At 40.5% G+C, this 57,671-nt stretch carries 55 protein-coding genes, 3 tRNA genes and 1 pseudogene (1 of these 59 running past the window's edge); 30 read left to right on the plus strand and 29 right to left on the minus strand.

Features of this window, described 5'->3' with window-relative positions; all coding sequences use genetic code 11:
* From G6Q00_RS02950 to fliW, 14 genes and pseudogenes are all read right to left on the minus strand, one after another.
* Window positions 1–2,127: pseudogene (locus G6Q00_RS02950) on the minus strand (hypothetical protein); the annotation flags it as partial.
* A gap of 215 nt (window positions 2,128–2,342) precedes the next feature.
* The gene (locus tag G6Q00_RS02955; RefSeq protein WP_163531952.1) at window positions 2,343–3,887 is read right to left on the minus strand and encodes a hypothetical protein; all 1,545 of its coding nucleotides are present in this window, start codon (window positions 3,885–3,887) and stop codon (window positions 2,343–2,345) included.
* Window positions 3,884–4,540, minus strand: a complete 657-nt coding sequence (locus G6Q00_RS02960; RefSeq protein ID WP_163531953.1) for a hypothetical protein — start codon at window positions 4,538–4,540, stop codon at window positions 3,884–3,886. Before G6Q00_RS02960 ends, G6Q00_RS02955 begins: the two co-directional genes overlap by 4 nt.
* Window positions 4,541–5,860: an apolipoprotein A1/A4/E family protein gene (locus G6Q00_RS02965; protein WP_163531954.1), complete on the minus strand. Its 1,320-nt coding sequence runs from the start codon at window positions 5,858–5,860 to the stop codon at window positions 4,541–4,543.
* Between the two features lie 232 nt (window positions 5,861–6,092).
* Window positions 6,093–6,863, minus strand: coding sequence for a hypothetical protein (locus tag G6Q00_RS02970; protein ID WP_163531955.1), 771 nt, complete (start codon window positions 6,861–6,863; stop codon window positions 6,093–6,095).
* 311 nt (window positions 6,864–7,174) lie between these two features.
* Window positions 7,175–9,541, minus strand: coding sequence for a hydantoinase B/oxoprolinase family protein (locus G6Q00_RS02975; RefSeq protein ID WP_163531956.1), 2,367 nt, complete (start codon window positions 9,539–9,541; stop codon window positions 7,175–7,177).
* A 9-nt stretch (window positions 9,542–9,550) separates the two neighbouring features.
* The gene (locus G6Q00_RS02980; RefSeq protein WP_163531957.1) at window positions 9,551–11,692 is read right to left on the minus strand and encodes a hydantoinase/oxoprolinase family protein; all 2,142 of its coding nucleotides are present in this window, start codon (window positions 11,690–11,692) and stop codon (window positions 9,551–9,553) included.
* Between the two features lie 9 nt (window positions 11,693–11,701).
* A complete protein-coding gene (locus G6Q00_RS02985) occupies window positions 11,702–12,121 on the minus strand; it encodes an acetone carboxylase subunit gamma (RefSeq protein WP_163498999.1) in 420 nt (139 codons plus the stop codon).
* Between the two features lie 9 nt (window positions 12,122–12,130).
* Window positions 12,131–14,041: a hydantoinase/oxoprolinase family protein gene (locus tag G6Q00_RS02990; protein WP_163531958.1), complete on the minus strand. Its 1,911-nt coding sequence runs from the start codon at window positions 14,039–14,041 to the stop codon at window positions 12,131–12,133.
* 52 nt (window positions 14,042–14,093) lie between these two features.
* Window positions 14,094–14,711: a 3-oxoacid CoA-transferase subunit B gene (locus tag G6Q00_RS02995; protein WP_163531959.1), complete on the minus strand. Its 618-nt coding sequence runs from the start codon at window positions 14,709–14,711 to the stop codon at window positions 14,094–14,096.
* Entirely contained in the window at window positions 14,712–15,407 is a 696-nt protein-coding gene (locus G6Q00_RS03000) for a CoA transferase subunit A (RefSeq protein ID WP_163499002.1), read from the minus strand.
* A 14-nt stretch (window positions 15,408–15,421) separates the two neighbouring features.
* Window positions 15,422–16,597, minus strand: coding sequence for a thiolase family protein (locus tag G6Q00_RS03005; RefSeq protein WP_163531960.1), 1,176 nt, complete (start codon window positions 16,595–16,597; stop codon window positions 15,422–15,424).
* Window positions 16,598–16,690: 93 nt separating this feature from the next.
* The gene (proC, locus tag G6Q00_RS03010) at window positions 16,691–17,461 is read right to left on the minus strand and encodes a pyrroline-5-carboxylate reductase (protein WP_240330950.1); all 771 of its coding nucleotides are present in this window, start codon (window positions 17,459–17,461) and stop codon (window positions 16,691–16,693) included.
* Window positions 17,454–17,858, minus strand: coding sequence for a flagellar assembly protein FliW (fliW, locus tag G6Q00_RS03015; RefSeq protein WP_163499004.1), 405 nt, complete (start codon window positions 17,856–17,858; stop codon window positions 17,454–17,456). The genes proC and fliW overlap by 8 nt, the downstream gene beginning before the upstream one ends.
* A 127-nt stretch (window positions 17,859–17,985) precedes the next feature.
* On the opposite strand from fliW, the gene bamD reads away from it, so the two are divergent.
* Genes bamD through G6Q00_RS03040 form a run of 5 tightly spaced genes read left to right on the plus strand, consistent with a single transcriptional unit; the run spans window position 17,986 to window position 22,917 of the window.
* Window positions 17,986–18,627 carry an outer membrane protein assembly factor BamD gene (gene bamD / locus G6Q00_RS03020; RefSeq protein WP_163499005.1) on the plus strand — a complete coding sequence of 214 codons (642 nt, stop codon included), beginning with the start codon at window positions 17,986–17,988 and terminating at the stop codon, window positions 18,625–18,627.
* Window positions 18,628–18,635: 8 nt separating this feature from the next.
* A complete protein-coding gene (lon, locus tag G6Q00_RS03025) occupies window positions 18,636–21,026 on the plus strand; it encodes an endopeptidase La (protein WP_205426469.1) in 2,391 nt (796 codons plus the stop codon).
* Window positions 21,026–21,859 carry a prephenate dehydrogenase gene (locus G6Q00_RS03030; protein ID WP_163531962.1) on the plus strand — a complete coding sequence of 278 codons (834 nt, stop codon included), beginning with the start codon at window positions 21,026–21,028 and terminating at the stop codon, window positions 21,857–21,859. Before lon ends, G6Q00_RS03030 begins: the two co-directional genes overlap by 1 nt.
* 8 nt (window positions 21,860–21,867) lie before the next feature.
* Complete coding sequence (gene fliQ, locus G6Q00_RS03035; RefSeq protein WP_163531963.1) at window positions 21,868–22,134, plus strand: flagellar biosynthesis protein FliQ; 267 nt, start codon at window positions 21,868–21,870, stop codon at window positions 22,132–22,134.
* Window positions 22,135–22,143: 9 nt separating this feature from the next.
* The gene (locus G6Q00_RS03040) at window positions 22,144–22,917 is read left to right on the plus strand and encodes a UDP-N-acetylmuramate dehydrogenase (protein WP_163531964.1); all 774 of its coding nucleotides are present in this window, start codon (window positions 22,144–22,146) and stop codon (window positions 22,915–22,917) included.
* Window positions 22,918–22,967: 50 nt separating this feature from the next.
* Here G6Q00_RS03040 and G6Q00_RS03045 read toward each other — a convergent pair whose 3' ends face one another.
* From G6Q00_RS03045 to rpoD, 4 genes are all read right to left on the minus strand, one after another.
* Window positions 22,968–24,332 (minus strand): FAD-dependent oxidoreductase, encoded by a 1,365-nt coding sequence (locus tag G6Q00_RS03045; RefSeq protein ID WP_163531965.1) that lies wholly within the window; start codon window positions 24,330–24,332, stop codon window positions 22,968–22,970.
* A gap of 62 nt (window positions 24,333–24,394) precedes the next feature.
* Window positions 24,395–25,711: an SH3 domain-containing C40 family peptidase gene (locus G6Q00_RS03050; protein WP_163531966.1), complete on the minus strand. Its 1,317-nt coding sequence runs from the start codon at window positions 25,709–25,711 to the stop codon at window positions 24,395–24,397.
* Window positions 25,704–26,162 carry a low molecular weight protein-tyrosine-phosphatase gene (locus G6Q00_RS03055; RefSeq protein WP_163531967.1) on the minus strand — a complete coding sequence of 153 codons (459 nt, stop codon included), beginning with the start codon at window positions 26,160–26,162 and terminating at the stop codon, window positions 25,704–25,706. The genes G6Q00_RS03050 and G6Q00_RS03055 overlap by 8 nt, the downstream gene beginning before the upstream one ends.
* Window positions 26,163–28,058 carry an RNA polymerase sigma factor RpoD gene (gene rpoD / locus G6Q00_RS03060; protein ID WP_205426470.1) on the minus strand — a complete coding sequence of 632 codons (1,896 nt, stop codon included), beginning with the start codon at window positions 28,056–28,058 and terminating at the stop codon, window positions 26,163–26,165.
* Window positions 28,059–28,213: 155 nt separating this feature from the next.
* Here rpoD and tatB point away from each other — a divergent pair, with 155 nt between their 5' ends.
* The 14 genes from tatB (at window position 28,214) to G6Q00_RS03130 (ending at window position 37,669) form a co-directional block, all read left to right on the plus strand.
* Window positions 28,214–28,624, plus strand: a complete 411-nt coding sequence (gene tatB / locus G6Q00_RS03065; RefSeq protein WP_163531968.1) for a Sec-independent protein translocase protein TatB — start codon at window positions 28,214–28,216, stop codon at window positions 28,622–28,624.
* The gene (tatC, locus tag G6Q00_RS03070) at window positions 28,617–29,333 is read left to right on the plus strand and encodes a twin-arginine translocase subunit TatC (RefSeq protein WP_163531969.1); all 717 of its coding nucleotides are present in this window, start codon (window positions 28,617–28,619) and stop codon (window positions 29,331–29,333) included. Before tatB ends, tatC begins: the two co-directional genes overlap by 8 nt.
* A complete protein-coding gene (gene queA, locus G6Q00_RS03075) occupies window positions 29,320–30,345 on the plus strand; it encodes a tRNA preQ1(34) S-adenosylmethionine ribosyltransferase-isomerase QueA (protein ID WP_205426471.1) in 1,026 nt (341 codons plus the stop codon). Before tatC ends, queA begins: the two co-directional genes overlap by 14 nt.
* On the plus strand, window positions 30,342–30,881 hold the full coding sequence (rsmG, locus tag G6Q00_RS03080) for a 16S rRNA (guanine(527)-N(7))-methyltransferase RsmG (protein ID WP_163531970.1): 540 nt from the start codon (window positions 30,342–30,344) through the stop codon (window positions 30,879–30,881). Before queA ends, rsmG begins: the two co-directional genes overlap by 4 nt.
* A complete protein-coding gene (locus G6Q00_RS03085) occupies window positions 30,875–31,078 on the plus strand; it encodes a PP0621 family protein (RefSeq protein WP_163531971.1) in 204 nt (67 codons plus the stop codon). Before rsmG ends, G6Q00_RS03085 begins: the two co-directional genes overlap by 7 nt.
* Window positions 31,078–31,476, plus strand: coding sequence for a hypothetical protein (locus tag G6Q00_RS03090; protein WP_240330952.1), 399 nt, complete (start codon window positions 31,078–31,080; stop codon window positions 31,474–31,476). The genes G6Q00_RS03085 and G6Q00_RS03090 overlap by 1 nt, the downstream gene beginning before the upstream one ends.
* A 23-nt stretch (window positions 31,477–31,499) precedes the next feature.
* A tRNA-Ser gene (locus G6Q00_RS03095) sits at window positions 31,500–31,587 on the plus strand.
* A 172-nt stretch (window positions 31,588–31,759) separates the two neighbouring features.
* Window positions 31,760–32,467, plus strand: a complete 708-nt coding sequence (ureA, locus tag G6Q00_RS03100) for an urease subunit alpha (RefSeq protein WP_163531973.1) — start codon at window positions 31,760–31,762, stop codon at window positions 32,465–32,467.
* 14 nt (window positions 32,468–32,481) lie between these two features.
* A complete protein-coding gene (ureB, locus tag G6Q00_RS03105) occupies window positions 32,482–34,191 on the plus strand; it encodes an urease subunit beta (RefSeq protein WP_163531974.1) in 1,710 nt (569 codons plus the stop codon).
* Window positions 34,192–34,377: 186 nt separating this feature from the next.
* A complete protein-coding gene (locus G6Q00_RS03110) occupies window positions 34,378–34,965 on the plus strand; it encodes an AmiS/UreI family transporter (protein WP_163499020.1) in 588 nt (195 codons plus the stop codon).
* Between the two features lie 12 nt (window positions 34,966–34,977).
* Window positions 34,978–35,502: an urease accessory protein UreE gene (locus G6Q00_RS03115; protein ID WP_163531975.1), complete on the plus strand. Its 525-nt coding sequence runs from the start codon at window positions 34,978–34,980 to the stop codon at window positions 35,500–35,502.
* 7 nt (window positions 35,503–35,509) lie between these two features.
* Window positions 35,510–36,205, plus strand: coding sequence for an urease accessory protein UreF (locus G6Q00_RS03120; protein ID WP_163531976.1), 696 nt, complete (start codon window positions 35,510–35,512; stop codon window positions 36,203–36,205).
* A gap of 23 nt (window positions 36,206–36,228) precedes the next feature.
* Entirely contained in the window at window positions 36,229–36,828 is a 600-nt protein-coding gene (gene ureG / locus G6Q00_RS03125; RefSeq protein WP_163499023.1) for an urease accessory protein UreG, read from the plus strand.
* 1 nt (window position 36,829) lies between these two features.
* Window positions 36,830–37,669 (plus strand): urease accessory protein UreD, encoded by an 840-nt coding sequence (locus tag G6Q00_RS03130; RefSeq protein WP_163531977.1) that lies wholly within the window; start codon window positions 36,830–36,832, stop codon window positions 37,667–37,669.
* On the opposite strand, the gene G6Q00_RS03135 is transcribed toward G6Q00_RS03130, so the two are convergent.
* The 4 genes from G6Q00_RS03135 to G6Q00_RS03150 all read right to left on the minus strand — a co-directional run bounded on the left by G6Q00_RS03135 (window position 37,655) and on the right by G6Q00_RS03150 (window position 41,205).
* Complete coding sequence (locus G6Q00_RS03135; RefSeq protein ID WP_163531978.1) at window positions 37,655–38,416, minus strand: NAD-dependent epimerase/dehydratase family protein; 762 nt, start codon at window positions 38,414–38,416, stop codon at window positions 37,655–37,657. The genes G6Q00_RS03130 and G6Q00_RS03135 overlap by 15 nt on opposite strands.
* A 371-nt stretch (window positions 38,417–38,787) precedes the next feature.
* Complete coding sequence (efp, locus tag G6Q00_RS03140) at window positions 38,788–39,354, minus strand: elongation factor P (protein ID WP_163499026.1); 567 nt, start codon at window positions 39,352–39,354, stop codon at window positions 38,788–38,790.
* 9 nt (window positions 39,355–39,363) lie between these two features.
* Entirely contained in the window at window positions 39,364–40,287 is a 924-nt protein-coding gene (locus G6Q00_RS03145; protein WP_163531979.1) for a class II fructose-bisphosphate aldolase, read from the minus strand.
* Window positions 40,288–40,296: 9 nt separating this feature from the next.
* On the minus strand, window positions 40,297–41,205 hold the full coding sequence (locus G6Q00_RS03150) for a peptidylprolyl isomerase (RefSeq protein ID WP_205426472.1): 909 nt from the start codon (window positions 41,203–41,205) through the stop codon (window positions 40,297–40,299).
* A 112-nt stretch (window positions 41,206–41,317) separates the two neighbouring features.
* On the opposite strand from G6Q00_RS03150, the gene G6Q00_RS03155 reads away from it, so the two are divergent.
* A complete protein-coding gene (locus G6Q00_RS03155) occupies window positions 41,318–42,034 on the plus strand; it encodes an EI24 domain-containing protein (protein WP_163531980.1) in 717 nt (238 codons plus the stop codon).
* On the opposite strand, the gene crcB is transcribed toward G6Q00_RS03155, so the two are convergent.
* The 3 genes from crcB to G6Q00_RS03170 are packed head-to-tail and all read right to left on the minus strand — an operon-like array spanning window position 42,031 to window position 43,417.
* Window positions 42,031–42,408, minus strand: a complete 378-nt coding sequence (gene crcB / locus G6Q00_RS03160) for a fluoride efflux transporter CrcB (protein WP_163499029.1) — start codon at window positions 42,406–42,408, stop codon at window positions 42,031–42,033. The genes G6Q00_RS03155 and crcB overlap by 4 nt on opposite strands.
* A 35-nt stretch (window positions 42,409–42,443) precedes the next feature.
* A complete protein-coding gene (locus G6Q00_RS03165; RefSeq protein WP_163531981.1) occupies window positions 42,444–43,103 on the minus strand; it encodes a uroporphyrinogen-III synthase in 660 nt (219 codons plus the stop codon).
* Window positions 43,103–43,417, minus strand: a complete 315-nt coding sequence (locus G6Q00_RS03170; RefSeq protein WP_240330953.1) for a rhodanese-like domain-containing protein — start codon at window positions 43,415–43,417, stop codon at window positions 43,103–43,105. Before G6Q00_RS03170 ends, G6Q00_RS03165 begins: the two co-directional genes overlap by 1 nt.
* Before the next feature lie 364 nt (window positions 43,418–43,781).
* On the opposite strand from G6Q00_RS03170, the gene G6Q00_RS03175 reads away from it, so the two are divergent.
* From G6Q00_RS03175 to G6Q00_RS03185, 3 genes are read left to right on the plus strand one after another with little or no spacing between them, the layout of a single operon-like run.
* Window positions 43,782–46,592 (plus strand): FAD-binding and (Fe-S)-binding domain-containing protein, encoded by a 2,811-nt coding sequence (locus G6Q00_RS03175; RefSeq protein WP_163531982.1) that lies wholly within the window; start codon window positions 43,782–43,784, stop codon window positions 46,590–46,592.
* 16 nt (window positions 46,593–46,608) lie between these two features.
* Complete coding sequence (locus tag G6Q00_RS03180) at window positions 46,609–47,259, plus strand: di-trans,poly-cis-decaprenylcistransferase (RefSeq protein ID WP_240330960.1); 651 nt, start codon at window positions 46,609–46,611, stop codon at window positions 47,257–47,259.
* Window positions 47,260–47,265: 6 nt separating this feature from the next.
* Entirely contained in the window at window positions 47,266–47,937 is a 672-nt protein-coding gene (locus G6Q00_RS03185; RefSeq protein ID WP_163532016.1) for an HAD family hydrolase, read from the plus strand.
* Here the strand turns inward: G6Q00_RS03185 and G6Q00_RS03190 are convergent.
* Window positions 47,909–49,573: an ABC transporter ATP-binding protein/permease gene (locus G6Q00_RS03190; protein WP_163532017.1), complete on the minus strand. Its 1,665-nt coding sequence runs from the start codon at window positions 49,571–49,573 to the stop codon at window positions 47,909–47,911. The genes G6Q00_RS03185 and G6Q00_RS03190 overlap by 29 nt on opposite strands.
* 173 nt (window positions 49,574–49,746) lie before the next feature.
* Between G6Q00_RS03190 and G6Q00_RS03195 the strand changes: the two genes are divergently transcribed.
* The 5 genes from G6Q00_RS03195 (at window position 49,747) to G6Q00_RS03215 (ending at window position 53,000) form a co-directional block, all read left to right on the plus strand.
* Window positions 49,747–50,343, plus strand: a complete 597-nt coding sequence (locus tag G6Q00_RS03195; RefSeq protein ID WP_163499032.1) for a peroxiredoxin — start codon at window positions 49,747–49,749, stop codon at window positions 50,341–50,343.
* A 140-nt stretch (window positions 50,344–50,483) separates the two neighbouring features.
* Window positions 50,484–51,053 carry a D-sedoheptulose 7-phosphate isomerase gene (gene gmhA / locus G6Q00_RS03200; RefSeq protein ID WP_163531983.1) on the plus strand — a complete coding sequence of 190 codons (570 nt, stop codon included), beginning with the start codon at window positions 50,484–50,486 and terminating at the stop codon, window positions 51,051–51,053.
* Window positions 51,054–51,081: 28 nt separating this feature from the next.
* On the plus strand, window positions 51,082–52,728 hold the full coding sequence (locus tag G6Q00_RS03205) for a phosphoethanolamine transferase (protein WP_163532018.1): 1,647 nt from the start codon (window positions 51,082–51,084) through the stop codon (window positions 52,726–52,728).
* A gap of 117 nt (window positions 52,729–52,845) precedes the next feature.
* A tRNA-Ile gene (locus G6Q00_RS03210) sits at window positions 52,846–52,922 on the plus strand.
* A 2-nt stretch (window positions 52,923–52,924) separates the two neighbouring features.
* Window positions 52,925–53,000: transfer RNA gene (locus G6Q00_RS03215), tRNA-Ala, on the plus strand.
* Window positions 53,001–53,041: 41 nt separating this feature from the next.
* On the opposite strand, the gene G6Q00_RS03220 is transcribed toward G6Q00_RS03215, so the two are convergent.
* The 3 genes from G6Q00_RS03220 to lnt form a co-directional block, all read right to left on the minus strand.
* Window positions 53,042–53,692, minus strand: coding sequence for a sel1 repeat family protein (locus G6Q00_RS03220; protein ID WP_163531984.1), 651 nt, complete (start codon window positions 53,690–53,692; stop codon window positions 53,042–53,044).
* Window positions 53,693–53,904: 212 nt separating this feature from the next.
* Entirely contained in the window at window positions 53,905–54,543 is a 639-nt protein-coding gene (locus G6Q00_RS03225; RefSeq protein WP_163531985.1) for an ABC transporter ATP-binding protein, read from the minus strand.
* An 11-nt stretch (window positions 54,544–54,554) separates the two neighbouring features.
* Window positions 54,555–55,826 (minus strand): apolipoprotein N-acyltransferase, encoded by a 1,272-nt coding sequence (gene lnt / locus G6Q00_RS03230; protein WP_163531986.1) that lies wholly within the window; start codon window positions 55,824–55,826, stop codon window positions 54,555–54,557.
* A gap of 96 nt (window positions 55,827–55,922) precedes the next feature.
* On the opposite strand from lnt, the gene G6Q00_RS03235 reads away from it, so the two are divergent.
* Window positions 55,923–56,543, plus strand: coding sequence for a CvpA family protein (locus tag G6Q00_RS03235; RefSeq protein WP_163531987.1), 621 nt, complete (start codon window positions 55,923–55,925; stop codon window positions 56,541–56,543).
* 11 nt (window positions 56,544–56,554) lie between these two features.
* Window positions 56,555–57,671, plus strand: partial view of a lysine--tRNA ligase gene (gene lysS / locus G6Q00_RS03240; RefSeq protein WP_205426475.1) — the 5' portion only. It continues 377 nt past the right edge of the window; the window shows 1,117 of its 1,494 coding nt (coding positions 1–1,117); the start codon lies at window positions 56,555–56,557; its stop codon lies off the right edge, out of view.

Genomic DNA, 57,671 nt, shown 5'->3' on the forward strand with positions numbered 1-57,671 from the left:
GAAGTTTACCCCCTTAGGGTTATAAATATTTTTCTCAATGGTGTTTAAAAAGGGTTTGGCCTCTTGTAATAGCCCTTGATCTTTTAACTGCGCTTTAAAGGCGTTATAGCTTAACTCACCTACATTCTTAGATTCTGGGCTTAAAGTAGTTTTAATATCATTTGTTAATACGGCTGGTATGGCCTTTTCTACAGCATCGTTATAACTCTCTTTAGTGCCCCTTTCTAAATCATCAAAGATTGCCTTTATATCACCCTTATTTAGCTGGAGATTTTCAAGTTGTTCTTTTAGATTAGCTGTAGTTTTATTTAAAATACTTTTTAGCGTGTTATGTGCCTGCACACTGCTATTAGCCGCTTCAGTTAAAAAGGCTAAAAGGTTACCGCTCTCATCGGCTCTAATAGCTCTAATAAAGGCCTCTTGTCTCTCTGTATGCTTAGGTAGAGTTAAAATATCATAAGCACTATCAAAGGCCTTAAGCGCCCCGCTATCCTCCCCAAAACTCTTAATAATTTTTTCTCTTAGTGGGCTTTTAGGGTTTTGCAATTTTACCCCGCCTCCAAATTGTTCCCCAAATTCTTTTAAAGCGGCTTCTTGTTCTGGGGTGTATACTTGATTGATAAGTCTTTGCGCGGCTCTATCGTTTCCACTCATAGCGCGCTTAAGTGTGCCCACTACCGGTAAGTAATCACTCACTCTACCTAGAGCTTTAGGTAAGTCTGCAACTTTACCTATTGCTTTGCCTAAGCCTATAAAGGCCACATCACCTACAGCGCTTAATAATCCCTCTTGTGTGGCGTGCTTAATTGTCTCATTAAAGTTTTGATCGCGATTTAGCACAAAGTTAGTAAGCGCGGCATCTGCTCCCCCGCCTATAAATGCCCCAATAGCTCCGCCTGCTATCATGCCCCAAGGTCCCCCCCGTCCTTTAGCTACACCTTTAGCCGCCCCAACTGCGCTACCTATTAAACTGCCTGCAATACTGCCTGCATTAGCGGCAATAATAGTTTTAAAGTTATCAAAAAAGCTATCGTTGATTTTATAAGCTTGCTTATCTTTGATCGCGTAAATCTCACCTTTGTTGCCAAATTCTAAACTATCAAACCCTAAACCTTTAGCAATATCTGTTGCGCCTTTTCTATATTGTTCTACCTCTTTAGGATCACTGCCAAATAATAAGCTAGCCACACTTTTACCGGGTGCTATATTGTCATAAAGCGTTATGGCCTTTTGGAGATCTTTAGTGATCGCTTGAGATTTTAGGTTTTCTTGATACTCTTTTAAATCCTCATTTTCATCTTTAAAGGCGCTGTTAAATAGAGTTTTAAAGATGTTTCTATCTCTGAATATTTGGTTTTTTTGGGCTTGGGTTAGCTCTTTAGCCTCTTTAACCTTTAAAATACTTTGGCGGGTGATCTCTGCTTGGTAGGCATTAGGGCCTTTATTAAAGCCATAATCTCCATTAAATGCCCCTTGAAGGATTAAATGGGTTTTAATCTCTTTAGGTAGTTTTGCATAAGGCACTCTATTTTCTATAGCTTCTTTGATCAAGCTATCTAACTCTAAATCTTGACTTTTGCGCTCTTTACTCTTTAGCATATCCGGGATCAATTCATTCACAAAGCTAAACTTACTAGCGCGTGTTTGCAAATCCTCTAAACTAAAGGGTTTTTTACTTGTGGGTAGCTCTGCACTGCTAACATTATTTGTCTTAGTCCCGCTCTCCTCTAATTTAAGCTTATTTTCAGCGCTAGGAGGCGCTATAAGCGCTTTGTTAGTCTCATTCTGTGCTAATAGCTTATCTCCTGCACTCTGGGGCGTTTGTATTTCAAACCCATTTGTATTTTCAAGTGCTTTTGTAGGTTTAATCTGTAGCGCCTCATCTTGTTCACTCAAGCTAGTAGGTTTAACTACAGGTGGCGCTAACTCAATATTTAAATTCTTACCTAAAGTTTTAAGATCGTTATACAGCGCGCTATTGATCTCTTGCTCATTAAAGCCTTGATCTTTATAATACTTTTCTAATTGTTCATGATTAAAGTTGCTATTGCTAGATTTAACAAAGTCTAAAATCTGCTTTGTATCTATGTTGTCTTGTTCTAATTTATCAAAGTTCAGTGTAGCCATATGTTACCCTTTAGCTACACTTTGCCAAGATTAAGTAGGATTTTCAAGGGTTAAGAATTTAACACCTCTAGGCTAGCTTTAAACCTTGCTCATAGGGCTTATGCTATGAATTTGTGCTAACCTAGAGTGGGCATAATTAAAGCTAAAATTTTAAACACTTTCAAGGGTTAGGATTTGTAGCCACCTGCAACACCCTTGCCCTTTGCTCTTTTTTGCTATATGCGCCATGTCCGCCTAGCACTGCTACGATTCTGTGATTTATAAGTATCACTTTGGCTAATAAAGGGGGGCTTGACTTCTGGGTGATTGATTGCACTAGCTAGCGCGTCAATCGTATCATCTTGCTTAAAGGGCTTATCGGGGTTAAAGCTAAAGAGTTCTTTTTTGATCTGATCTTGATTGCTACATGTGTGGCTAAAGACTAGATAGCCGGTATTATAATAGGGTCTAATTGCCTTGATCTTATCCACCTTACTTACTTGTCTACTAGGGGTATAGCAAGTGATTAAGTCGTTTAAGCCCTCTGTGTAATTCTCTTTAGCCCTTTGGTTATGTTTGGCTAACTCTACCATTAATAGGCGGTGTAACACTAGCCCGCCCCCATCTGATTCAATATAAGTTTTAGCCTCTCTAAATTTAGCCTTAGCCTGCAAGATGTAGCTTATAGTGATCTCCTCACTCCAAATACCACAATAACACTCTAATACGATATATCTAGCGCTATCTTTATAGTTTTCTACACCCACAACTACGATCGCGCGATTATCTGCACTTTGTTTTAAACTTAATGCGTTATCCACAAAGATGAAAGTATTGATTTGGCCTAATTCATGCTCAAATACATTTGTGTAGTATTGCTCATCAAAGTAACCACCACTGGTGCTAATGGGTTCTTGCTGATACTGCGCGCTAAATTCGTCGTTGCCCATTTGTAGGCGCAACTCTTCTAGTTGCTCTAAGTTATGGCGCTCTTTAAATAAAGCCTCTTTAGGCTGGCGGATATAGTTAAACTCGCCTATGCTATACATTTCTTGATTTTCATTAATAGCTTGTAACTTAATTACGCGCCACTGCTTAATATTCTCCTCTTCAAACTCTCTAGGATTAAGCAAATATCCGCATAGATCATTTAGCCCTAGCCTTTGCATTAAAATAGTGATGTTGCTGTAATTATCTTGTAACCTACTTAATACGCTTTCTTTAAAGTTGCTATGCATTGCCTTAATTGCGCTTTTGCTTCCCATTTCAGATACTTTAATTGGATCATCTATTAGGATTTGGTGGGCATGAAAGCCTGTTAAAGCGCTTTTAAGAGTGGTTACAAATAACCCCCCGCCCTCTCGCAATATAAATTCTTGGGCATTATCTTGTAAAAATTCTAAGGGTTCTGGGAATATCTGGCTAAAAAATTTTGATTTCATCAAATCGCGCACTTGATTAGCGATCTTTCTACATAGATCATCACTATAGCTAATATAAAAGTATTTTCTAGCCCTATCTTTGCCTAAACTCCATGCAATAAAACACCTTGCGATAATCTCAGTTTTGCCATAGCTAGGGGGCATGTTGATCATCAAACGGGTTATTAAGTTTTCACTACTAGGCAAAGTATTTTCAAGCACCTTAGCTAAATACTTAATATGCCAACTATCCATAAAGGGGGCTAGGTTATAGCGCTCCCACTTGAGTTTAATAAAGGTGTATAAATCTCTTTTGGCTAACTCTCTTAGGGCTAGTTCTCTTTTAATTTCCTCTTTCATGGCCGCAACATCGGGTTAAACTGGGCTGTAGTGGGGCTAGGTGGATTTAGTGGGGGTGTGATCATCTTATTCTTAATGGGTTTTTGTAAGGGCGGGGGGTTGAAGTTGGGCAATAGGTCTTGTTGGAGAGTTTTAGCTGCCTTTATATGGGCGCTACTACCTCCTGTACCAATAGTAACACCTAGAGTATAGTTTTTGGCTTGTTGGTCTAGGGTTTTGGCTTTTGTAAGCGCAACATTAGCCTTATTTTGTTCTTGTGCCATTTTTAGTTGCTGGGTCTTAAGGGCGTTATTGATTCGATCTAGGCCTTGTTGGTGTTTAAATATTTGTTGTTGGTACTCTTGGGCTTGCTTAGCCTGATTTTCTCTAAAGCCCTGCATAGCTAAGTCCATTCTTTGGTTATGGTCAAATACTTGTTGTCTAAAGTCTTGGGCTTGTTGTGCTCTTTGATCTGCTAGATTATCGCGCATTTTCTGATAAGCTTTTAAGTCCTCATTTTCTAGGATTTTCTGCGCATTTGCCCCTGCTTGGTTGATTTGCGCGCTAAAGTTAGCCATAGTATTTGCCATATTAGCATGTGCCCCTCTAAGATTATTCATGCTTTCATTAACTAAACTTAATGCGCCTCTGCCTGCGCTAATATCTGGATACATTTAGTTCTCTCCTTCTGTTGGGTTTTGTGTGGTTTCCGGTGTTTCTGTGGGCTCTGTTGTAGCAATACTATTCTTTGCTACATCTTCAAGCCTTAGGGCTGTAGCATAGCTCACTACGCATAACCCCCCACTGCCCACACTAATAGCAATATTTTCTTGATTTTCTAATTTGATCCACCCACATTTAATCGCCCCTGTAGTGGCGCCATTGCCACTTGCAATACTTAGCTTATCTCCAAAGGAGGTAATACTATTATTGCTATTGCTATCGGTATTGCTTGGATTACCCGCCCCTGCTTGTAAAAACACAAAGTAGTAAATCCCACTCTTTGGCACTTCAAAGCTAGCATTTTCTGTATAAGTTGTAGTGCTAAAGTCAAGACCTAATTTAGTTGATCTAACCTGTAATTGCTCTAACATAGTCTTAAGCGTGGCTATTTCTGCACCTATAGGGGCGCTATCTTTGTTAAATTCCTCAATCATGGATTTTTTATACTCTTTAATATCCTCTTTACTAGTAGTTGTTAGGCTATCTGTGTGGCTGGTGAGTAATTCTTTTTGGGTAGAAGTGTGTTTTAGGATTTGATCTAGCGCATCTTTAAGGATATGATCTAGGGCTTTGTAAGTAGCCTGTGCATAATCTCTTAATTTTACCGCTACAGCTAAATAACGTTGCATTTCTGCTAACTTAGCCTGCGCTTCAGTCTTATGGGTTTGAATCAAATTATCTAAGTTGCTAAGGCGCTGATCTACCTTTGTTTGAATGGTGTTTTCAAGAATGTTTAAATTGCCCTGTAATTCTTTGGCCTTTTGTTCTAGTTTGCTATCTAACTCCCCTTCTAATGAATTGAGCGCATTTTGCGCGGCCTCTAGGTGTTCTTTAATATTATTAAGCGCTTCAGCATTAGCCTTTTTTAAATCCTCTAAGTAGCCTGTCGTTTTGCTATAAAGATTATTTAATTCATCTTTAAGATGTGGGAGGGAGTTAAGCCTAACTAGTAAAGCCTGTATCTCATCGCGGTATTTAATAATCTCTTGCACAGATAGATTAGCCTGAGTGAGTACATTATTGGCTAGGGTGATCTTATCTTGCACGATTTGGAAGTTTTGCACAATTAGGGCATTGTTCTTGCCCATAATGTAGTTAAACTCATCAAAGTAGCTATTATAGTTATCTATTACATTTCTAACTTGCTCTAGGCAATATTGCATATAAGCTGCTCTTGCCTCAATTTTGGGGAGTTCTTTAAGGCTAGTATCTTGAAGTTCTCTAAAGCTAATAAAGGCACTGAGTAAACGGCTTAAGCCCTGTAAGCACAAATAGACTTGTTATTACTTTCATACTTGATATATTCCATGCAGTGTGCTATACACAACCATAGTTAACTAATACACTGAGTATAGGTTATGTCCCAATTGCTCCAATACGCTCTAAGAAGTATGCGCCTTAATCCGCTTAGCTAAAGCTAGGGGTTTTACGGCGCAAGTGGTAAAAAAATGCTTTAGTCATTCAAACCCTTCAAGGGGGTTTATCTAGCAAATAGTAATGTAATCAATCCTTAAGAAGCGCATTTAATTTTTCTAAAACCACCTCAGGGATAGCCTCTTGATCAATCTCAGTAAAAAAGCTTTGTTTAAAATCAGGAGCTAGGGCCTGCTTATTACACCAAAACTGTGAATCTAAAACCGGAACGGTAAAATCCCCAAATTGTAATTCTTTTTCATGCCTAAAACCCACACTCCAACCGTAATTTGTTGCAACATTGGCAATGGGAGCATACGCTTCAGGTGGCAAGGATTGAGCGCGCTCATCAAATAAAAGCCCGCTTACTTTAGAATCTTTATAGGAGCGTAGCCAATCTGCACAATATACAGCGGCATTTTCTATAGTTTCATCTTCAAACTCTTCACTTGCACCCACAGCCTTAGCCGTCATTTTAAGCAGTTCTAAGGGAGTTTGGAGCTGGGTAAGAATGTGCATGTGTAGCGTGTTTGTAGCAGTATTGATCAAAGAACTTGTGATTTCTCTTAAGCCCTCATCTTGCATAAAAATTTTAAGGGCATAGCCACTACGCTTTTTCTCCCCCATTTTTTCCACTAAATCCTTATTATTTATGAGTTCTTCCTCTAACATCTTATCAAAACGAAGGACTAAAGCATCTGCTTTAAGCAGAGAAACCACCTGTTTCATGTAATTGCTATAAAGCACAGCATCATGCCATGGGTAGGGCTTGTGTTGCATTAAAACCTTATGGGCATAACTTCTAGCATCTACTACTAGTTTATTTTTACCCTGTTTGAGCACATCTTCAATAAAATTCATTGTTATCCTTCTACCGATAATCCGTTAAAATCATTGTTTGCAACTAGCCGGTTTATTTCCTTAATAATAGTTAGCACGGTTTTCCTTTATAAAGCTTTTATGAGAAAATTTTGAATGGTTTTAAAGAGGCACTAAAAAGACAGAGAGGATTATAGCAACCATTAAAAAGAGGGTAGCTGGTGTGTTTACAATCTGATTTGCTTTTTGCCAACCTGCTTTAAACATGGGCTACTATCCTTTATTTTAATAAGATTTGCCACAAAGTGATCTTTAAGCTTAGGGTTAGAAGAAATTCTCCTACCCCTTGCTTATTACACTAATTTAGGTCTTACCCCACCCTCATACTTAATTTCTAATTCTTCTACCCTTTTTTCTAGTTGGGCAATTTTGACCACATGGCGATTGGGCATCACCACTAAAGGAATATCTTTGAGTTTGCCTTTGACGCGTTTGGGTCCATGGTGATCCCAAACAGTGGCGATGAGCTCTTCTGGATTTTCCTCTCCCCAAGAGCCATAGTAGTATAAATCCTTAGGCGGCTCGTCTTTAACATGTTTTTTTACAAATTCATCGTAGGGCAAGCCTCTTTTCAAACGCGCTTTTCTCTCATTCTCGCGCTTTTGTTTGGTGGCATGCTCATCTACTACAAAGGTTTCTTTATCCCACACCACCTTATAAATCTCAGAGGCCACATGTTCAGAAATCCTACCCACCTGTAAATCCTCCATGACTAACTCAGGGTCTCTCTCTAAAACATCGCCATAACCCCCGCCACAGCCCTGTGCAATCATATAAAGCTCGCCCTCTCGGGACCTGTCAAACTGCAAGCCCATATGATAAGTGGTGTAAACGCCTCCCTCAAAGGGGCGTTCATTCATCACCCTTTCCATAGATAGATCAAATTGTTCGGGGTCTTTTTTAACGATCTCAAAAATGTTAATGCCCTTGACCATAGCTAAGGGATAGGTTGCACACCCATAACCCCCAAACAATCCGCACACACTAGAAAACTTCGCCCCAGAGGTAACCGTCATAAAGCCCCATTCTGGCGTATTGCGCGCCGCAACAATCATCTCATAGCCCATGCCACCACGGAATTTGCCAAAGCCTTGGTTGTCGCGCACCACTCTCTTACTCACCAGTTGTAAAAAAGGCACTTCCTCCTCCATTACCTCCTGTTCGCCAATGTCTGCCATCGCACAAAACAAGGGAGCTACCGCGTCCTCACCATCTCTAAAGGCCTTTGCGCCCCCACCCATGCCATTTAAATCCGCACACAAATTCCCCACCTGTTCGCCATGCTGGGTTTCTCCACCCCATAAGAAGTCATTAATTTGGTTAAACCAAGGGGCGATCACATTGGCGTATTTGGTGTGCATAGAAAATTGCAACTTGGCATAGGCAATCTGCAAGGCACTAAAGGCCCTAAAGGAGGCTTGTAAATTCTGTCCATTGGGTGCATCATAAGAGCAATCCCCCCAAGTGCCCTCATCTGAGATCACCTCAATAGGAGAAAAAGCCCCTGTGCACCTTGGCAGATCAGGCCACCAGTAAGAAAGCACTGCCTGAGAGAAAAAGGCTTTAGTTGAGGCTAGGGGCGAATTAATAGCGCGATTGATAATCTCTTTGCCAGAACCTCTTAAATCCACAGTCATGTGATCGCCCTTAACTGTGATCTTGCATGCAAATTTGATCAAGATATTTTCTTTGAGCGTAGAATCTACAAATTGTTGCACAGTAACCATGCCATCTGGCATTGCCTCAATGCGACGGCGTACCTCATTTTCCACATCTTCTACCGTCATTCTAATCGCCCCTACAAAGGCATCAACGCCGTACTCATCAATCATGCGATCGACAATGTCCATCACCCGGCGCACCGCCCCCATTTTAACCTTAATATCAGCCAACATCAACTTTGGATCGCGTGTGGAGTGTTGCAAAAATGTAAGAAGGTCTCTTCTAAGTTTACCCCTCTCTACAATCTTCATGGGAATGCCACGCAAACCATCATCAAAGGGGGTTTCTGAGCCTGAGGGCATTCCACCCGGCTCACACGCACCATTCTCGCCCTCATGGATAGTTGCACCCACCCAAGCGATGATCTCGCCATTTCTAATCACTGGAGTGAGCATGGATTGATCGGTGTTGTGCACACACCCAAAACGCGCATCGTTGTGGAAAAACCCATCACCCTCGTGGATACCCACGGTGGGTTCATCCTTCCAGTATTTCATGATGTAGCGGATAGGGTGGTGTAATACGGCTGAGAAGGCTATCACGCCACGATTAGACATGTAGCACACATCTCCACTAGCCGTATAAACCGCCACAGACAAATCCGCCCACTTAGCTCCCGGAGCCGCCCCCATGCTCTCACACATTTCAAAGGCTTCATCTAGCGATCCGCCCAAACGCCTACGGATGCGATCATAAAGCAGGGGATCATTCCCCTTAGAGAGCACCTGATCCTCTAGGGGTGTGCGTTTAGCAATGGCATGATGGCGCATAATCTCTGGATCAGGTCCTAAAAATAGCGTGGTTTCATTCATAAAATCCTCTACCCACGCTTGCTCCTCAGCACTCAATTCTTTTTTATGGGAGTGTTCATGGTGGCTATGGGCGTTGGGGTGTTTGTGGGCCTGTACATGGCTTCCTTGGGTTTTTTTATTTGGCATACTCTCTCCTTATTTAGAATTTACTTCGTCTTTTAAAAGCCAAGCAGCACCTTGTGGAGTGGGCTCAACCCGCCAGTTTTTTTCAATCAAATAGGTGGTGCTTTTTGTGGTGATGATAGCTGGCCCATGGATAACATATTCTGCACTCAAAACACTTTCATCATAGATAGGGGTTTCAATGGGCTCTTTTTCATCTACGAAGTGTACTTTACGCGAGCTTTTAGCAGTGGGTACACGCCTTTTATGATCTGTATAGAGCTCTTTAAAATGCACCACATCGGTTTCAATGAAAGTTGCCACGCGCACGGTTTGTACGCGCACGCCTGCCTCTGGGGCTTCTACGCCCTTGCCATAGCGTTTAGCATAGACATCTGAGAAAGTGCGGATAGCATGCAAAACATCGCCCACATTATTAATGCGATTGATGTCTAAAACCACTGAAGTGGTTACCCTCTGGTTGCCATAGCGCATATCCATCTCCAAGCGGTGTTTTACATTAGAGATGTCATAACCCTGACGGCGCAAATCCTCCTTGCCCCGTCTTTCTAGCTCTTCAATGTACTCATTTATGCGATCGTATTCATCAAAGAGTTTACGCCCAATGGGCTCATAAAGCACAATATAGCCGCTGCGCTCATGGATATGCAAGGGTTTCATGTTGCCAGCCCCTAGAGCGGAGAATACGGAGGCAAAGGGTGGGAATAAAATTTTACTAATGCCTGCATGGTAGGCAATTCCACAGGCATGCAAGGGCCCATTACCCCCGTAAGCGACCATAGTAAATTCATCTACATTGCCCCCATTTTTGCGCAATTCCATTTCAATCCCAATGGCCATTTGTTCATCTACAGAGCGCTTAATCACCTTAGCCACTTCAATCACATCTAAATCCAGCGCATCGCATAGCTTATCCTCAATGACAAATTTAGAGCGTTTAGGATTAAGCTTAATCACCCCAGCCGCATAATTATCTGGATCTAAATAGCCTAGTAGCAAATCTGCATCTGTTACGGTAGGATTGAGTCCGCCCCTATCATAACAGGCTGGACCTGGATCAGAGCCTGCGCTTTCTGGTCCGATTTTAATAGCTTGGTGGATGCGATCATAAGTGGCAATAGAACCTCCGCCCGCACCCAGAGTATTAAGATGAATCATGGGCAAAGTTACTAACCAACGACAAATTACAGGCTGGAAGTCATAGTGTTTGACTCCACCCTTAGGCAAGATACCGATGTCAAAAGAAGTACCGCCCATGTCCATGCACACCACATTACCGATGTCTGTGGTTTCTGAAAGGTGCTGCGAGGCACTCACGCCACTTACAGGCCCAGAGTGAATAGTTTGCAAGCTATCCGTAGAATTACTTTGAGCCATTCCTCCGCTATTGTGAATTACTAGCATAGGCCTGCCATACCCGCTATCTCTTAAATTAGAGCTCAACTGGCTAAGTGCGTGGAACATGATTTCATATAAGAAAGCATCAATGATAGTGGTGTTGGCGCGTACATATTCGCCCTTGCGCCCAGAGACCTGAGAGCTTAAAATCACCGGAATAGCGCCTAACTCGTGGGCAGGATATTCCTCTAAAATGGTTTCTAACACTAACTGCTCATGGCTAGGGTTTTCAGTTGCATTAGTGAGCGCAACCACAATAGCCTGCGCGCCATTATCCACCAAATCGCGTACCTGTTTTCTCACATCTTCTTTTTGCAAAGGCACTAAAACCTCACCTACACTATCCACCCTCTCTTTAACGGAGCGCACCATGCGCCTAGGCACAAGCGGATCGGGGCGTTGGGCATTTGGCATATTGCCTTGTTCGGTAACATCTAAGCCCTCACCATAACCCTTACCACGAGAAAGATGAATCGTATCCTCAAAGCCATGGGTAACAATTGCGCCCACTCTAGGTCCCTTGCCCTCAATTAGCGCATTTGTGCCTAAAGTGGTGGCATAGCGCACTGAATCTACCTCTTTGAGTACCTGTTCTCTGCTTAATCCGGCTATTTTGCAGGCATTATCTAGGGCTGCATTAAAACCTAAAGACAAATTGTGGTGGGTGGTTAGGGATTTAGATTCAATGTACTTTCCATCCCATGCAAAAAAACAATCTGTGAATGTTCCGCCAATGTCTACTGAAATTCTCTTCATAGGCACTCCTTACTTTTTGTCAAATTTAGCGCGCAAATCTGCTTGTGCATTTTCACCAGGGCCATAGTGTATAGAAGTTTCTGGGTCTTTGCCAATCTCTTTCCAACGCCTTTTAAGATCATCAATATCCCACAACATGTCTATGGTGGGGGGGTAGTTAGGTGGGACATATTCAGTTTCAATTTGAGTCCCGCAAGTGGGGCAGTAGTATTCATAAATGCGGCAAAACTTTGGATCGGGTGAAAAGGTGTATTGGTAGCGTTTGGGGTCTAAGATGGGCGGGTGAATCTCTTGGGGGTCTCTATCATAAATAAGTGTACCTTTTTTGTAGGTGTCTCTAGCATCGCCAAAGTCATGCCCACAAATACGGCACAGCCACCTTTCGCTATTTAAATCAATCATTAAATATTCTGTCATCGGAACGCGCATGTTTACTCCTTAAGCTTGATCTTGCAAAATTAAATCACCATTATCCGTTACAAATAAACCCCACCCCTCAGGTACCCTAGCGGTGAAAAAGGGACCCTCTACAATTGCTGGACCTTCCATATGTGCCCCAGCTTTTTGCTCTAATAAGACCACTACAGGGTTATGGCACAACCCTCTTTCCTCAAGCACCTCACGGCTGTGGCTTACTTTAGCTGGGGTTGTGTGTTTAGGCAAACTTGCGCGCAAATTAGGGTGTGAGAGTTCATAGCGCACATGGTAGGCTAAAATGCGTTTTTGATCTTTATCAAGTTGGATCGTATCTTTTAAATCAGAGAGGCGGCATTCAGACCCATCAGCATTTTCTACCACCACTTTCCACTCATGCTTACACTCATCATAATCATAGCCCTCTTGAAACATATGCCTTTTAGCCTGTTCACGCATTTGTTCTTGAATAGCTTCAACCTCAGCCTTATTTAAGCCTGTAATGTCTCTTTCAAAAGTTTGGGCTACATCAGAAAAACTAATCCCATAAGCAGAAAACACGGCAGCGAGTTTTGGTACAATCACGCGTTTAATGCCCGCTTTTTTAGCAGCCAAACACGCACTCATGGGCCCCCCACCTCCAAAGGCGGCTAATACGGTATCTTCTTGCACATGTTTTTTTAAGCATGCTGCTAGTTGTTCTGCATAGGCCTCTTCTAGGGCAAATAAAGCCTTTTGTAAACCCACACCCAGCGGTTTAGCGATCTTTTCAGTAATGGTGGAGATTGCGCGCTCTTTATCTAATTTTTGTTGCCCATTTAAATAAGTGTCTGGATCAATCACACCTAAAGCTACATTGACATCAGTTATCGTCGCCTCTGTACCCCCAAAGCCAAAGCAAGCAGGTCCAGGGGCCGCTCCTACGCTATCAGGCCCTACTGTGATTGTACCTTTCTTATCAACGCGCAAAATAGAGCCCCCGCCCACACCAAAGGATTTTACATCGCTAAGCTCAAAGGAAATTTGAATCCCCTCTACAAATCCGCGTCGTTCTGTTTTAATCTTATGGTTATACACCTCGCCTACATCTGAAGTAGTGCCCCCCACATCTACCATTAAAACATGTTCAAAACCATAGGCTTTAGCTAGGGCTTTGGTACCCTCAATGCCTCCTCTGGGGCCAGAAGAATAAGTTTTGAGTGCTACAGATTTAGCCACCCGCGAAGAGGCCCCGTCATTGCGATAAATGAGTAGGGGATTTTTAACCTTGTGGGCTTTTAGGCGGTGTTCAGCGGAGTATAAAAAGCGCTCCATAGTTGGGTGCAAAAAGCTATTTAAAATAGCTGACCAAATGCGCCTAATCCGACTAGTGTCGTTGGTAAATTCCCAAGAAAATAGCACGGGCACAGACCCTAGCAAATGTCTAGGAAATTGCAATAAGAATACATGCTTGAAAGCTTTTTCTGTATCCCTATCTTTAATAGCAACCACTAAGCGCTCTGCTCCTTTGTTTGTGAGGGTATTGACCGCAGCCACTAGCTCGCTTTCAATTTTATGCGAATCGTGGATATGTTGTAAAACCACTAGACGCGTACCTACAAGACTATCAAATAAATCTTGTTGGTGGGGGGTTTTGGTAAGATTAGCAGATAGTTGTGCATCATCTGTGATTAGCCCTAATTTAGGCCCCTTTCGTTCTACTAAAGCGTTAGTACCTTGCGTAGAAGAGTAGCGGATAAGCTCAGTGCTATGCAATAACTTAGTAAAACCGCCTTCGCCATAAATTTCCTCACTTGCCTTAGTGATGCCCTTAAAAAAACATTCTGACAAATCTACCGGTGTGGTTAGAGTTTTTGTAAAGCGCACTTCTGAACCACTCACCACGCAAATATCAGTCAGCGTCCCGCCATTATCTAAATTGACCAAATACTTCAATGTAACTCCTTATATTAAGATTTTTAAAATGCGATGTCTAGCTAATACCTCCTTATGGCAAGGGTACATTTTCTACACCCTGTGCCAATTCTAAAGTGATAAATTTCCCATCTTTAATTTCAAACACCCCTAAATTAGTGATGACTTTTGAGACGCATTTAGGACCTGTTAATGGGAGGGTGCATTGCTTGACTAACTTTAAATTGCCTTTTTTATCGGTATGTTGCATGATCACAATCACTTTTTTAGCACTCGCAACTAAATCCATTGCTCCTCCCATGCCCTTAACCAATTTACCCGGCACCATCCAGCTAGCCAAATCCCCCTGAATAGAAACCTCCATGGCTCCTAAGATAGTTAAATCAATGTGCCCCCCTCTAATCATCGCAAAGCTCTCTGCTGAGCTAAAGTAGCTTGCCCCAATACTCTCTGTAATGGTCTGTTTGCCTGCATTGATCAAATCTGCATCGGCTTGCTCTCTTGTAGGAAAAGGCCCCATGCCTAGCATTCCATTTTCACTTTGCAACATCACGCTAATATCTTTAGGAATGAAGTCTGCTACTAAAGTGGGGATACCAATGCCTAAATTGATAGAATACCCATCTTTAATATCCTCCACTGCCTTTTGTGCCATCTGCTCACGGCTCCAACCTATGTTGTTGTGATCCACTTATTCTCCCTTTTTAAGCGTCAATTGTTCAATGCGCTTTTCAAAACTGCCCTTAAAAATGCGATCCACATACACCCCAGACACATGGATAAAGTTAGGATCAAGCTCTCCTATCTCAACCACTTCCTCCACTTCTACAACAGTTATTTTAGCTGCCTTAGCCATCATAGGATTAAAATTCATCGCTGTTTTATTAAAGATCAAGTTCCCATACACATCTGCTTTTTTAGCCTTAATAAAAGCAAAATCTGCCTTGAGTGCTCTTTCTAAAATATAGACACGCCCATCAAATTCCTTATGTTCCTTGCCCTCTGCAACAAGAGTCCCCACCCCCGTAGGCGTATAAAAACCCGGGATACCAGCCCCACCCGCGCGGATACGCTCGGCTAAAGTACCCTGTGGGTTAAATTCCACCTCCATTTGCTTATCTAAAAATTGCCGCTCAAAGATAGCATTTTCACCCACATAACTAGCAATCATCTTTTTAACCTGCTTGTTTTTTAGGAGTAAACCTAATCCAAAATCATCTACCCCTGCGTTATTAGAAATGCAAGTAATGTTTTTAACTCCTGTTTTACTTAAAGCTAGTATAGAATTTTCCGGAATGCCACACAGCCCAAACCCTCCAAACATGATTGTCATGCCATCTTTTACCCCAGCAATTGCCTCCTCAATACTGCTCACTACCTTATTCATGCGCTTCCCTTGATTTAAACTCGTTGTATAAGCATGGCAACCGCTTCGCCCCCACCAATGCATAGGCACGCCACCCCTAAATGCTTGTCATGTCTGTGTAATGCGTGTACTAAGGTGGTGAGTAGCCGCGCCCCGCTAGCCCCGATGGGATGTCCTAAAGCTATCGCTCCACCGTGCACATTAACCTGCTCATCTTTTAATCCCAACTCTCTTTGGGTCAAAATCCCCACTACAGCAAAGGCTTCGCTAATTTCATACAAATCAATATCGCTAGGCTTTTTATGGTTTCTTTCTAAAAGATTTTTAATGGCCGGGGCTGGCGCAACGGGGAAGAGGTGGGGATCGTGGCTAAAAGAATTGTAGTCTATGATCTTTGCTAGAGGCTTGCTAGAAGTGTCTTTTTCTAGCTCCTTGCTTGCTAATATAAGCATGCTTGCCCCATCGCTAATCTTGCTAGCATTAAAGGCGGTGATTGTCCCCTCTTTTTCAAAGGCCGGTTTGAGTTTTAAAGCTTTTTCAAAATCAGCCCTACCCGGCTCCTCATCTACGCTAACTAGCACCTCCCCTTTTTTAGTTTTAACAGAAATGGGCACCATCTCCGCCTCAAAGGCGTTATCCTCTATGGCTTTAAGGGCTTTTATATAGCTTTGTTTGGCAAAGGCATCTTGTTCTGCACGGCTTAGCTGGTGATTTTTAGCACAGCCTTCAGCAAAATTACCCATAAAGACATCTTGATAGGCATCTACTAGGCCGTCTTTAAATAAGCTATCCTCTAATTTAGTATCCCCCATTTTAAACCCGTTCCTGCTACCCATTAACAAATGCGGGGCTAAACTCATGCTTTCCATTCCCCCCACTAAAGCCGCCCGTGATCGCCCTAGAGTAATGCTATTAGCCCCTAACATCACCGATCGCAAACCCGATCCACAAGCCTCATTGACTAACATGCACGCTACAGACTTAGGCAAATTCGCATGCAAGGCTACCTGTCTAGCTGGGGCTTGTTTGAGTCCGGCACTAATGACATTGCCTACAATGCAAGTATCTACTAAATTACCATTAAACCCACTTTCTTTAAGTGCCTCTTTGGAAACCAAGCTTGCTAGAGTGGTGGCAGGTATGCTAGATAGAGTACCCCCTAGTGATCCAATGGGTGAACGCTTGGCGCCATAAATATAAACCTCTTGCATGTCTGCCTTTCTATATCAAAGTGTAATATTATAGTATAGAGAGGTAACAAATTTGGTTAATGATAAAAAGTATAGGCTATTTTCTAATAGATTTTAGCGGTATTTATTAACAGCAGCATGGCAGGCTTGCATTAGCGCCCCTCTTACCCCTCTATCCTCTAGTACACTTAAGCCCTCAATACTTGCCCCTCCGGGGGTACAAATAGCGGTGGTGATCTCTTGAGGGTTTTGTGTGCTTAGCAAAGAGGCAAAACCTTCAAAACTTTTTTGTACAAGTTTAAATGCCTGTTGATAAGAAAGCCCCTCTCTAACTCCTGAATCAATTAGTCCTTGTGCTACTAGACTTAAAAAAGCTAAAGAACTCCCATTAGTCGCCATAGAAGCATCAATGAGATGTTCTTTATCTACGCTAACAACTAAGCCAAAACATTCTAAAAGGGTTACTAGGTGTGGGGTTTGTGGGGTGTTAGCAGGTTCTAAGTACATGGTTGTTGCAGATAAACCCATAGAAGCGGCAATATTTGGCATGAAGCGTACAAATGCATTAGCAGCAAGATATTGCTTAAGTGTTGCAATGTTAACACCGGCTAAAGCGCTTAAAACAGCGTTGGCTACACCGGTATAGCTAAATTGGTTTAAAGCATAGGGTTTAAGGGTTAAAAAAACCACCATGCCATCTATACAAAGAGTGTTACAGGCTTTGAGTTTGATAAAATCCAAGCCTTCTTGTTTTAAAAAGGGCTCAATTTTAGCGGGGTTTCTACCGGCTATTATGATGTTATGTTGCGGGTTTAAAGAGGCGCGCATGCCTTTTAAGATAGCTTGAGTCATGTGGCCATAACCAATAAAGAGTAAATTATTCATGGACGGGTTGCTTTTCTTGATAAAAGTTAGAAATTTTTTCAGAGATTTGATAGCGGGGGTATTTGGTACTGTCTAAAATAACTTGGGCCATGAGTTGGTGATCAAAATTAAAAACTAAAGGCGCTAAGAAGTTAATGGTAGATTCTTTAAGAGGGGTTTTAATAACCATGATATTAGCGATTAAGATATTTTTAGCGCTATCTAAATTGAGCAGAAGTTGTAAGGCTAGGGGGATTTCAAATTCATAAGCGCGCAGGGCAAAGGGATTAACTAAAGTAAAAGTGGGCGTGGGCGCATCTGTATTGCGTAAGCGCATGAAAATTTCATCAATTTTTTCTAAGTCCATTGTATGAACATGCTCAAAACCCAAAATGGGGGATTTTACACTAAAATGCATCCCAGTCCTTGAAATAGTTTATGCGCTTGGTTTTTAAGGATTTTACTACAATCCACACCGAAAAATCAATTAGTAACCTATGGGATTTTTGGTATAATGGTAGTTTCTAAGCAGATTAAGGAATGAAATGCGTGTATTTTGGTGTTCACTGGCTTTTATGATCCTTTTTTTAGGGTGTGCTAAAAAGGCTAAAGAATCCATTTATAACCGCCCGGCGATCTTTTGGTATCAGGGTATTTTGCGTGAAATTTTATTCTTAAACTTAGAAACAGCGGATAATTACTACTCGTCTTTACAAAGCGAGCATATCAATTCGCCTTTAGTACCAGATGCCATGATTGCCTTAGGGCAAGCCCATTTGAAAAAGAAAGAGTTTGTGTTGGCTGAGTACTATTTTGATGAGTACATTAAGAGATTTGGCAACCAAAATAATATTGATTATCTGAAGTTTTTAAAGTTGCAGGCCCGCTACTATGCCTTTAAAAACCACAGTAAGGATCAAGAATTCATGTCTAATACACTTGGTATGTTAAATGACTTTGTGGATAAATACCCCAATAGCCGTTTTCTCAATCAGGTAGAATACATGCAAGTTAAGTTTATTTTAGGGCAAAATGAGCTTAACCGCGCAATTGCTAATGTGTATCGCAAGCGCCACCAAAAAGAGGGGGTTAAGCGTTACATGGAACGCGTAGATGAGGTTTTAGAAAAAGAAACACATCCCAAGAAATCTTATATGCCTTGGTATGTGGCAATATTTAATTGGTAAGGGTGAAAATGACAGAAAAGTTTCCCAGTGTTGTACCTGTAATCGTTGAAGAGGATACTTTCATGTATCCTTTCATGATTGCACCTATTTTTATCCATAGCGAAGCTAATATTAAAGCAGCTAACAAAGCAACCCAAGAAAAAAACGATCTTGTCTTTGTAAGTTGCATGAAAGCCAACCACGATGGCTTAGAGCAAAATAAATTTTATGATGTGGGGGTGATTGGCTCAATCGTGCGCAAGGTGGTTTTACCGGATAATCGCATGAAAATTTTGTTTCAAGGGATTTGTAAAGGAAAGGTGTTAGCCATTGAGTCTCAAGACCCCTTAGAGGCAATGGTAGATGTAATCACTTATAAAGAATACGATACCGATAAAATTAACGCAATGGTTGATATTTTAAAAGAAAAAGTGGCTAATCTAGCTAATATCAGCCAGTTTTTTCCACCGGATTTACTCAAGGCCATTGATGATAATAGCGATCCAAACCGCATTGTAGATTTAGTGGCCTCTGCCTTGCGGCTCAAACGCGATCAATCTTATGCCCTTTTTGCCAACGATGATACAGAGTGGCGTTTGTTAAATCTCATTGATTTAGTGATGGAGGAGATTAAAACCCAGAAATTACAAAAAGAGATTAAAAGCAAGGTGCATAGCAAAATGGAGCAGGTTAATAAGGAGTATTTTCTTAAAGAACAGCTCAAACAAATCCAAAAAGAATTGGGCATTGATAAGCAACGCGATGAGGAAATCCAAGAATACACCCAAAAGCTCAACGCTATTGAACCTTTTATCACTAAAGAAATACATAAGGAGATTAAAAAACAAATTGAACGACTCAGCCGTATCCACCAAGATAGTTCAGATGTAGGGATTTTGCAAAATTACATTGAGTGGGTGTTAGATATTCCCTTTGGACAATATAGCCAAAAAAAGCTCTCCATTAAGGAGGTAGAAAAGCAACTTAATATCGATCACTATAGCCTAGAAAAACCCAAAGAGCGCATCGTGGAATATTTTGCCACAATGGAATTATTGCGCTTAAGAAAACAGGAAAATAAAGATATTAAGGGCACAATTTTATGTTTTTATGGCCCCCCTGGTGTGGGTAAAACAAGCTTAGCTAACTCCATTGCTAAGGCTATTGGTCGCCCGCTTGTGCGCATTGCCTTAGGTGGGTTAGAAGATGTTAATGAGTTAAGAGGGCACCGGCGTACTTATTTGGGTTCTATGCCCGGGCGTATTGTACAGGGTTTGATTGAGGCTAAAAAGATGGATTGTGTGATGGTTTTAGATGAAATTGATAAGGTAGATAGAAGTATCAGAGGCGATCCAGCTAGCGCACTTTTAGAAATTTTAGATCCAGAGCAAAACACTAGCTTTAGGGATTATTACACAAATTTTAATATAGACCTCTCTAAAATCATTTTTATCGCTACGGCTAATGATATTGCCACGATCCCCGCTCCACTGCGCGATCGCTTAGAATTTATCAGTGTTTCTAGCTACACACCACAAGAAAAGGAACAAATCGCAACTAATTACCTTATCCCTCAGGAACTTAAAAAACATGCGCTTAAACCTACTGAGGTGGTGTTTAAACCAGAAGCCGTTAAACTTTTAATTGAAAAATACACCCGCGAGGCTGGGGTAAGAGGTTTGCGGCGCACGATTGCTACGATCATGCGTAAATGCGCTAAAAAGATTTTACACACCAAAGAAGAGGACGAAAAGAAAAGAGGTAGAAAAATTACGATCACGCAGGAGAATATCCCTGAATTCTTAGACAAAATTGTCTTTGAGATCGATCCAGTGGATAAAGAGGACGCGATAGGAATTGTCAATGGTTTAGCATGGACAAGTGTAGGTGGAGATGTGTTAAAGATTGAAGCGATTAAAATCAAGGGTAAGGGCAATTTAAAACTAACAGGGAGTTTAGGCGAGGTGATGAAAGAATCAGCTTACATTGCACACTCTGTGGTTAAATTGCTCTTAGATGAAGAAGTGATTAACGCTAAAAAGAAAAAAGCTAAAGAGAGTAAAATTTATAATCTCTATGATATTCACTTACATGTACCAGAGGGGGCAACTCCTAAAGATGGCCCTAGTGCGGGTATTACAATGGCTACTAGTATTGCCTCTATTTTGTGTGAAAAAAAGGTACGCTCAGATGTGGCGATGACGGGGGAATTAACCCTAAGCGGGCGCGTGTTGCCCATTGGTGGGCTTAAAGAAAAACTCATTGCTAGTTTTAAGGCTGGTATTAAAACTGCCCTAATTCCTGAGAAAAACTACAAAAGAGACCTTAAGGATATTCCACAAGAAGTCCAAGATCACATGGAAATTAAAGCAGTGCAGACGATAGAAGATGTTTTAAGCGTTGCTTTGATCAATCATTAATGCAAGTTGGTATTATCGGGCTAGGCTTAATGGGGGGGTCAATGGGGCTAGCCTTGCAAGAAGTGCGTGCACAACTGGGTATCAAGCGTATTTTAGGCTATGATAATAATGCTTTGCACGCCCAAATGGCGCTTAATCTTGGGTTAGTAGAGGAGTGTGTGGACTTAGTAAGCATAAGGGCATGCCAAGTACTCTTTTTAGCCATTCCTTTAGATGGGATTGTACAAATTTTGCAGCAATTAGAAGTGAATCAAGAAACAACCATTATTGAATTAGGCGGGGCTAAGATGCAAATTATTAAATCTATCCCGTCTAAAATCCGCTCGCAGGTTATTACCAGCCACCCCATGTGTGGAACAGAGTTTTATGGCCCAAAGGCCGCATTAAAAGGGTTATACCGCCATAAAATTGTGATCTTAGTAGATTGTGAGCAAAATGAAGCCAAACATTTAGAGCGGGCTAAGGATATTTTTAGCGCTATTGGTATGCAGATGGTAGAAATGGATGCATGCGCGCATGATAGCCATATTTCTTTTGTGAGCCACTTGCCCCATGTGATTAGCTATGCATTGGCCAATGTTGTGCTTTCTCAAAAAAGCCCACAAACTATTTTGTCTTTAGCCGCAGGCGGGTTTAAAGACATGAGTAGGCTTTCTAAAAGCTCGCCTATTATGTGGAAAAGCGTATTTGAACAAAACCAACAGCATATTTTAGAGGCGATAGAGGTTTTTATTAAAGAGATAAATCACGCTAAATCCATGCTAGAAAAGCAAGACTATGAAGCCATGCAAAAGTGGATGGCACATGCTAACAAACTGCAGGAATTTATGTAGGAACTACCATGGAAGCCCAACTAATGAAACTAGCCATTGAAACCTATAAGATCACTTTGATGATTTCTTTGCCTGTTTTGCTAGTGGGTTTGGTGGTGGGGCTACTTGTGAGCATTTTTCAAGCCACAACCCAAATTAATGAGATGACTCTTTCCTTTGTACCTAAGATTTTGGCTGTAATTGCTGTCATTATTTTTACGATGCCTTGGATGTTAAACATGCTTTTAGACTACACCTCTACTCTTTTTAAACTTATCCCTAAGATTATCTCCTAAAATTTTCTCATGGAAGTGATAGACTTTTCCCGGTATTCTAGTGTTAAGATCGGGAGTAGGGTTAAAGTGAGGGTACTTAGGCAATGTGGGGATTATGCGGGTTTATTCATGATAGGCTTAGCCAATAATCTTTTGGTCTCTTCTAAGGCTAAAAATTTGGCCATGTTAGATTCATGTTTTGATTACATTGTAGATTGTGGTTCTTATATAGAAGTGGGCGCGCGCACTAACGCGCAAAAACTCTTTGGGTATTTTAGAGATCATAATTTATACGGGCTGGAGTTTTTGGGGGCATTACCCGGTAGTGTGGGGGGGCTTGTTAAGATGAATGCGGGCATGAAAACTTATGAATTTAAAGACATTCTACTAGAGGCTAATGTTAATGGCAAATGGTTAGGGATAGAAAATTTGCATCTAACTTACCGTTCTAGCCAGATTGTAGGTGTTATTTTTAAAGTGCGCTTAAAAAAGATACCGGGTTTTCGTATAGAAGTGCTTAAAGCATGCATGATCATGCGCAAAAATCACCCTAAAAAGCCTAGTTTTGGGAGTTGTTTTAAAAACCCACCGGGGGATTTTGCCGGGCGATTATTAGAAATGGCCGGGTTAAGAGGTTTTAATTTAGGGCATGTGGGTTTTGCAAATACCCATGCTAACTTCTTAATCAATCTAGGGGGCGCTCACTTTGAGGAAGCTATAGAGCTCATCACTTTAGCTAAAGAGCGCGTTTTAAACGCCTTTAACATTGCCCTAGAAGAAGAAGTGTGTGTAGTGGGGTTTTAATTTCTAAAAAATGGGTATCTAAACCCATTTAAAAAGTCCAGCCATAAATTTTAACCTGATTTAAGTGTCTCTAATTCCTCAGGCGATAAATCTTGATAAAAACGCTCCAAATGAAAATCAACGCCTAAATATTTCGTAATTTCTTGAGAGTCTACTAGCGCATTTTCTAAACAACTGGTTGCGCCCGGGGAGGGAGTCATATTAAAAGTAATGCCCTGATGGGTTAGTACCTTCTTTTCGCCTAACTCTAATTTTTTCTTAGTGCGATCTAACACCTGAGGGCGTACTTCACCAAATCCATGCGCATAATGCAAATCGCTTAAAGAAAGAGAGGGGATAATTTTACGCGCATCGTGTAAGAATTTGCGTTTACCAATATAGGGGATTTCAAAAACCATATTTTTAAACACATAATTTCTAATGTCTCTCTCAGAGAAAAGATCAAAGACAATGCCTAAAACATCTTTATTACAATCCATTTTAAAGAGTTCCCAACTAATTCCCCCAAAGAGGCATTTATTGCGCTCTAACTTGGGCATAGCTAAAGCTGTGGGTCCGATGCGAGTTTTTCCCTTAATCACCACATCTGGATCGCCATGTAAGGCCGCAAAGGGGAGTTTAGGGTTTTGCACGGTATAAACCTTACCGCGTAATAAATCAGGCACAAAATAAAAACTCCCCGCTACAGGCAAACAACCCAAATCTAAACCATAACCCATAGACTGGGCTAGGGGTAAAGAGTAAGAACCCGCATTAACTAGCACAAATTTGGCATAGATTTCATCAGAGTCATGGGAGATAAGCGCCCAATCGCCTAAGCGTTTTTCAATTTTTTTAACCTTGAAGTTAAAAAATACTTGGTTTTGGGGCTTAATTTGCATGGCTTCTTCAACAAAATTTTGGCTTAAAAGAGCAAAATTCATCGCACACCAATCTTTTTCAAATCCACTCCCCACCACATCTTCGGGGCGATCTAAGCCATGATCTTCTACAATTATCTTAGGTTCAATTTCTTTGATTTTAGCCTTGTCAAAAAAAGTTAGCCCGGGATAAATTTCTTGGAATTCTTCATGCCGCTTAGCAATAAAGGCACATTCCTTATCGCCCACCCCAATAGCCATTTTTTGCATTTCAAAAATGACTTTATTTTGTAACCCTTTATTAAGCGCATAATGGCGCACTTTATAAGCACCTAGTTTAACCTTGCGCGCCTTTTGTGCTGTGTAATTGGTTTCAATAGAGCCATCATGGATAGTTTGTGAATTGGCTTTAGCATTAGAACTTACCTTAGCCAACGCCCCATTTCTCTCCACAATGGCAATTCTTTTAAGATCGGTGTATTGACTTAACACAAAAAAGGCTGCACACCCAGAAACACCACCCCCCACAATCACCACATCAAACTCATTATTCATCGCTTTCCCTTTTACGCAGAATGGCGGATTTTAGCATGTTTTATACCCAAACAATTTAACCATTACAGACTTTGGGGCGTATCGGGTAAATTAATAGCATAGTTATATAAATCTGACATGCCCTGTATGCGATCAATGAGTAAATTTGAATGAGTCAATAACCCTTGGTGTTCTTTGCCTAAATTAAGGGTTGTGATCACGGCTTTACCGATATTATAGATGTGTTTTTTAGATAGCCTAGAAACAGAGATAGCCCACACATTATGCGCAACAATAGCTCTTCTATGGCGCACACCTAAATAAAGCATAATATGCCCCTTAAGCCAAAGAATGGTGGCAAAGGGGGTGGCATGTTTGATAATGTAGGCTTCTTTACTCCTTGCTTTCATATGGCTTAAATCCACCATGTTATTTGCATAACGCACCTGAGCAAGGGAATTTCTAGGCAGTAAAATCCCAAAGTTTGCAAAACTATCTCTAGTAAAGGCTGAACAATCGCGGTTTTGATTGGCTCCCCCCCAGCCATATTTTTGGCCTAGCATGGTATCAATTACAGCCGCCATCACTCTAGTATTAAGAGGTCTGGGGAAAGTTGTGAATTTTTTAGAGTCCATGTAAGTGGGGATAAGTTTAACAAATCCGTTTGTATCTTTAGCATAGGTATAAACTTGCTTAAAAGTATGGGGTACTTGGATAAAAATTTCGCCCATGTGTGCATAGCTTACAAAATGCCTATTAGAATTACGCAAGGGGATTTTATCTTGGGTAGGGGTGAGATAGTCTTTAAAGCTTAAAAATTTTTGAATATCAGCAGGGGTGATGCGGGCTAAATTTTCTACTTTAACCCACCCATAAACAAAACTGCTTTGGATATGCGCATAAGTTTTAGTGGTGTTGTAATGGGTGATAAGCACCGGTGTACCCGCAAAGATCATAGAATTTTGCCAGCGATCAAAGGGATAATCATCTTTACTGCGGTAATAAGCCATATCTGTAGGCACAGCGCGTACAGAGCTATCTCTAACTACAATGGCTTTAATTGCAACACTAGGATAATGAGTAGTATCCATGCTCTTAAAAAGATCTTGCAAAGTTTTTAGATCATAAGGATCTCCTCCCTCCTTATAGCCTATTGTATTTAAAGTATCTAGCATCCAAAAAACTTCTTTTTGATCTTGCATGATAGCCATATCCACCCAAGGGGCATACCATTGTTTGAGATAAAGAGCTTTAAGCTTTTTTTTAGATGGAGAGGGTAGGCTGTGTTTGGGTAAATAATAGGTCGCCTTTTGGGGGAGTCTAAGCAGATCAAGTAGGGGCTTTTCTTTGGCTAACACGCCTACACATAGCGCTAAAACAAGAAGGATTATTCTAAACATAAGTTGAAAGCAAGGTTTGTACGCCTAGATCAATCATTTTATAGACCTCTTCTAAGTCTTTCTCTTGGGTAAAAGTATAAGGGTCTGGAATATCCACACCACCTAGCCCAAAATCCCCTAGTTTGTAGACATGTAAATGGGAGATGTGAAGATCGTTTAGAGATTTAATATTACTAGTATCCATAGCAATAATCCAATCATAAGAATTAGCTAAACTCTGAGTGATGGGCTTGCTTTTAAAATGGGCGATGTTTATTCCGTGTTTTTGAGCAAGTTTGATAATGGGCGGGTGGGGCGGCTGACCTTGATGAAAAGAGGATATACCCGCAGCATCTACTTTTAAATTCAAACCCTTAGCCTTGATGATGTGTGTAGCAATGCCCAGAGCCAACATGGAGCGGCAAATATTGCCCAAGCACAAAAACAAAAGACTCTGGGGCGGGGTTGTCATTTAGATACGCAAATAACTTCTAAGCAAACGGCCATACTGAGGACTGCGCAATTTCTTAATCGCGCTACTTTCAATTTGGCGTACCCGCTCTCTGGTTACATTGAGTTCTTTACCAATTTCCTCTAAGGTGCGATCGCTCTCATCTTCTAACAGGCCAAAACGCATGCGAATCACTGATTTTTCGCGCTCATTGAGCTGATCAAGTACGCCATCAATTTGGGCTTTTAAATCTTCGCGCATGATATGCTCCATAGAGCCAACCACATTTTTATCCTCCACAAAATCTCCAAACTTGCCATCATCATCATTACCCACTGGCGATTCTAAACTAATGGGCTCTTTAGTGATCTTAATCACATTTCTAACCTTATCCAAAGGTAAACCCACCTCCTTAGCCACTAAATCCAAATCTGGCTCTTTGCCATTTTCTTGCATGTATTTGCGCATGACTTTATTAATGCGGTTGATAGTATCAATCATGTGGATAGGAATGCGGATTGTGCGGGCTTGATCGGCAATTGCGCGGCTAATAGCCTGTTTGATCCACCAAGTGGCATAAGTGGAAAACTTGTAATTTTTCTCATGCTCAAACTTATCTACAGCTTTCATTAGGCCAATATTGCCCTCTTGGATTAAATCTAAAAAAGGTAGCCCGCGTGAAGTGTAGCGCTTAGCAATGCTCACCACTAGGCGCAAGTTAGAGCGCGCCATTTTATTTTTGGCCCTATCTGAAATCAACTTGCCCCGTTTGATCTGACTTAAAATTTCTTTTAATTTACTAGGTTCTAAATTAAACCCGTCTTTGCTAGCCTCTTTGGTTTGGAAGAGCTTTTTAATCTCCATATAAACGCCAATCATGGTTGCCTCTGGCATCATCGCAATGATTTCTTCGCGGCTCATCGTGGTGATATTTTTAAGGATATTTTTATGGTTTTCAATCAAACTTTCATTGAATAAAGAGAGTTTATACTCTAGGCGTTTGAGCTCTTTTTCAAAACCATCATCGCTTTTAAGCGAGGTTTCCATAGCCTTAACCAATTCATTAATAAGCTTGCTAGTGGGCCCTAAATCGTAGAGCTTTTCTTTAAGAACGCGGCATTTATAAGCTAGAGTTAAAGCATGTAAAAGCGGATCTTCTTGTTCTTCTACCGGCGTGTTTAAAAGTTTAAGCCATTCCTTTTTGGCCTTGTTTAAAGCTTTAAAACTTTCAAGCACTTCTTCTACCCGCTTTTTATCCTTATCAGAAGAGTTTCTTTTAACCTCTGGTATGTCTTCCTCTTCACTATCCTCTATTTCAACATCTTCATCTTTTTTAGCCATGCTCCCTTCGTTATCAAAATTTCTAAACAGCTCTTTTACGCGCCTTTCGCGGTTGATTAAAGCCTCTTTGTAGTTGTAGATAAAATCAATCAAATAGGGCACAGAGCAAATAGCATCTAAAATAATGTTCTCACCCAGTTTAATTTGCTTGCTTAAATACACCTCTTCCTCTTTGCTTAGAAGTGGGATTTCGCCCATTTCGCGCAAATACATGCGCACAGGGCTATCGCTTCTTGACCATTCTGGTAGTTCTTTTTCTTTGATAAAATCTAAGTTTTCCTCTATATCATATTCTAAGACTTTAGATTTCTTGCGCAAATTTTTATGCTCAAGAGAAGATAAAGAGGTGTGGGCGTACTCAGAGGAGTGGACAAGGGTTTTATTATATTTAGCCACCAACTCTTTAATTTTCTTTAACTGAGATGTAGTGGGGATTTTTTGGATAACATCAATAATGCGTTCATAAGAGACGGTAGGGTGGGGTTCTTGGAAAAGTTTTTCTAATTTTTCTTGCGGGAAATTTTGCTTATTAGAAACGCTATTTTTAGTTGCTTTGTTAGGGTTTTTGTTTTCCATTTTGGGTATCCTTGAATTGTGTCTGCCAAGTTCCTAGTAGGAACCAACTTTGCCTAGAAAGAAAGGCTTATTTTATTAAAATCTAACTTATAAAAGAATTAAAAATATAAAAGAGTGGTGTGCTATAATGGGAACATTTATTAAGTGAGGTGTGTATGTTTGGAATGGGATTTTTTGAGTTGGTGGTGATCGTGGTGGTGGCCATTATCTTTTTAGGGCCTGAAAAATTCCCTCAAGCCATGCTAGATATGGCTAGATTTTTTAGAGCGGTTAAAAAAGCCCTCAATGAGGCTAAAGAAACCCTAGATAAAGAAATCCACATTGAAGAACTCAAGCAAGAATCATTAGAGTATAAAAAGCGCTTTGAGCAGAGCGCTAAACCTCTTATCAATCTCAAGCAAGAGCTAGAAGAAGTAAAAGAACTCAAAGAAGTTCAGGATTTTAAAAGCACCCTTACAAGCATTGCCACACAAAACCCATTAGACTCTTTATCTCAAGAAGTAGAGGTAGATGAAAAACCTAAAGTTAGCTTAGAAAAACTCCCCACAAACGATTCGCATGCTTGAAGATCTCAAACCCCATTTAGAAGATCTGCGTAAGCGTTTATTGATCTCAATTATTGTACTCATTATAGCCTTTGGCTTATGTTTTCATTTTTGGCAAGTTATTTTTGAATGGATCAAAACTTCTTATCAAGGTAAATTAATCCAAATCTCACCCATTGAGGGCATTATGGTAGCTATTAAGGTAAGCTTTTTTGCGGCTTTAACAGTATCTATGCCTGTTATCTTTTGGCAAATGTGGCTTTTTATAGCTCCCGGGCTTTATAAGAATGAAAAAAAGATGGTACTACCCTTTGTATTCTTTGGGAGTGTGATGTTTGTTGCTGGGGCGTGTTTTTCTTATTATGTGGTTTTTCCCTTTATTATCCATTATCTAGCAAACTTTGGAAGCGCCATGTTTGAGGCCAATATTTCAGCTTCTAGTTATGTGAGTTTTTTTATGCAACTGATTTTAGGCTTTGGTGTTGCGTTTGAGTTGCCTGTATTGGTTTTTTTTCTAGCCAAAATAGGTTTGATCACTGATGAAAGCCTTAAGGGGTTTTTTAAATACGCCATTGTGCTTATCTTTACCATAGCCGCTATTATCACGCCCCCAGATGTGATGAGTCAAATTTTAATGGCTCTACCTCTTATGGGCCTTTATGGTCTTTCTATTTTAATTGCCAAATGGGTTAATCCTGCCTCTAAAGAAGAAGAAAATGAGCATTCCTAGAGAATTTCTACGCACTAGCTACACCTACCACCTGCCCCAGCACCTAATTGCCTCACACCCAATTAAACCTAAAGAGCAGGCAAAGCTAATGATCTATGAGCGCGCAAAAAATCGCCTCACCCACACCACCTTTGCTAATATCTTTGAATTTTTCCCCCAAGATGCGTTGGTTGTTTTAAATGATACTAAAGTGATTAAAGCTAGATTATTTGGGCGCAAAAAGAGCGGTAGTTTAGTTGAAATTTTAATCCACCACCCTAAAGGTGATCTTTGTTTAGTACAAATCCGGGGCAAGGTGCATACGGGCTTGATTTTACCATTAGATCATGGATATTTTTGCCAAGTGGTAGAAATGCTAGCAAATGGCATGCGTTTGGTGCGCTTTTTTAAGCAATTCGGGCATTTTTTAGAGTGGGCAGAAATTTTAAAAATGCTAGAAATCTTAGGCCACATGCCCATTCCTCCCTATCTTAAACGCACAGATGAAATTAAAGACTTACAAGACTATCAAAGTGTTTTTGCTAAAAATTTAGGGGCTATTGCCGCACCTACGGCGTCTTTACATTTTTCAGAAAACACTAAGGCCTATTTACTCGCCCACTTTAAGTACGCCTTTTTAACTTTGCATGTAGGTGCGGGCACTTTTTTAGGGGTGGCATGTGAGGATATTAGAGAACATGGCATGCATTCTGAATTTGTAGACATTCCTTTAAGCACGCAGCAAGCTCTAGATAATGCCTCTTATATTTTGTGTATTGGTACAACTGCCTTAAGAGCAGTAGAACACTACAAAAGGGGCTTTAAAACGCCTCATTGTGATCTATTCTTGCACGCGGGTAATCCAGTTAAACATGTACAGGCTTTATTAACTAATTTTCATTTGCCTCAATCTAGCTTAATCATGCTAGTAGCCTCTATGTTAGGGCTAGATCAATGTTTAGAACTCTACAAACAGGCGATCAAACACAACTACCGCTTTTATTCCTATGGCGATGGAATGTTAATTTTATGAAACCCACACTAAAACGCTTTGCCACTTTGCTTTTAGAGTGGAATGGCATACACAATCTAAGTGGTGCTAAAAGTTTAGAGGATATAAAAGCACATATTAATGATAGCATTCAGGTTTTAGATTTTATTAAACCTTTTAATACATGCTTAGATATTGGTAGCGGTGCGGGTTTCCCAGCTTTGCCCTTAAGTGTATATTGCCCCCATGCGCGCTTTATTCTAGTAGAGCCCAATATCAAAAAAAGCGCCTTTTTACACCATGTTAAAAGCACGCTTGCCCTAGATAATTTACAAATCAAACGCACCCGGATTCAAACACTCAACCCTTTAGAAATGGAAAAAATGGATTTAATCACCTCTAGGGCTTTTATGCACACTCAAGATTTACTAGCCTTAGCCACGCCTTTTTTAAAACCCGGTGGGTATTTTTTATTTTATAAGGGTAGCCAACTAGCTAATGAGATCACCTATAACCCGCATGAATGTTTTGTATATGGCAAACGGGTTTATTTTTACCATAAAGGAGAGTTATGTTGAAATTCTTACTACTGCTTGCTATTATAGGCGGAATTTTTTGGTTGTTGCGATCTAAAAAACCCAAAGAAAATAACTCCCAGCAAGTTGAAAGCCTCTTAGAGTGCGCGCATTGTAAAACCTATGTTTCTAGCCGTGAGGCTTTTTTTAGCAATGGGCGCGTGTATTGTAGCCAAAGTTGTTTACAAAGAGAATCTTGATGTTAGTTTTTGGACACCCCAAAATCCCATGCCCGCAGTTTGTGCTAGTAGAACAAGTAGAACAAATCGCTAAGATTAGCGCTAGAGACTGCATTTATTTTAAAGCCTCTGGTTTGTATGCCTTTGATTTGGCAGATCATTGCACCAGAGAGCAGGTAAAATATGCGGTGGGTGTAGAAAATCTTAAAGAATTTGTATGGATGATAAATTTCAAACCAAGCTATCTAGTGGTTTATGAGAAACCGGAAAACTACCAAAATTTAGCAGATGATTATTTATTAGATGCGCGGATTTTATGGGTGATTGATCACGAGCAGCAGGTACTTGAGGCGCTTAAAATGAAAATAGATGGGGTGATTTTTAGCCAAATTTTATTATTTAACCCCGTAGTTAGCTAAGATATGCTAGAGTGAGCGCTTTTGGAGAGGTGTCCGAGTGGTTGAAGGAGCACGCCTGGAACGCGTGTAAGGTGCAAGCCTTCAAGGGTTCAAATCCCTTTCTCTCCGCCATTTTATCTACCCTTCCCTTTTCTTGCTTACTTAGTTGATAAGATTAAAACATAATAAATAATATTATCTTTGGTAACAATAATGTTAATGCTCATTAGTCAAAAAAGGTTAGAATGCGCCCCGTTGGTGGTTTACGCCGTCCAATAAATATTTTAATACAGAGGAGTTTAGGATGAAACTAACACCCAAAGAGCTGGACAAGTTAATGCTCCACTATGCGGGCGAATTGGCCAAAAAACGCAAAGAAAAAGGCATTAAATTAAACTACACAGAAGCAGTAGCCTTAATTAGTGCCCATGTAATGGAGGAAGCCCGCGCAGGTAAAAAAAGCGTGGCAGATTTGATGCAAGAGGGTAGGAATTTGCTTAAAGCAGATGATGTTATGCCCGGTGTTGCCCATATGATTCATGAAGTGGGCATTGAAGCAAATTTTCCCGATGGAACTAAACTTGTTACCATCCACACTCCCGTAGAAGCTGGAAGCGATAAACACCACCCCGGGGAAGTGATCTTGAAAAATGAAGACATCACTTTAAATGCGGGTAAAGAAGCTATCGAACTCAAAGTGAAAAACACAGGCGATCGCCCTGTACAAGTGGGTTCACATTTCCATTTCTTTGAAGTCAATAAACTCTTAGACTTCGATCGCGAAAAAGCCTATGGCAAAAGACTTGACATCGCCTCTGGTACAGCTGTGCGCTTTGAACCTGGCGAAGAAAAAACCGTGCATTTAATTGATGTGGGTGGCAATAAACGCATCTATGGCTTTAATGCTCTAGTAGATAGACAAGCCGATCACGATGGCAAAAAACTAGCCCTTAAACGCGCAAAAGAAAAACATTTCGGCACCATTAACTGCGGTTGCGACCATAATAAATAAGGAAAGGACAAGCGATGAAAAAAATCTCCAGAAAAGAATATGTTTCTATGTATGGCCCCACTACAGGCGATAAAGTCAGACTAGGCGATACAGATCTGATTTTAGAAGTAGAGCATGATTGCACCACTTATGGCGAAGAAATCAAATTTGGGGGCGGGAAAACTATCCGCGATGGAATGGGCCAAACAAATAGCCCCAGCAGCCATGAATTAGACTTGGTGATCACTAATGCGCTAATTGTAGACTATACCGGGATTTACAAAGCCGACATTGGCATTAAAGATGGCAAAATCCATGGCATTGGTAAAGCCGGCAATAAAGACATTCAAGATGGCGTTTGCAACCGCCTTTGTGTAGGTCCTGCTACAGAAGCGCTAGCTGGTGAAGGTTTGATTGTTACAGCTGGCGGGATTGATACCCACATTCACTTTATTTCTCCACAACAAATCCCCACCGCTTTTGCTAGTGGCATTACAACCATGCTTGGAGGCGGAACAGGCCCAGCTGATGGTACTAATGCTACAACTATTACTCCGGGCCATTGGAATTTAAAAGAAATGCTCCGCGCTTCTGAAGAATATGCCATGAATTTGGGCTACATGGGTAAAGGTAATGTTTCTTACGAACCCTCTTTAATTGAACAACTTGAAGCCGGCGCTATTGGCTTTAAAATCCATGAAGACTGGGGCAGCACACCCTCAGCTATCCACCATGCCCTTAAAATTGCAGATGAGTATGATGTACAAGTGGCTATCCACACCGATACTCTTAATGAAGCTGGCTGTGTAGAAGACACCTTAGAAGCCATTGCAGGGCGCACTATCCACACTTTCCACACAGAAGGCGCAGGCGGTGGGCACGCTCCAGATGTGATTAAAATGGCTGGTGAATTTAATGTTCTCCCTGCTTCTACTAACCCCACTATTCCTTTTACCAAAAACACCGAAGCCGAACACATGGATATGTTGATGGTTTGCCACCACTTGGATAAAAACATTAAAGAAGATGTGGAATTTGCTGATTCTAGGATTCGCCCCCAAACCATCGCTGCAGAAGATAAACTCCATGACATGGGTATTTTCTCTATCACTAGCTCTGACTCCCAAGCTATGGGGCGTGTAGGCGAAGTGATCACCCGCACTTGGCAAACTGCAGATAAAAACAAAAAAGAATTTGGCCGCTTGAAGGAAGAAAAAGGCGATAATGACAACTTCCGCATCAAACGCTACATCTCCAAATACACCATTAACCCCGCTATCGCGCATGGGATTTCTGAGTATGTAGGCTCTGTAGAAGTGGGCAAATTTGCAGATTTGGTTCTTTGGAGTCCGGCTTTCTTTGGCATTAAACCTAACATGATCATTAAAGGGGGCATGATCGCACTCTCTCAAATGGGCGATGCTAACGCTTCTATCCCCACTCCCCAACCTGTTTACTACCGCGAAATGTTTGGCCACCACGGCAAAGCTAAATTTGATACTAACATCACTTTTGTATCTAAAGTGGCTTATGAAAATGGCATCAAACATGAACTTGGCTTACAAAGAAAAGTATTGCCTGTGAAAAATTGCCGCAACATCACCAAAAAAGACCTCAAATTCAACGATGTAACCGCTCACATTGAGGTCAATCCTGAAACCTACAAAGTCAAAGTAGACGGGCAGGAAGTTACTTCTAAAGCTGCTGATAAAATTAGCTTGGCTCAACTCTACAACTTGTTCTAGTTTCTTGGTTCTTTAGTCTTTATAGGAGGGGGCTTTATGGCTCCTATGTTTAAATAGGGCTTAAAAGCCCCGTATTTTGTGCTAACTTAAAAGGGGTGGGGGTTTACTTTCTTAGTTTATAATGGGAGTTACAGAGGATTCTTCTATTTTAAACAGCAGAATCTCTAGTTTGTTCAAAGGATAGGAATGCTAGGACTTGTGTTATTGTATGTTGCGATCGTTTTGATCAGCAATGGTGTGTGTGGGCTTACTGGTGTGGATCCCAAAAGTAAAGCCGTCATGAACTACTTTGTAGGTGGGATCTCTATTGTTTGTAATATAGTGGCTATCGTTTACTCCACTTTCCACTCCGCTCCACTTGTAGCAGGACCAGAAGATATACAACAAGTATCACAGCACTTAATTAACTTCTATGGTCCTGCTACTGGCTTGTTATTCGGTGTTACCTACTTGTATGCAGCCATTAATAACACCTTTAATTTGGATTGGCGTCCTTATGGGTGGTACTGCTTATTTGTAACCATCAATACAATTCCTGCCGCCATTCTATCCCACTATTCAGATGCGCTTGAAGCTCACCGCTTTCTAGGCATTACTGAGGGCGATTGGTGGGCCTTTATCTGGTTGGCTTGGGGTGTGCTCTGGTTAACTGGCTGGATTGAGGAAGTGGCTAAAATTAAGTTAGGTAATTTTGTCCCTTGGCTTGCTATCATTGAGGGGATTATAACCGCTTGGCTTCCTGCTTGGTTACTCTTTATTGAACACTGGGTGTAAGAAGGCTAAAGCTTGCTAGTAGAAACCATTTTAGGCAATATCCACGAAAAGGATTGTTTAAAGGAATTAGACCTTGTGGATCTAGAGTGGTTTGATAGCCAAAAACGCATGGGACGCTTTATCTCAAGGGGAGGGGTGGAAGTGGTGATGAAACTTAGCAACCCCTCTAAAATGGGTTTGCGTGATGGGGATATTTTATTTGAAGATGCCCATAAAATCATTGCTATTAATATTCTTCCCACAGAGGTACTTTGCGCCTATGCTTCTAATACAGATGAAGTGGCTAGAATTTGTTATGAAGTGGGCAACCGCCACGCTTCTCTTTATTATGGCGATCAACCTTTGAGTTTTAAAACTCCATTTGAAAAGCCCATGCAGGTATTATTTGAAAAATTGGGCGTTAGACATGGCGTTTTAAAAAGTAAATTAGACGCTTCTAAACGCATTTCTATAAGCACTCCCCATGCTGATCTTCTAGATATTAAACCTATGAAGTTTATAGATAGTGCAGATTTGCAGATTGTGATTAAAAAATAGGACAGCCATGCACGCAGATTTTTTATTACTCCAGATTAATGATGCCATGTTTCCCATTGGCAGTTACACCCACTCTTTCGGGCTAGAAACCTATATCCAACAAAAAGAAGTTAAGGATAAACAAAGCGCGCTTGCCTATTTACAGGCTAATCTCTCCACCCAGTTTTTATACACCGAACTTTTAAGCCTCAAGCTGGTTTATATGCATGCTAAAGAGGGCGAGCAGAATATAAAACCTCATTTAGGGCATATTTTAGACATTGAAGAGCGCGTGTGTTTGGCCACACCGCCACTAGAATTGCGCCAAGCTAATCAAAAGCTAGGTAGCCGCTTTTTAAAAACTCTTTTGGTTTTAGATTTACCCTTTAGCCCCTTTTTTAAAGCCTATGCACAAGCTAGTACAACCCCCACGCATGCTAGCAGTTATGGGGTTTTTTGCGCTTCTATGGGGTTTGATTTAGAAGTTAGCTTAAAGCACTATCTCTACGCCCAGAGCTCTAACATGGTGATTAACTGCGTTAAAACCATTCCCTTAGCCCAAAATGATGGCCAACGCATTTTACTTGCCTTGCAAGAGACTTTTAAAAATATCTTAAATACATTACAATCTTTAGATATTTCACATCTATGCGCGGCTAGTGTTCTTAATGACATTAGAGCCATGCAGCATGAAGACTTATACTCCAGACTTTATATGTCTTAATCTTTATCTTTTAAAGGAATCACATGGTTAAAATTGGTGTTTGTGGGCCTGTGGGCAGTGGAAAAACGGCTTTAATTGAGGCACTCACCCGCGCAATGAGTACAGATTATAGTATCGGGGTGGTTACTAATGATATTTACACCAAAGAGGACGCTGAATTTTTATGCAAAAATTCAGTGATGCCAAGAGAGCGCATCATCGGGGTAGAAACCGGAGGTTGCCCACATACTGCCATTAGAGAAGATGCCTCCATGAATTTAGAAGCAGTAGAGGAACTGCATAAGAAATTTCCAGATATCCAACTCATGTTTATTGAAAGCGGGGGGGATAATCTTTCTACCACCTTTAACCCAGAGCTAGCCGACTTTACAATTTTTGTTATTGATGTGGCTGAGGGGGATAAAATCCCTAGAAAAGGAGGACCGGGCATTACGCGATCTGATCTGCTCATCATTAATAAAATTGATCTAGCACCCTATGTGGGGGCAGATTTGGGTGTGATGGATCGCGACTCTAAAAAAATGCGCGGTGAGAAACCTTTTTTATTCACCAATATCCGTAATAAAGAAGGGCTTGATCGCGTCATAGGCTGGATTAAAAAATACGCGCTTTTAGAAGATTAAAATGGAGCAAGTAAGCAGTTACCCACAAGAATCAAAGCTCTATTTAAAAACTAAGATAGGGCAAAATGGCCGTTGTATCATTGAGGATAATTATTTCACCCCCCCCTTTAAACTCATGCCTCCCTTTTATGAGGGAAATCGCGCAGAGATTATACTTATTGCGGTGAGTCCGGGAATGCTAAAGGGTGATGCGCATGATATTAAAATAGAAGTAGGCCCACATTGCCAGCTAAAGCTCTCTAGCCAAAGTTTTGAGAAAATCCAAGATACAGAAGATGGCTATGCTAGCCGTAACACACAAATCCAAGTTAAGCCCCACGCCTTTTTAGACTTCTCCCCCCTGCCTCTTATTCCTTTTAAAAACGCGCATTTTCAAAACCACAGCTCTATTATTTTACACCCTGACTCACAACTGCTTTATAGCGAAATTATCACCGCCGGACGCATCGCCCATGGCGAAACTTTTGCCTTCAAGCGCCTACATTCTACGCTAAATATCTCCTATCAAGAAAATAGCACTACAAGGCCCCTCTTTTTAGATAATACTTTACTAGAACCTATGCATATGGATTTAAAAAATCCCTGTATGTTTGGAGACTTTACCCATTATCTTAATGCCATTCTTTTTATCAAAAACCTATCCTTAGAAAATATCAAAACACTTATTGAGCAATCTAAACTTAATGCGGGGGTGAGTACACTACCTGCAAGGTTAGCAAAGGGTTATAGCAGCCTATGTATCAAAGCCCTAGCCTGTGGCTCAGAACCCTTATTAAACTTGCGCAAGGCAATATCCCAACTGTTTTTAGTGAATCAAACTGAGGGGTTATTTTGTGGGTAAGCAAAATTGCGCGCTCCATTCTGGAAATGTGTTACAAAATTTACTAGTATCTAATCGTTTATCCTGATCAGCGACATTATAAATACCGCTTTTATCACTCTGTGTTGCTAAAAAGGCGGCAAATACAGCGGCATCAACATGCAGGGAGGGGGCAAATTCTACGGGCGCTTTATAGCCAGAATCTGCGCCATAAAGCCAACCATTGCGCAAGATAATTGCCGTGTTAAACTTACCATTAAGCACTTGTTGTTCAAGGCTATCAACAGCCTGAGCCGTTTGGCCATAAATAGGATCATTAAAATCAAGCAATGGGGATTCTTCTGTGTGGGGTTGGTTGCTTGGAGCATAGACAAAGGCAATACTTTGGGCTAGGAATTTTTTAACACTAGCCTTTTGTGCTGCACGCACAAGATTATGCGTACCCTCATTACGGATACGCGCGTTGCGCACCAAAGCCTCTGGCATTTTATCAGCAGGCAAGCCATCTGGCAAGTCGGTAAGCTGGTGGATAACAATTTCAGGCTGTATTGCCATAATAGCCTGCTCTAGTGTGTCTGTATCAAATACATCTACAACAACGGGTTTAACACCAATGGCTATTAGTTTATCAACTTTTGTAGTAAAACGGGTCGTACCAAATACGGGATAACCAGCCCCCACTAACATTTTTGCTAGCGGATAACCAATAACACCGCTTGCACCCGCTAAAAAAATAGTTTTATCTGATAACTCTTTTTTCCCAAGCATGGCAAACCTTTAGTTTTTGACTCCTCGCGCTCTTAAGCTTGCAGGATTGATTAGAATTAATAAAGCTTGAAGCTGAGCTCTACTAGCTTAAGAGTAAAGCCCTTACCCTAAGGATTATAGACTTTTTTAGCATGTGCTTTAATCCGCTTAGCTCTTGTAGGCTTAAGCGTAGTTTTTGACATACTCCCCGCGCTCTAGCTTACTGGATTGAGAGGATCATCAAGGCTTGGTAGCTAGGCGGTCTACCAGCCTCTACTCCAAGAGTTGAGCCCTTACTCTGTCCGCAATTATAGCACAAAACCTCATGTCGCCCTTTATCCCCACAGCCAAAGCTAGGGGCTTTACGGCGCAATGGGTAATTTTATTTAATCTTAACCCTTGAGTTTTTCTAAATACTCCCCAGTTTGGGTATTAACTTTAATTACCTCCCCCTCTAGTACATGGAAAGGCACTTGCACCACAGCGCCAGTTTCCAGAGTTGCGGGTTTCTTACTTGCACTAGAGGTATCCCCTCTAAAATTAGGCGGGGTTTGTGTGATCTTTAGTGCCACCACTTGGGCTACTTCCACTGAAATAGCCTTTTCATTATGAAAGAGTACATCTACTTGTGAGCCTTCTAACATCCATTTAGGCGCCTCGCCTACTTGATCGCTACTTAATGCAATTTGCTCGTAACTCTCTGTATCCATAAACTGGTAAGCCGACCCGTCAAAATAGAGAAATTGCATGGGTTTTTGCAATAAATTAGGCTCCTCGCACTTATCCCCCGCGTGAAAAGTCTTTTCTATCACCTTGCCATCTAAAAAAGACTTGATTTTAGCCCGTACAAAGGCTGCTCCCTTGCCCGGTTTGACATGTTGGTACTCTACAATGCGATAAGGTACGCCTTGTATTTCAATTTTTAGATTTTTTTTAAGTTCGCCCATTCCAATAGCCATGCATTCTCCTTAAATTTTATGTGCGCTACCCAAAATCTGCATGCGCTCCACAATTACAGCTTTTACCGCTTCAATCCCGGGATTAAAATACTTGCGCAAGTCAAACTCGCTAGGATTCTCCTGTGCCATTTTGCGCACCTGAGCGATAAAGGCTAGGCGCAAATCTGTATCAATATTAACTTTATTCACCCCGCCTTTAATCGCTTCCTCAAGAAAAGCAAAGGGCACGCCCTTACTCCCTTTTAAATCCCCACCAGTAGCTAAAAAAGCCTGCCTTACGCCTTCAGGAATGGAGCTAGCCCCGTGTAGTACCAGTGGAATATTGGTGCGCTTTTTGACCTCTACTAATCGTTTAAAATCCAATTTAGGCTCGCCTTTAAATTTAAACGCCCCATGGCTAGTGCCAATGGCTGGGGCTAAATAATCCACATGGCTTTTTTGGACAAATTCTTCGGCTTCATTAGGATTAACTAATACCGCCTCTTTTTCATCTACAGAAATATTATCCTCTATACCCATTAAGCGGCCTAACTCTGCTTCTACACTTACGCCATGGGCGTGGGCGTATTCTACAACTTGCGTGGTGAGTTCTAAATTTTCTTTAAAAGGGTGGTGGGAGGCATCAATCATAACAGAGGTAAAACCCGCATCTACAGCTTTTTTACAACTCTCAAAACTGGTTCCATGATCTAAATGCAAAGCTACAGGGATCTGCGGGTAGCGTTTGGCCATTGTGTGTACTAGACTTAAAACCATGTCTATGCCTAAATATTTAATCGCCCCCTCGCTAGCCTGCACGATTAAGGGCGATTGGGCGCTATCAGCCGCCTCAAAGATAGCCCGCAACATCTCTACATTGACAAAATTAAACGCCCCCACTCCATAGCCCTCTTTATGGGCTTTATTAAGAATCTCACTTCCCTTTACTAGCATTTAAGCCTCTCAATCTTGGACAATATTAATCCGTACATTTTTACGCAATTTTTCCAATTCCCCCTTGACATATTCTTGGAATTGGTGTTCTTTAAGAATACCAATAATGGTTTGTCTGGCTTGTTCAAAAGTAGGCATTTTGGGTTCGTTTTTACTCATCAGATAGATAACATGGTAGCCAAATTCTGTTTTTACAGGGGTTTTAGTGTAGCTACCGGGTTTAAGAGCAAAAACAGCGTTAGAAAACTCAGGCGCCATTTGGTTTTTTTGGAATTTACCTAAATCCCCCCCATTTTTGGAATTTTTGGTATTTGGATCAATGGATTCGCGGTTAGCAATTTCAATAAACTCTTTTTCTATACGGGTTTTAGGGGTTTTATTAAGCTCAGAGATCACCCGTTTAGCATCGGCTTCTGTTTTGACAAGAATATGTCTTGCTTGGGCTTCTTGTTGGACAAATTGCGCCTTATTGGCTTGGTAATATTTTCTTAGTTGATCTTCTGGAATATCCTCTTTACCAATTGACTCTGCTTGGCGTTTAGCCCAAATTTCTACAAGTAGCTGTTTTTTATAGCCAGCCATTCTTTTAGCAAACTCTGCTGTATCGTCTAATTTCTCTTTTTTAGCTTCTCTTTCAATCAATAGATTATTAATTGCTTGCTCAAGTAAGGCTTTTTTTTGTTCAGGTTTAAGTTTATTAAAGTCAAAATTGGGGTTGCGCTGTTTGATCACATCAAAATCATTCTCTGTAATGCTCACCACATCGGGTTTATCAGACCTACTATGTCTACCATGTCTGCCTTTCTTTTTGCTTGTTTGTGTGTCTGGGAAAGTTACTGTGGCTAAAGTCTTAGCCCCAACAATTCCCACACTAAGAATACCCGTTAATACAAAACCCATAAAGCTTTTTTTAACCATAAAGTTCTCCAAAGTATTGTAAAATGAGACCTCGCATGTGCAAGGTATGAAGAGGGCATTCTAGCATGCTAAACTTAATAAAAGCCATGTAGCACTTTAAGAAAGAGGAAGTATGAACACACCACTGCAAACTGTTAAACAAAGCTGGAAAGATTTTTTAAGCTGGAAAATGTTAGCTCTTAATTTAGGCCCTGTTGTAGTTGGCCTGCTCTTTTGGGGTATTTTACTCTTTTACTTTGGGGGAAACTTAGTACGCATCTTAGAGGGTTTTTTGCCCACTAGTTGGTATCAATACGCCCACACCAGCGGTTTATTACCCGCCTTATTTCTGCTTGCTTTTAAACTCTTTGCCTATGTTTTACTTGTGCTCTTGGTATTAGTTTTAAGCTTAGTGGGCAATCTTTTTATCTCTCTTTTTTATACCCCCTTTGTGATTGCCTCTTTACACAAGCGCTATTACAGCGATTTAGCCTTAGAAAATTTTGGAGATTTGAGCCGCAATATCCAGCATTTTTTAAAACAGCTAGCTTATTTGTGTTTGTTTTTGGTGGTGTGCATTCCGCTTTATTTCATTCCCTTTATCGGGGTGTTTGTCTCTCTTATCCCACATTATTTCTTTTTCAAAAACACCCTTTGCTTTGATGTGGGCAGCTCTATTTATAACGAACAAACCTACCAAAAAATCCTTGTAGACTACAAAGTGATTAACCATAAAATCGCCATTGCAGCCTATCTTTTTTCTCTTATCCCTATTTTTAATTTCTTTGCTACTTTACTCCAAACCATCATTCTAGCCCGCCACTTTTTAGAAATTAAAGCACAAGCTTAGCTAAAAAACTTGGCTAGCCCCCAACCTAAAGCCACGCATAAAAAACCCAAAAGGTTACTCCCTAAAACATACACAAGGGCTTCCAAAAGCGCCTGTTTTTGCAATAATTTAAGCGTGTCTAGCCCAAAGGAAGAGAAAGTTGTAAAACCCCCTAAAACACCGGTGATTAAAAGCGCGCTCATTTTATCACCTAGTAAAGATTTAGCGGCCAAATGCCCCAAAAGGCCAATTACAAAACAACCGATAAGATTGACGCTAAAGGTGCCAAGAGGAAAACTTTCCCAGATTAAAAAACGCGTAGGCATCATTTTACCCACAAAGTAGCGCAAAGAAGCCCCAATAGCCCCGCCTAAAGCGACCCAAAAAACCAGCATTTAAACTCCTTGTTTTTTTTAATCTTAATACAAAATCAGAGGGTTTTAGCCAATGTAATACATTCTTGTAAGCAGGGTTTGGGGCTTTTAAGAGCGTGGATATTTGGCCCAAAAGTTTTAAAAGTACTCTCACCTAGCGCAATGGCAGTATAAGAATTATCCCAGCTAAAACAATGAGAAAAGATTTTATAAGCACTAGGCGCGCTAAAAATTAATACAGAATGGGGTTTTGGTTTATTTGTGAGTTTAAGGGGTTTATTTTCATAAACAATTAAAGAGGGCAAATGATCAAAGAGAGAAGAGGCCACTTCTTTAGCGCGTATAAAAAGGGTGTTTTTAGGGAGGGTGATTTCTTGAGCCAAATCTTTAGCATGGCCACCTTGACCCACAAATGCCACACAAAAGCCTAAATCTTTAGCAACTTGAGCGCTTTTCTCTGCTAAGACAAAAACAGGGAGGGTTTTTAAAAAATTAAGTGCTTTTGTTTCTAAGGAATGGGTAAGAGCTAGGGGGGCGTGTTTGGAGGTAAAAAGCAAAGCTTGCATACTTTCAATTAAAAGAGGCGGGCTAAGAGCAGAGCTTAAAAAACCCTCTTTGTAGACAAGGGGCAAGTAGATAATTTGGCTACAGATGAGATTTAAAACGGTCTTATCGCCCAAGTAGGGGGTAGCCCCCACCACTACAATAGGGCGCATTAGCCCCTTACTACCTCCAAGCCAAAAGCCTTAAAATCCTCAAAATTAGCCTTGAGAAAGTAAATATTTTCCACCCCTGCACTATGCAATAAGCTTGCATACCTTGCAGCGGTGTTTCCATGCCAGCATTGCAACAGGATTTTTTGATCTTTACAAGAGAGGGCAAAATCTTTAATGGCCTCTAAATCCTCCAGATTTTTAGCTTCTTTTAGATGCGCCTCTTGGTAGGATTTTGCATCGCGAATATCTAAAATGCAATAATCCTTAGGGTTAAAATCCTGCAAATCTATACAGTGGCTAGCTTCTTTTATCATCATTAATCCTTTAATTGACATACTCCCCATAGCTAAAACTAGGGGATTCTGGGATCATCAAGGCTTGCCCGCTAGACGGGTCTTACAGCCTCTACTCCAAGAGTTGATGCCCCAACTCTGTCCGCGATTATAGCACAACCTTAACATATCGCCTTATATCCCCATAGCTAAAGCTAGAGGCTTTACGGCGCAGTGGGTAAAGTGGTGTGCATTGTAGCATATACAGAAGGGTTTATTCTACCTGCTAAAGTGGGATTTTTGCTAAAAATAATTAATAATTAAAAGTTTTAGCACCCCTATAGATGAGAGCCAAAGTGTGCTAAAAGTGGTAAAATATTTTCCCATATTAAAATAAAGGTTGATCATGCAAGAGAACTACGCTAAATTTTATGAAGAAGCCCAACAATTCTTAGGGGATCGAATCTATAAAGACTATCTGCGCCGCTTGGTTTATGGCACAGATGCTTCATGTTATCACTATATCCCCCAGATAGTGATTAAAGCCCTTAATGAAACAGAGATTATTAAAATTTATGCTTTGGCCCACAAATATAAAACCCCCCTCACTTTTAGAGCGGCGGGTAGCTCTCTTTCAGGGCAAAGTTGCTCTGAGGGGGTGTTGGTAATGGCTAGTTTGGGCTGGCAAGAAATTAAGCCAAATGGGGAAAGTATTCGTTTGGGCTGTGGAGTAATTGGTGAACAGGCTAACCATGCGCTCAAACAAAGCCAGCAAAAAATTGGACCCGATCCAGCCACGATTGCAACGGCGATGATAGGGGGGATTTTAGCCAATAATGCTAGCGGTATGTGTTGTGGGGTGAAACAAAATAGTTATCAAACCCTAAAATCTATCCGTGTGATCTTAAGTGATGGCACGCTTTTAGACACTTCTGATAACGCTAGTGTAGAGGGTTTTAGAAAAAGCCATGCCAAACTCTTAGAGGGACTTTTACATTTGCGCCAAGAAATTTTAGACGATGCAGAATTACACGCTTTGATTCATAAAAAATACCAAATCAAAAACACCACCGGTTATGGCCTTAACTCTCTGATTGATTTTGAAGACCCCATTGATATTTTAAGCCATTTATTCATCGGATCGGAGGGGACTTTAGGTTTTATTGCCTCTTGTGAACTTGTTTGTGTGCCGGATTTACCCTATAAAACCTGTTTATTACTCTTTTATGAAACTTTAGGCCTAGCCATAGATGGGGTACGCATTTTAGCACAAAATGCAGATAAGATTAGTTCGGCTGAGGTGATGGATTTTGCGTGTTTGGCCTCTGTACAAGGGCATGAGGGCATGCCAGAAGTGCTCCAAGAGATCAAACCCGGTTATGCTTGTATTTTGGTGCAGTTAGAGCACAAAGACCCTAAAATTTTAAACAAAAACACCAAAGCCGTTCTCAAGGCGCTAGCTAGCGCCCCTACAATTTTACCCATAGCCCAAAGTTCTGATCAAAGTGAATATAGCAAATGGTGGAAAATCCGTAAAAGTATGTTTCCTATTGTAGCGGGTAGACGGCGCGTAGGGGCAAGCGTGATCACTGAAGATCTATGTTTTACAATGGATAATATCAAAGAAGGGATTGCCTCTTTAGAGCAACTTTTAGAAAAGCATGGTTTTAAAGATAATGGGGTGATTTTTGGGCATGCGCTAAGTGGCAATGTACACTTTGTGATCACCCCGCTTTTATCAGAAGAATCTGAGAGAAAACATTTTGAGGGTTTAGTACAAGACATGGCACACATGGTGGCCTCTTTACAAGGTTCAATTAAAGCCGAACATGGCACAGGGCGCATGGTTGCTCCCTTTGTAGAGCTTGAATGGGGCAAAAAGGCTTATAAGATTTGCCAACAAATCAAAGCACTATTTGATCCAGAAAAATTACTCAATCCAGATGTGATCCTTTCAGACGATCCACAAATCCATACCAAAAATTTAAAATTAAGTACTCCCATTGCTCCAGAATTAGAACCCTGTATGGAATGTGGATTTTGTGAGCGCATTTGTCCTAGCCGTTATCTCTCACTCACCCCAAGACAGCGCATTGTATTACAAAGAGAAATTGTGCATTTACAAGAGCGGGTTAAAAACGGGCATGTATCCGATCAAGCCATGTTAAAAGAACTCTTAGAAGGCTATGATTTTTTAAGCGATGAAACTTGTGCGGCTTGCCATATGTGCTCTACACTCTGCCCACTAGGTATTGATAGCGCCACTATCGCACTTAAAAGCCGCCAAAGAGTTAAAGCCCCTAGTTTAGCTAAGGTTATTTTAGAACATATGGATACGACTGTAAACGCGCTTAAAGTGGGGCTTAGCACGGCTAAAATGGGCCAAGTTGTTTTAGGTTCTATTAACTTACAAAACCTAGCTTTAAAAGCCCATGCCAAACTAGGCACGCCAGCGGTATCTAAATTCATGCCACAAAAAAACACCTATAAACTACATGACAAACCGGCTAAAAAAAATGTGCTTTATTTTTCTACTTGTATTAATCGTGCCTTTGCGCCCTCTGCGTTCATGCCCGATCAGCGCAGTTTACAAGAAGTCTTTGAATCGCTATGTACTAAAGCGGGTTATGGTGTGATTTATCCTCAAGAGTTGCCTAAATTTTGCTGTGGTAAGGCCTTTATCAACTATCAGGATTTAAGCATACAAAACCAAGCCAAAAACGCCCACTTATTACACACTCTCTCTAAAAGTGGAGAAGTCCCTATTGTACTTGATCATAGCGCATGTAGTGCCTATCTTATTGAAAGTTTTAAGGATCAAGGTCTTTTGATTTATGACATGCCCATTTTTATTAAAGAGGTTTTACTCCCCTCTTTAAAAATACAGCCCTTAGAGGAAAATGTGGCGCTTTATACCATGTGTTCTGCTAAGAGACTAGGCTATTCAGAGCAAATGCGATCTTTAGCCCAAAGTTGTACACGCGGGGAAGTGGTTGAGCATATTGATACCGGTTGCTGTGGCTTTGCGGGGGATAAAGGGTTTTTAACACCTGAGCTTAATGAACATGCTCTTTTAGATTTTGCGCGTTTTTATGAGGATAAGGATTTAAAGCGCGGGTTTTGTAGTTCAAGTACCTGTGAAGTGGGCTTAAGCCAACATGCTAAAATTCCCTTCCAACACATCGCGTACTTGGTAGATTCTTGTGCGCAATCCTGAGCATTTGGCCATCATTATGGATGGCAATGGGAGGTGGGCTAAACAACAGGGAAAGCCTCGCACCTATGGCCATAAAAAAGGCGTTGGGGTTTTGCGCAATATCACGATCTGGTGTGCACAAAACCAGATTCGCTACCTCACCCTGTATGCCTTTTCTACAGAAAATTGGAGTCGCCCCCAAACTGAGGTGGATTTTTTAATGGGTATTCTTAAAAAGTATCTTAAAGAGGAACGCGCCACTTATTTAGAAAATAATATCCGTTTTAAGGTCATTGGCGATTTAAAGAAATTTAGCCCCTCTTTACAAAAGACAATTTTAAATTTGGAGCAAGAAACAATGCATAATGATGCGTTGACTCAAGTTTTAGCGCTTAATTATGGTAGCCGTGATGAGATTGCCCGGGCATGCATTACTCTAATTAAAAAAGGAGCAAAGGGGGATATGCAACATCTAATCGCGCAACATTTAGACACAGCCGGGTTACCCGATGTGGATTTATTAGTGCGCACCGGTGGGGAGATGCGCCTTTCTAATTTTTTATTGTGGCAATCTAGTTATGCGGAGCTTTTTTTTAGTTCTGTGCTATGGCCTGATTTTACGCCTGCGCATTTACAAGAAATCATTGCCCTATTTAACCAGCGGCAACGCAAATTTGGTAGGGTGTGAGAAAGGATTGGCATGTTAGTGGTGGTGTGGGATTTTGATGGGGTGATCTTTGATAGCATGCATTTAAAGTGTGAGGGCTTTAAAACGCTATTTAAACGGCATGCAAAAACAAGTCAAGAGGCTTTAAAAGCCTTTGAGGATTATCACTATACAAGTGGCGGGATAGGCCGGGCTGAAAAGATTACCTATTTTTATAACCATATTCTCAAACAACCCCTAAAAGCCACCCAAATAGAAGCCCTTGTAGATGAATTTGGACAAATCATTACAAAAGACCTTTTTTCAAGAGAACATCTAAATCAAGATGTGCTAAATTTTATCAAAGCCCATTATCAAAACTGCACTTTTCATATCGCTTCTGCGGCCTTGCATAGCGAGTTACAGGTCTTGTGTGAGTTTTTAGGTCTCTTACCCTATTTTAGAAGCATTGAGGGTAGCCCTCCCTCTAAGGCTAAAGTTTTGGCTAATTTGAAGATCGCATATGCTTACACAAGTCAAGAAATGCTTTTAATTGGGGATAGCAAAAGCGATTATGAAAGCGCACGGGTCAATAACATAGGCTTTTTGGGCTATAATAGCGCGCTTTTACAAGATATGCTCCCACAGGCCTATATCACACGCTTTCAGGGGCTAGATTTAAAAACCCTAGCTAAAAAGGCTGGCTTAAATCAATTTTAACATCACACCTCTCAATGGTACTTAAACGGTGGGCAATAACAAGTAAAGTTTTATCGCGTGTAATGGTGTAGATTTCATCCATAATCTTAGCTTCTGTAGAAGTGTCTAGGGCTGAAGTGGCTTCATCTAAAACCAAAACTTCAGGATTATCATAAAGCGCGCGGGCAATACCGATGCGCTGTTTTTGCCCCCCGCTTAGATTAATCCCCCCCTCACCTACGCGACTCTCTATCCCATTATGTGTACATAAAAAATCATAAATGCATGCCCGCTTGCACACCTCAATCACTCTTTTTTCATCTAATGGGCTACCACAGGCTACATTGTCTGCTACAGTGCCATCAAAGAGATAGATATTCTGTGGGATATAGCCTATTTTTTGCCGCCAACTGCGGATATTTTGAGAATCAAGAGGTTTTCCATCAATTAAAATTGTGCCTTTATTAGGGTAAAGAACCCCTATGATAATGTCTACAAGAGTGGATTTACCACAGCCACTAGGCCCAATAAAGGCAACTTTCTGCCCTTTCTTGATAGTGAGGTTAATATTTTGCAAAATGGGGTGGCTTCTTCTATAGGAAAAATAGATATTTTGCAAAATAATATTTTGAGAAAAACGCAAGGGTAAATCCCCCTCTTCTTGAATGGGGCGTTTGAGTTCTCTATAAATATTGGTGATAGCATGCTGGTTATAAAGAATGGTGTTAAAACAGCCTAAAATTCTGCTAATAGAGGGGAGCATGCGATAAAGCGCTAGGGCGTACATGGAAATAATGGGTAAAACCATTTTAGCATCGCCGTATTTGTGTAGCACATAAACCACAGAAAGAATAAGCAGACTAAAACCTACAGTCTCTAAAAATTTAGTAGGGATAGCTTGCAAAGTCTGTGTGGTGGTTTGGATTTTAGCGCGGCTTAAACTGCTTTGGTTAAAGTCGCTATGGGCTTGTGGAAGCTTATCCTTGATCTTTGTAATTTTAAAATTTTGAAAAAATTTATGGAGTACTTGATCAGTGCCAATGTTAGAAGTGGTGATTTCCTGCCCTTTTCTTTGGATAATCTTGGCAACATACTTACTAATAAAAATCACCTGTAAGATTAAAATCACACTTAAAACAAGAGTCATTTTCCAATTAGTATACACGAGCATACTGTAAAGAAAAAGAATGGTTGTGATCTCTGTAAAAATACCAATCAAAGCGCCAAAGCTCTCTAAAACTTGATAACTCTTGCTATTAATGGTGTTTCTAGTTTGGTTAGCATCCATCGTGATGTGTTCTAAATAGGAGATTTTTAAATAACGCATGAAAAGTTGTTGGGCTAGATCGTGGCCTTTGTGGGAGCTAAAACGGGTATAAAGGTAGGTAAAAAGCAAAGAGTAGCCCATACGGAAAAGATAAAGCCCTACTAGCATAAAAGCAAAGAGATAAGCAAAATGTAAAGGACTTGAAAAGTGTAGCGCCTCATAGATAGCATGGCCATAGCGATTAGAAAGAATGAGATCAGGGGAGCTAGCAAGGGTGATAAAGGGCATGATCATGCTAATAGAGAAAGTTTCTATTGTACTTAAAAGAATGGAGCCTAAGGTGAGCCAAATTAATGTCTTTTTGTCTCTTTTGTTAGTGAGGGCAAACATTTGAGAAATGGTGCGTAAAAAAACCTTGATAGTGCCGGGGTGCTTTCTTTTCAAAGATTGTCCTTAAGAGAGATAGTAAAGATTATACTTAATCCTTGATTATTTAGATAGATTAGTCTATAATCCGCTTTTCGGTTTTGCCGAAAATCCAATCATATTTGAAGGAGTTTTTGATGTTAGTAACCAAGTTAGCCCCCGATTTTAAGGCCAGTGCGATTTTACCTAATAACCAAGTAGATGAGCATTTTGAGCTTTCCAGAAACTTAGGCCAAAATGGTGCCGTACTTTTCTTTTGGCCTAAAGATTTTACCTTTGTTTGCCCCTCTGAGATCATCGCCTTTGATCACCGCGCAAAAGAATTTCACAAACGCGGTTTTAATGTTATTGGGATTTCTACAGATACAGAAGTGGTACACTACGCTTGGAAAAACACCCCTGTAGAAAAGGGTGGGATCGGACAGATTTCTTTCCCTATGGTAGCTGATGTTACTAAAGACATTGCTAGGAGCTATGATGTTTTGTTTAATAATGCTATCGCACTGAGGGGATCTTTTCTGATTGATAAACACCAAAGAATACGCCATGCTGTGATTAATGATTTCCCACTAGGCCGTAATGTAGATGAAATGCTACGCATGGTAGATGCCTTGATTTTCTTTGAAGAACATGGCGAAGTTTGTCCTGCAGGCTGGCAAAAGGGCGATGCTGGCATGAAAGCCACCCATGAAGGCGTGGCTGAATATCTCAAAGAACACGCTAATAAACTCTAATTAGTGATTAAAGGCTTTGTGGGGTAGATTCCCCTTAGCCTTGCGATCTTTTGTACTACCCTTGATTTTTGTTAGTAAAAGTCCCCCTTTATCTACCAAAACTTAAGTAAAACATACTGGTAAAAATTTTGGAGGTATTTATGCAAAACTTTATCCAAGAGGAAATTTTAACCCATATCCAAGTGGCCCAAGAAACTTTAAAAACCCTAGTTTTAGAGATAGAAAAAGTTGCACTCTCTTTAATAGAAGCGCTCAAGCAAGGGCATCAAATTTTAATTTGTGGCAATGGCGGGAGTGCAGCAGATGCGCAACATTTTGCAGCCGAGCTCACCGGACGCTATAAAAAAGAGCGCGCGGGACTAGCTGCCATTGCTTTAAGCACAGATACTTCCGCACTCACAGCCATTGCCAACGATTATGGTTATCATTTTGTCTTTGCGCGCCAAGTGGAGGCTTTGGGCAAAAAAGGGGATTATCTGGTGGGTATTTCTACGAGTGGTAATTCTGAAAATGTGCTTTTAGCACTTAAAAAGGCCAAAGAGTTAGGGCTTGCTACCTTAGGCATTAGCGGGCATCAGGGAGGTAAGATGCGCGCTTTGTGTGATTTTAATCTCATTGTGCCTAGCACAGATACCCCTAGAATCCAAGAGATGCATATCTTAATGATTCATCTGCTTTGTAATCAAATAGAAAAGGCGTTTTGTGAATAGAGTTGTTTTAGATAGCCGCTTTTTTCTAATGTGGCTAGTGCCTATTGTGGCTAGCTTTTTTTCTGTAGAGGTGCAGGACTGGGGGGGGGGGGGGTTACATGTAATAAAAGTTTGCTTTTATAGCTTTGTTGTTTTTTATCCCTTATATTTTCTAATTAGTCTTATCCCCTATCCACGCGTTGAAACCTCTCTTAAAAATACCCTGCTTATTTTAAGCTTGATTTTTGCTTTTGTGGATTTTTTTGCCTCTTGGTACTTTCACATGGGTTTTACCCCTTCTTTAGTGAGTACGCTTTTAAACACTAATCTTAGAGAAAGCCATGAGTTTTTGATGAGCTATATCTTGCCTAATTTGGGAGTGCTTGCTACTTATATCCTTTTTTGTGTGGCGTTTCTCTTTTTGGTGCGTTTTAAAATCCATGTACAAACTAAGCTTAACTTAAAAATTCTTCTTGCCCTATTTGTGGCTTTTTGGGTACATAATTTAGGGGCGTATATACCAAGAGAACATCATCACGGCGCTCTAATCAATCCTAATATCCCCACACGAATCATGCCTATTATCAAAGAATTTTACGCAATAGGTGTGAGTCTGAAAGAATACAAGCAAACCAAATATAAAAATCTTAAGCAAAGCTATCCTAAAGATTATCTGAGTGTGGATTTAAACAGTGTTTCTAATGTGGTACTCATTGTAGGCGAGAGCGCCTCTAAAAATTTTATGGGAGTTTATGGCTATCCTGTGGCTAATACCCCCTTTTTAAGCGATTTATCTACAAAGGGGCATTTATTTATCTTTAAAGATGTGATCTCAGCCTTTGCAAACACTTACGCCGTTTTTAAAACCCTTCTAAATTATGCTGATGTAGAAAATAGTAGCAACCCTGAGCAACAAAAGAATTTAGGTTCAATCTTTAAATTAGCTGGTTATAAAACTTTTTGGTTTGACTCTCAAGACGATCTTGAAAAAAATCGCGCCTTTGATTTTTGGTCTACCCCTTTTATGAAACGCTACTATAGTAATGGTTTTTTTAAAGCTGATGGCGCTACTCTAGATGCATGGCTTATCTCTGCCTTTAATAAGCAAAAAAGCCAACTATCCTCTAAAAATTTTATTCTTTTCCATCTCATTGGTAGCCACGCTGGTTATAAATATCGCTTCCCTAAATCTTATGCTAAATTTATGCCTACAGACATTCCCTACCAAAATTTGCATGTACAAAACAATAAAGATAGGCAAGTCGTGGCAGATTATGTTAACTCGCTTTACTATACTGATCATATCTTGGGTGAGATTTTCAAACTTTTCAAAGATAAAGACGCCCTGATTATCTATCTCTCCGATCACGCCCAAGATATTTTTCAAAGTGGCAACACTTATGGGCATAAATGCTCTGCTTATGGCGTAGAAATCCCTTTTATGATCTATGTTAGCGAAGTCTTTAAGCAAAAACACCCAGAAAAGCTAAAACTAATTGCTAAAGCAATAAACAAGCCCTTCATGAGCGATGATCTAATCCACTCGCTTTTGCCCTTAGTGGGTATCCACACTAAGGATAATTTAGAGAGTAAAAACCTTTTTAGCCCTGCTTTTGATACCAACAGAAAAAGAGTCTATTGTGATCATCAGGTATATGAGAAAAAACCTAGCGCAAACTTGGAAAGCAAGCCATAAACTAGCAAGCCTTAAAGATAAGTAAACCTAATATCTCTATAGCTATACTAAGCGTTCTTTTAGAAAATTTTTAAGATTTTTTGGTTAGAATGGTTGCTTTTTGGTAAATTGTTAATCGGGCTTATAGCTCAGGTGGTTAGAGCGCACCCCTGATAAGGGTGAGGTCAGAGGTTCAAGTCCTCTTAAGCCCACCATTGGGGGATTAGCTCAGTTGGGAGAGCGCCTGCTTTGCACGCAGGAGGCCAGCGGTTCGAACCCGCTATCCTCCACCAAATCTACTTTTAAGTTTTTAGATCAATTCTTACGCGTTATCTTAATAATTAATAAACTCTTTGGGTTTTGGGGGTTGATTAGCGTTTTGTAGTTGTTCAAGCGCGTATTGGTTTCCAAATTCTACAGCTTTTTTTAAAATTTCTACATCAATGGCTGATCCAGCTGCTGGGTTAGCTCCATTGCCTAGCATGTATAAAGCTGCACCGATGTAGTGTTTGCGTACATGTTCTTTTGTAAATTTGCGTGCTTCTAGTCTAGCTAAATGCCATCCTGTTTTGTAATTCCCGCCCCCATTGACAAACAAAACTTCTTGGATTAATTTAAGGGCTATATCTCGGTTGACAAAAACACATTTACCCTCTGCATAGGCGCTAGCTAGCCCCACTTTAGCCACTATAACGGCTAAATTGTTATCACTGCGCGCCCGATTAATGACAAATTCAAAATAGGTAACCGCTCTACACGCATCTTTTTTAACCCCCCAACCGCCTAAATACATCTTACCTACAAAAGCTGTACCTAATAAATCCCCATTTTTTTGCGCTTGGCTATAAAGTCTATAGGCTTCATAATCACTCCCCTTACTTTCTAATCTCAAACCTCTTTCAATCAAAGTACTAACCCCTCCCTCTGCTAATAAAAAGCACGCACACACACCAAAAAGCCAAAAATTAAATTTAAAAAAACCCACAAAACTCCCTTAATTTTATCCCAACGCTAAACCGGATTGAATCAATCTGTGGGAGTAAAGTTTTTTATGAGAGAAAATTAGCCTAATGAGCTGCGGGGGGGGGGGGGGGGGAATTAAACACAATTTTAAAAACACCAATAAAGCCATTTAAAACTAAACCTTTTAAACATTAAATCAAAATGTGATTGATTTTAACACAAGTTTTTCAATAATCAAAGGGGGCGTAAACGCTGGTTTTCTAAAAGGAAAATCCGCGAACAACCGCGCGCGATCTTTTCATCATGGGTGGCTAATACCAAAACCCCCTGTTGTGCTTGGATATAGTTATGCATGGCTTGCATGACAGCTAAAGCGGTGGAGGTGTCTAAATTGCCGGTGGGCTCGTCTGCAAAGATGATCTTAGGTTGTTTGGTTAAAACTCTAGCAATAGATAGCCGTTGTTGTTGCCCGCCGCTAAGCTCTCCAATTTGTTGCTTTAGGGTATGGGCAATGCCTAGCGTTTCTAATAATTCCATTTCAATGGGTTTTTTAGACAAAATAGAGGCAACTTGTAAATTTTCTAAAGCATTAAACCCTCTAAAAAGGTAGTGGGCTTGGAAAATAATGCCTAATAAATGGCGTCTTAATTCTAATAACGCCTTTAAAGGTAGGGCATAAATATCGCTATGTTCTAAGAGTCGTACTTTGCCATGCAAGGGTTTTAGCATAGTAGATAGGTGGTTAAGTAAACTAGACTTGCCACTCCCACTCACACCCAAAAGCGCAATAGACTCCCCTGCTTTTGCCTCTAAGTGCAAATCTTGGTATAACCATGTATCAAATTTGTGGCCAATTTCTACAGCCTCTAACATAGCCTTCCTTTTTAAAAATTTTGATCGCCTAGCAAAGTGAGGGAGAGAATATAGGCTGGGGATTTATTCACACTATGGATAATGGTTTTAGAAAAACGCCGTGCGTAGTATTTAAGTAACATTCTTTGTAAGAAAGGCTCAATACTAGGCACAAACCAAGCATTATTACTCACTACAATCAAATGAGGGGGGCTATTCATATAAGCCCTTTGAGAAGTCCCCTCATAACAAACTAAGGGTCTAAAGGCAAAGCCATTTAAATTAAAATCTGTAAAATTAGGGGCACTGCCTAAGTTAAAAACCTCACTCCCAAAGAAAAAGCGATCCAAATAATTAGCGATAAATTGGGGAAAGGGCATGCTTTCTCCAAAGGGGGCTAAGATCACTTTGTGGGCATAGTTATAGGTGTTGTCATGGAAAATATAGGTGGAATTATAAATTGTGTGGTTTTCTTTATAGAGGGCACCGGTGATAATTGTAATTTGTCGTCCTAAATGGATTAAAATAGGGAGTAAGCTACTTTGATTAAGCGCGATAGGAAAGGCTGTTTCGGGTAAGATCACCATTTTTTGGTGTTCTTTAATGGCTTGTTGGATTTGTTCTAAATTATTATTAATGTGGCTTTCAAAGATGGGGTGTTGCCATTTGTTTTCTTGATCAACATGGGTTCTAATAGGCTTAATACCCTTAATAGGCGCGGAGGTATGAGGATATTCTAAGCAGAATAATAAAATCAAACTAGCTAAAAATTTCATGTAAAGGGGTTTAACTAGGGGATTTTTATAGAGATAAAGAGTTAGAGCGATTAAAATCATGAGAAAGTGTACTTTATCCACTTTAAAAAGAGAATAGGCAAAAAAGGCATCTGGAACTAGCCAATCAAATCCAAAAGGGTGGATATAACTAGTAAGCCATAGCGTAATAACGCGGTAAAGTAAAGATTGTAGATAAAGTACAAGGTAGAAAACCCCGGCATAACAAAGGGCGATTAGAATAATGATAAGGGGCATGAAAAAGGGGTAGTCATTGTAGCGAAAACTCAAAGCACACCAATAAAACAACCCTAAACCCACACAAAACCCAAAAAAAACGCGCTGTCTGGCTTTAACTAGTAAACATGCTAGCATGCTTAAGGGGGCTAAAAAAGTTTCTAATCCTAGTAAAAATTTAGGGTGGGGGGCGATCAAACAACCTAAATAAGGCGGAGATAAAAATAAAAGAGCCAAAACTAAGGGCTGGCTAAGCTCTTTAAAAAAATAGCGTTTGACATTCAAAGATAGCAAATAATCCTCTTGTTCTTTTGCTGATTTAAGCTTTGCATTGTAAAATACTTAGACTTAAAAACATAGCCACTTGAATTTTATAAAGAATAGGTGTTGATGGGTTATTATATCGACATTGCTTTGGCGGTGCTTATTGTAGTAGTTGGGCTCCGCGGGTTTTATAATGGCTTTATTGATGAAGTCTCTGGCTTATTAGGGATTGTTTTAGGGGTTTATTTAGCATCTAGGTGGGCAGAAAGGGTAGGCTCTTTGTTTTCCTCGCATGTATATGCTTTTAATGACCCCTCTATGTCTAGCTTGGTGGGTTTTGTGTTGGTGCTTGCCTGTGTGTGGATTGCTTTTTTAGTAATAGGAGTGATTGTGAGTAAGGCTATTATCCTGAGTAATTTAGGCATTATAGATCGCATTTTAGGGTTTTTATTTGGCTGTACTAAGATATTTTTAATCCTAGCCTTTTTACTCTACACCATTTCGCGCCTCTCTTTCATGAAAAGCTTAGATGTTTATTTACACGCCCATAGCCAAATTTATCCCTATATGCATGCCATTGCCTCTCATGTACTCCAGCTTAAAGAAGTACAAGAGATTGGTGAAATGATTGAGCAAAAGGCTAAAAGAGCCAAAAAAGAAAATTTACTTGAGAGTTTAGACCCTACAAAGGTTAAAAACAATTTAGAAACTACACAAGAGGGTGCAAACCCGCAAAAATCCCATTGATAGAAACCACCATGTTTGATAATGCCTACATTAAACAACGCATACAAAAAGTAGATTTATTGCGTGCTGTGTCTAAAAACCCCTATGATAACCAAGTAGAGCGCACTTTAGATAATGCCACATTTTTAAAGCGCTTTGAAACTTTGCAAAATCAAGCAGAGTCTAAAGACCTTTCTGGTATTTGTGCTTTAGTGGGGCGTTTGCGTTTTATCCGCTTAATGGGTAAGGCCTGCTTTATCAAGATTGAAGATCAAAGCGCGTTATTACAGGTTTATCTCTCACAAAATGATCTAGGTAAAGAGGCTTTTGATTTATTTAAAAAGTGTGTAGAAGTGGGTGATATTCTTAATGTTGTGGGCTATCCTTTTGTAACTAAAACGGGGGAATTAAGTTTACATGCCACTTCTTATAAAATTCTTACTAAATCCATTGTACCTTTGCCTGAAAAATTCCATGGCCTTAGTGATATTGAACTACGCTACCGCCAACGCTATTTAGACTTAATTGTTAATCCTGCAGTTAAAGAGGTTTTTAAAACCCGTAGCATGGTTGTGGCCACTATCCGCCGCTTTTTTGAAGAAAAAGGGTTTTTAGAAGTAGAAACGCCCATGATGCACCCTATTGCCGGGGGGGCTAATGCGCGCCCCTTTATCACCTATCATAATTCTTTGGAGGTAGAGCGTTATTTAAGAATTGCCCCTGAATTGTATTTAAAACGCTTGGTAGTGGGCGGATTTGAAGCGGTTTTTGAAATCAACCGTAATTTTAGAAACGAGGGCATGGATCACTCCCATAACCCGGAATTTACCATGCTAGAGTTTTATTGGGCTTATAAAACTTATGAGGATTTAATCACCCTCACACAAGAACTTTTTCATAAATTATTGCAGGCTTTAAACTTGCCCTTAAAAATCCCCTATCAAGATCAAGAGATTGATTTTAGTGTGTTTAGAGTGCTTAGTTTTAAACAGGCTTTAATAGAGATAGGGGGATTAGAAGCGACTCTTTTAGAAGATAGCTCTAAACTTTTAGCATTTTTAGAAGAACAAGGGGCGCATTTAGAGGGGTTGATCACACATGGCAAACTTTTAGCGCAGGCTTTTGATTTATGCGTTGAGTCTAAACTAA

Origin of the sequence: Helicobacter suis, assembly GCF_902196125.1 — a bacterium.
Classification (GTDB): Bacteria; Campylobacterota; Campylobacteria; order Campylobacterales; family Helicobacteraceae; genus Helicobacter; species Helicobacter suis_B.

Bases quoted from the DNA above. Each gene is read 5' to 3' on its own strand.
- G6Q00_RS02955 (WP_163531952.1), bottom strand. From the start codon at position 3,887: ATGAAAGAGGAAATTAAAAGAGAACTAGCCCTAAGAGAGTTAGCCAAA.
- G6Q00_RS02960 (WP_163531953.1), bottom strand. From the start codon at position 4,540: ATGTATCCAGATATTAGCGCAGGCAGAGGCGCATTAAGTTTAGTTAAT.
- G6Q00_RS02970 (WP_163531955.1), bottom strand. From the start codon at position 6,863: ATGAATTTTATTGAAGATGTGCTCAAACAGGGTAAAAATAAACTAGTA.
- G6Q00_RS02975 (WP_163531956.1), bottom strand. From the start codon at position 9,541: ATGCCAAATAAAAAAACCCAAGGAAGCCATGTACAGGCCCACAAACAC.
- G6Q00_RS02980 (WP_163531957.1), bottom strand. From the start codon at position 11,692: ATGAAGAGAATTTCAGTAGACATTGGCGGAACATTCACAGATTGTTTT.
- G6Q00_RS02985 (WP_163498999.1), bottom strand. From the start codon at position 12,121: ATGCGCGTTCCGATGACAGAATATTTAATGATTGATTTAAATAGCGAA.
- G6Q00_RS03000 (WP_163499002.1), bottom strand. From the start codon at position 15,407: ATGAATAAGGTAGTGAGCAGTATTGAGGAGGCAATTGCTGGGGTAAAA.
- G6Q00_RS03005 (WP_163531960.1), bottom strand. From the start codon at position 16,597: ATGCAAGAGGTTTATATTTATGGCGCCAAGCGTTCACCCATTGGATCA.
- proC (WP_240330950.1), bottom strand. From the start codon at position 17,461: ATGAATAATTTACTCTTTATTGGTTATGGCCACATGACTCAAGCTATC.
- fliW (WP_163499004.1), bottom strand. From the start codon at position 17,858: ATGCATTTTAGTGTAAAATCCCCCATTTTGGGTTTTGAGCATGTTCAT.
- bamD (WP_163499005.1), top strand. From the start codon at position 17,986: ATGCGTGTATTTTGGTGTTCACTGGCTTTTATGATCCTTTTTTTAGGG.
- lon (WP_205426469.1), top strand. From the start codon at position 18,636: ATGACAGAAAAGTTTCCCAGTGTTGTACCTGTAATCGTTGAAGAGGAT.
- G6Q00_RS03030 (WP_163531962.1), top strand. From the start codon at position 21,026: ATGCAAGTTGGTATTATCGGGCTAGGCTTAATGGGGGGGTCAATGGGG.
- fliQ (WP_163531963.1), top strand. From the start codon at position 21,868: ATGGAAGCCCAACTAATGAAACTAGCCATTGAAACCTATAAGATCACT.
- G6Q00_RS03040 (WP_163531964.1), top strand. From the start codon at position 22,144: ATGGAAGTGATAGACTTTTCCCGGTATTCTAGTGTTAAGATCGGGAGT.
- G6Q00_RS03045 (WP_163531965.1), bottom strand. From the start codon at position 24,332: ATGAATAATGAGTTTGATGTGGTGATTGTGGGGGGTGGTGTTTCTGGG.
- G6Q00_RS03050 (WP_163531966.1), bottom strand. From the start codon at position 25,711: ATGTTTAGAATAATCCTTCTTGTTTTAGCGCTATGTGTAGGCGTGTTA.
- G6Q00_RS03055 (WP_163531967.1), bottom strand. From the start codon at position 26,162: ATGACAACCCCGCCCCAGAGTCTTTTGTTTTTGTGCTTGGGCAATATT.
- rpoD (WP_205426470.1), bottom strand. From the start codon at position 28,058: ATGGAAAACAAAAACCCTAACAAAGCAACTAAAAATAGCGTTTCTAAT.
- tatB (WP_163531968.1), top strand. From the start codon at position 28,214: ATGTTTGGAATGGGATTTTTTGAGTTGGTGGTGATCGTGGTGGTGGCC.
- tatC (WP_163531969.1), top strand. From the start codon at position 28,617: ATGCTTGAAGATCTCAAACCCCATTTAGAAGATCTGCGTAAGCGTTTA.
- queA (WP_205426471.1), top strand. From the start codon at position 29,320: ATGAGCATTCCTAGAGAATTTCTACGCACTAGCTACACCTACCACCTG.
- rsmG (WP_163531970.1), top strand. From the start codon at position 30,342: ATGAAACCCACACTAAAACGCTTTGCCACTTTGCTTTTAGAGTGGAAT.
- G6Q00_RS03085 (WP_163531971.1), top strand. From the start codon at position 30,875: ATGTTGAAATTCTTACTACTGCTTGCTATTATAGGCGGAATTTTTTGG.
- G6Q00_RS03090 (WP_240330952.1), top strand. From the start codon at position 31,078: ATGTTAGTTTTTGGACACCCCAAAATCCCATGCCCGCAGTTTGTGCTA.
- ureA (WP_163531973.1), top strand. From the start codon at position 31,760: ATGAAACTAACACCCAAAGAGCTGGACAAGTTAATGCTCCACTATGCG.
- ureB (WP_163531974.1), top strand. From the start codon at position 32,482: ATGAAAAAAATCTCCAGAAAAGAATATGTTTCTATGTATGGCCCCACT.
- G6Q00_RS03110 (WP_163499020.1), top strand. From the start codon at position 34,378: ATGCTAGGACTTGTGTTATTGTATGTTGCGATCGTTTTGATCAGCAAT.
- G6Q00_RS03120 (WP_163531976.1), top strand. From the start codon at position 35,510: ATGCACGCAGATTTTTTATTACTCCAGATTAATGATGCCATGTTTCCC.
- ureG (WP_163499023.1), top strand. From the start codon at position 36,229: ATGGTTAAAATTGGTGTTTGTGGGCCTGTGGGCAGTGGAAAAACGGCT.
- G6Q00_RS03130 (WP_163531977.1), top strand. From the start codon at position 36,830: ATGGAGCAAGTAAGCAGTTACCCACAAGAATCAAAGCTCTATTTAAAA.
- G6Q00_RS03135 (WP_163531978.1), bottom strand. From the start codon at position 38,416: ATGCTTGGGAAAAAAGAGTTATCAGATAAAACTATTTTTTTAGCGGGT.
- efp (WP_163499026.1), bottom strand. From the start codon at position 39,354: ATGGCTATTGGAATGGGCGAACTTAAAAAAAATCTAAAAATTGAAATA.
- G6Q00_RS03145 (WP_163531979.1), bottom strand. From the start codon at position 40,287: ATGCTAGTAAAGGGAAGTGAGATTCTTAATAAAGCCCATAAAGAGGGC.
- G6Q00_RS03150 (WP_205426472.1), bottom strand. From the start codon at position 41,205: ATGGTTAAAAAAAGCTTTATGGGTTTTGTATTAACGGGTATTCTTAGT.
- G6Q00_RS03155 (WP_163531980.1), top strand. From the start codon at position 41,318: ATGAACACACCACTGCAAACTGTTAAACAAAGCTGGAAAGATTTTTTA.
- crcB (WP_163499029.1), bottom strand. From the start codon at position 42,408: ATGCTGGTTTTTTGGGTCGCTTTAGGCGGGGCTATTGGGGCTTCTTTG.
- G6Q00_RS03165 (WP_163531981.1), bottom strand. From the start codon at position 43,103: ATGCGCCCTATTGTAGTGGTGGGGGCTACCCCCTACTTGGGCGATAAG.
- G6Q00_RS03170 (WP_240330953.1), bottom strand. From the start codon at position 43,417: ATGATAAAAGAAGCTAGCCACTGTATAGATTTGCAGGATTTTAACCCT.
- G6Q00_RS03175 (WP_163531982.1), top strand. From the start codon at position 43,782: ATGCAAGAGAACTACGCTAAATTTTATGAAGAAGCCCAACAATTCTTA.
- G6Q00_RS03180 (WP_240330960.1), top strand. From the start codon at position 46,609: ATGGATGGCAATGGGAGGTGGGCTAAACAACAGGGAAAGCCTCGCACC.
- G6Q00_RS03190 (WP_163532017.1), bottom strand. From the start codon at position 49,573: ATGTTTGCCCTCACTAACAAAAGAGACAAAAAGACATTAATTTGGCTC.
- G6Q00_RS03195 (WP_163499032.1), top strand. From the start codon at position 49,747: ATGTTAGTAACCAAGTTAGCCCCCGATTTTAAGGCCAGTGCGATTTTA.
- gmhA (WP_163531983.1), top strand. From the start codon at position 50,484: ATGCAAAACTTTATCCAAGAGGAAATTTTAACCCATATCCAAGTGGCC.
- G6Q00_RS03205 (WP_163532018.1), top strand. From the start codon at position 51,082: ATGTGGCTAGTGCCTATTGTGGCTAGCTTTTTTTCTGTAGAGGTGCAG.
- G6Q00_RS03225 (WP_163531985.1), bottom strand. From the start codon at position 54,543: ATGTTAGAGGCTGTAGAAATTGGCCACAAATTTGATACATGGTTATAC.
- G6Q00_RS03235 (WP_163531987.1), top strand. From the start codon at position 55,923: ATGGGTTATTATATCGACATTGCTTTGGCGGTGCTTATTGTAGTAGTT.